60 protein-coding genes (2 of these 60 cut by a window edge) are annotated in these 54,195 nt (G+C 68.2%); 32 read left to right on the top strand and 28 right to left on the bottom strand.

What is annotated here, in order from left to right; all coding sequences use genetic code 11:
* A protein-coding gene (locus ACWFRF_RS12465; RefSeq protein ID WP_378990507.1) for a TetR/AcrR family transcriptional regulator crosses the window boundary here: on the bottom strand, positions 1-467 show its 5' portion. It extends 298 nt beyond the left edge of the window; 467 of the gene's 765 nt are visible here — the first part of the coding sequence; the start codon lies at positions 465-467; its stop codon lies beyond the left edge, outside the window.
* Between ACWFRF_RS12465 and ACWFRF_RS12460 the strand changes: the two genes are divergently transcribed.
* Positions 448-2,472, top strand: coding sequence for a neutral/alkaline non-lysosomal ceramidase N-terminal domain-containing protein (locus tag ACWFRF_RS12460; protein ID WP_452450005.1), 2,025 nt, complete (start codon positions 448-450; stop codon positions 2,470-2,472). The genes ACWFRF_RS12465 and ACWFRF_RS12460 overlap by 20 nt on opposite strands.
* Here ACWFRF_RS12460 and ACWFRF_RS12455 read toward each other — a convergent pair.
* Positions 2,469-2,729: a DUF2530 domain-containing protein gene (locus tag ACWFRF_RS12455; protein ID WP_452450003.1), complete on the bottom strand. Its 261-nt coding sequence runs from the start codon at positions 2,727-2,729 to the stop codon at positions 2,469-2,471. The genes ACWFRF_RS12460 and ACWFRF_RS12455 overlap by 4 nt on opposite strands.
* Positions 2,730-2,797: 68 nt before the next feature.
* Between ACWFRF_RS12455 and ACWFRF_RS12450 the strand changes: the two genes are divergently transcribed.
* Positions 2,798-3,229 carry a MarR family winged helix-turn-helix transcriptional regulator gene (locus ACWFRF_RS12450; RefSeq protein ID WP_378990790.1) on the top strand — a complete coding sequence of 144 codons (432 nt, stop codon included), beginning with the start codon at positions 2,798-2,800 and terminating at the stop codon, positions 3,227-3,229.
* On the opposite strand, the gene ACWFRF_RS12445 is transcribed toward ACWFRF_RS12450, so the two are convergent.
* Positions 3,230-3,631 (bottom strand): YccF domain-containing protein, encoded by a 402-nt coding sequence (locus ACWFRF_RS12445; protein WP_378631982.1) that lies wholly within the window; start codon positions 3,629-3,631, stop codon positions 3,230-3,232.
* A gap of 25 nt (positions 3,632-3,656) precedes the next feature.
* On the opposite strand from ACWFRF_RS12445, the gene ACWFRF_RS12440 reads away from it, so the two are divergent.
* Together ACWFRF_RS12440 and ACWFRF_RS12435 are read left to right on the top strand one after the other, a co-directional pair.
* Positions 3,657-4,460, top strand: coding sequence for a TrmH family RNA methyltransferase (locus ACWFRF_RS12440; protein ID WP_452450000.1), 804 nt, complete (start codon positions 3,657-3,659; stop codon positions 4,458-4,460).
* Positions 4,457-4,756: a DUF2537 domain-containing protein gene (locus ACWFRF_RS12435; protein ID WP_378990502.1), complete on the top strand. Its 300-nt coding sequence runs from the start codon at positions 4,457-4,459 to the stop codon at positions 4,754-4,756. The genes ACWFRF_RS12440 and ACWFRF_RS12435 overlap by 4 nt, the downstream gene beginning before the upstream one ends.
* Before the next feature lie 3 nt (positions 4,757-4,759).
* Here the strand turns inward: ACWFRF_RS12435 and ACWFRF_RS12430 are convergent, their stop codons facing one another.
* From ACWFRF_RS12430 to ACWFRF_RS12415, 4 genes are all read right to left on the bottom strand, one after another.
* Entirely contained in the window at positions 4,760-5,491 is a 732-nt protein-coding gene (locus ACWFRF_RS12430; protein ID WP_378990501.1) for a DUF6928 family protein, read from the bottom strand.
* Between the two features lie 183 nt (positions 5,492-5,674).
* Positions 5,675-6,688, bottom strand: coding sequence for a septation protein SepH (gene sepH / locus ACWFRF_RS12425; protein WP_378990500.1), 1,014 nt, complete (start codon positions 6,686-6,688; stop codon positions 5,675-5,677).
* Between the two features lie 312 nt (positions 6,689-7,000).
* Positions 7,001-8,122, bottom strand: a complete 1,122-nt coding sequence (serC, locus tag ACWFRF_RS12420) for a phosphoserine transaminase (protein ID WP_056818606.1) — start codon at positions 8,120-8,122, stop codon at positions 7,001-7,003.
* 97 nt (positions 8,123-8,219) lie between these two features.
* Positions 8,220-9,344, bottom strand: coding sequence for an FAD-dependent oxidoreductase (locus tag ACWFRF_RS12415; protein WP_452449997.1), 1,125 nt, complete (start codon positions 9,342-9,344; stop codon positions 8,220-8,222).
* Between the two features lie 81 nt (positions 9,345-9,425).
* Between ACWFRF_RS12415 and ACWFRF_RS12410 the strand changes: the two genes are divergently transcribed.
* Positions 9,426-10,097, top strand: a complete 672-nt coding sequence (locus tag ACWFRF_RS12410; RefSeq protein WP_452449995.1) for a TetR/AcrR family transcriptional regulator — start codon at positions 9,426-9,428, stop codon at positions 10,095-10,097.
* 67 nt (positions 10,098-10,164) lie between these two features.
* Positions 10,165-10,803 (top strand): hypothetical protein, encoded by a 639-nt coding sequence (locus ACWFRF_RS12405; protein WP_452449993.1) that lies wholly within the window; start codon positions 10,165-10,167, stop codon positions 10,801-10,803.
* A gap of 37 nt (positions 10,804-10,840) precedes the next feature.
* Here ACWFRF_RS12405 and ACWFRF_RS12400 read toward each other — a convergent pair whose 3' ends face one another.
* Entirely contained in the window at positions 10,841-11,572 is a 732-nt protein-coding gene (locus ACWFRF_RS12400; RefSeq protein ID WP_452449991.1) for a polysaccharide deacetylase family protein, read from the bottom strand.
* A gap of 296 nt (positions 11,573-11,868) precedes the next feature.
* Positions 11,869-12,993 (bottom strand): citrate synthase 2, encoded by a 1,125-nt coding sequence (locus ACWFRF_RS12395; protein ID WP_378990493.1) that lies wholly within the window; start codon positions 12,991-12,993, stop codon positions 11,869-11,871.
* Positions 12,994-13,069: 76 nt separating this feature from the next.
* Here ACWFRF_RS12395 and pdxH point away from each other — a divergent pair, with 76 nt between their 5' ends.
* The 5 genes from pdxH (at position 13,070) to ACWFRF_RS12370 (ending at position 17,969) form a co-directional block, all read left to right on the top strand.
* Positions 13,070-13,774: a pyridoxamine 5'-phosphate oxidase gene (gene pdxH, locus ACWFRF_RS12390; protein ID WP_387446404.1), complete on the top strand. Its 705-nt coding sequence runs from the start codon at positions 13,070-13,072 to the stop codon at positions 13,772-13,774.
* A gap of 68 nt (positions 13,775-13,842) precedes the next feature.
* Entirely contained in the window at positions 13,843-15,126 is a 1,284-nt protein-coding gene (locus tag ACWFRF_RS12385) for an MFS transporter (protein ID WP_452449989.1), read from the top strand.
* A 258-nt stretch (positions 15,127-15,384) separates the two neighbouring features.
* On the top strand, positions 15,385-16,698 hold the full coding sequence (locus ACWFRF_RS12380; protein WP_101464504.1) for a citrate synthase: 1,314 nt from the start codon (positions 15,385-15,387) through the stop codon (positions 16,696-16,698).
* A 63-nt stretch (positions 16,699-16,761) separates the two neighbouring features.
* Positions 16,762-17,121, top strand: a complete 360-nt coding sequence (locus ACWFRF_RS12375) for an FKBP-type peptidyl-prolyl cis-trans isomerase (RefSeq protein WP_378990490.1) — start codon at positions 16,762-16,764, stop codon at positions 17,119-17,121.
* A 221-nt stretch (positions 17,122-17,342) separates the two neighbouring features.
* Positions 17,343-17,969, top strand: coding sequence for a hypothetical protein (locus ACWFRF_RS12370; protein ID WP_452449986.1), 627 nt, complete (start codon positions 17,343-17,345; stop codon positions 17,967-17,969).
* A gap of 49 nt (positions 17,970-18,018) precedes the next feature.
* On the opposite strand, the gene ACWFRF_RS12365 is transcribed toward ACWFRF_RS12370, so the two are convergent.
* Positions 18,019-19,176, bottom strand: a complete 1,158-nt coding sequence (locus ACWFRF_RS12365; RefSeq protein ID WP_452449984.1) for a hypothetical protein — start codon at positions 19,174-19,176, stop codon at positions 18,019-18,021.
* A gap of 276 nt (positions 19,177-19,452) precedes the next feature.
* Here ACWFRF_RS12365 and ACWFRF_RS12360 point away from each other — a divergent pair, with 276 nt between their 5' ends.
* Positions 19,453-20,115 (top strand): hypothetical protein, encoded by a 663-nt coding sequence (locus ACWFRF_RS12360; RefSeq protein ID WP_379312424.1) that lies wholly within the window; start codon positions 19,453-19,455, stop codon positions 20,113-20,115.
* 97 nt (positions 20,116-20,212) lie between these two features.
* Entirely contained in the window at positions 20,213-20,359 is a 147-nt protein-coding gene (locus tag ACWFRF_RS12355; RefSeq protein WP_378990486.1) for a hypothetical protein, read from the top strand.
* Positions 20,360-20,414: 55 nt separating this feature from the next.
* Here the strand turns inward: ACWFRF_RS12355 and ACWFRF_RS12350 are convergent, their stop codons facing one another.
* The 3 genes from ACWFRF_RS12350 to ACWFRF_RS12340 form a co-directional block, all read right to left on the bottom strand.
* On the bottom strand, positions 20,415-21,671 hold the full coding sequence (locus ACWFRF_RS12350) for a sensor histidine kinase (RefSeq protein WP_452449982.1): 1,257 nt from the start codon (positions 21,669-21,671) through the stop codon (positions 20,415-20,417).
* A 110-nt stretch (positions 21,672-21,781) separates the two neighbouring features.
* On the bottom strand, positions 21,782-22,477 hold the full coding sequence (locus tag ACWFRF_RS12345; protein ID WP_101464499.1) for a response regulator transcription factor: 696 nt from the start codon (positions 22,475-22,477) through the stop codon (positions 21,782-21,784).
* 157 nt (positions 22,478-22,634) lie between these two features.
* Positions 22,635-24,680, bottom strand: a complete 2,046-nt coding sequence (locus tag ACWFRF_RS12340; RefSeq protein ID WP_378990484.1) for an AMP-binding protein — start codon at positions 24,678-24,680, stop codon at positions 22,635-22,637.
* A 319-nt stretch (positions 24,681-24,999) separates the two neighbouring features.
* Between ACWFRF_RS12340 and ACWFRF_RS12335 the strand changes: the two genes are divergently transcribed.
* From ACWFRF_RS12335 to ACWFRF_RS12320, 4 genes are read left to right on the top strand one after another with little or no spacing between them, the layout of a single operon-like run.
* Positions 25,000-28,878, top strand: coding sequence for an ATP-binding protein (locus tag ACWFRF_RS12335; RefSeq protein ID WP_452449979.1), 3,879 nt, complete (start codon positions 25,000-25,002; stop codon positions 28,876-28,878).
* Positions 28,875-29,288, top strand: a complete 414-nt coding sequence (locus ACWFRF_RS12330; protein ID WP_011207200.1) for a roadblock/LC7 domain-containing protein — start codon at positions 28,875-28,877, stop codon at positions 29,286-29,288. The genes ACWFRF_RS12335 and ACWFRF_RS12330 overlap by 4 nt, the downstream gene beginning before the upstream one ends.
* Positions 29,289-29,295: 7 nt before the next feature.
* Positions 29,296-29,670 (top strand): DUF742 domain-containing protein, encoded by a 375-nt coding sequence (locus ACWFRF_RS12325; RefSeq protein WP_056818578.1) that lies wholly within the window; start codon positions 29,296-29,298, stop codon positions 29,668-29,670.
* Complete coding sequence (locus ACWFRF_RS12320) at positions 29,651-30,253, top strand: GTP-binding protein (protein WP_174551063.1); 603 nt, start codon at positions 29,651-29,653, stop codon at positions 30,251-30,253. The genes ACWFRF_RS12325 and ACWFRF_RS12320 overlap by 20 nt, the downstream gene beginning before the upstream one ends.
* Before the next feature lie 76 nt (positions 30,254-30,329).
* On the opposite strand, the gene ACWFRF_RS12315 is transcribed toward ACWFRF_RS12320, so the two are convergent.
* Complete coding sequence (locus ACWFRF_RS12315; protein ID WP_378990481.1) at positions 30,330-30,863, bottom strand: hypothetical protein; 534 nt, start codon at positions 30,861-30,863, stop codon at positions 30,330-30,332.
* Positions 30,860-31,138, bottom strand: a complete 279-nt coding sequence (locus ACWFRF_RS12310) for a helix-turn-helix transcriptional regulator (RefSeq protein WP_364578900.1) — start codon at positions 31,136-31,138, stop codon at positions 30,860-30,862. The genes ACWFRF_RS12315 and ACWFRF_RS12310 overlap by 4 nt, the downstream gene beginning before the upstream one ends.
* A gap of 106 nt (positions 31,139-31,244) precedes the next feature.
* Between ACWFRF_RS12310 and ACWFRF_RS12305 the strand changes: the two genes are divergently transcribed.
* On the top strand, positions 31,245-32,756 hold the full coding sequence (locus ACWFRF_RS12305) for a carboxyl transferase domain-containing protein (RefSeq protein WP_378990480.1): 1,512 nt from the start codon (positions 31,245-31,247) through the stop codon (positions 32,754-32,756).
* Between the two features lie 101 nt (positions 32,757-32,857).
* Entirely contained in the window at positions 32,858-33,712 is an 855-nt protein-coding gene (locus ACWFRF_RS12300) for an aldo/keto reductase (RefSeq protein WP_378990478.1), read from the top strand.
* Here ACWFRF_RS12300 and ACWFRF_RS12295 read toward each other — a convergent pair.
* Entirely contained in the window at positions 33,693-34,874 is a 1,182-nt protein-coding gene (locus tag ACWFRF_RS12295; RefSeq protein WP_452449975.1) for an NAD(P)-binding domain-containing protein, read from the bottom strand. The genes ACWFRF_RS12300 and ACWFRF_RS12295 overlap by 20 nt on opposite strands.
* A 32-nt stretch (positions 34,875-34,906) precedes the next feature.
* Here ACWFRF_RS12295 and ACWFRF_RS12290 point away from each other — a divergent pair, with 32 nt between their 5' ends.
* From ACWFRF_RS12290 to ACWFRF_RS12270, 5 genes are all read left to right on the top strand, one after another.
* Complete coding sequence (locus tag ACWFRF_RS12290) at positions 34,907-35,635, top strand: enoyl-CoA hydratase (protein ID WP_387446412.1); 729 nt, start codon at positions 34,907-34,909, stop codon at positions 35,633-35,635.
* On the top strand, positions 35,635-36,768 hold the full coding sequence (locus tag ACWFRF_RS12285; RefSeq protein ID WP_379316791.1) for an MBL fold metallo-hydrolase: 1,134 nt from the start codon (positions 35,635-35,637) through the stop codon (positions 36,766-36,768). The genes ACWFRF_RS12290 and ACWFRF_RS12285 overlap by 1 nt, the downstream gene beginning before the upstream one ends.
* A 27-nt stretch (positions 36,769-36,795) precedes the next feature.
* Entirely contained in the window at positions 36,796-37,041 is a 246-nt protein-coding gene (locus tag ACWFRF_RS12280) for an antitoxin (RefSeq protein WP_301904870.1), read from the top strand.
* Between the two features lie 48 nt (positions 37,042-37,089).
* A complete protein-coding gene (locus tag ACWFRF_RS12275; protein ID WP_452449972.1) occupies positions 37,090-39,372 on the top strand; it encodes an ATP-dependent DNA ligase in 2,283 nt (760 codons plus the stop codon).
* Positions 39,373-39,449: 77 nt separating this feature from the next.
* Positions 39,450-39,620, top strand: coding sequence for an antitoxin (locus tag ACWFRF_RS12270; RefSeq protein ID WP_379318498.1), 171 nt, complete (start codon positions 39,450-39,452; stop codon positions 39,618-39,620).
* A gap of 205 nt (positions 39,621-39,825) precedes the next feature.
* Here the strand turns inward: ACWFRF_RS12270 and ACWFRF_RS12265 are convergent, their stop codons facing one another.
* From ACWFRF_RS12265 to ACWFRF_RS12245, 5 genes are all read right to left on the bottom strand, one after another.
* Positions 39,826-40,467, bottom strand: coding sequence for a cysteine hydrolase family protein (locus ACWFRF_RS12265; RefSeq protein WP_379220223.1), 642 nt, complete (start codon positions 40,465-40,467; stop codon positions 39,826-39,828).
* Positions 40,468-40,518: 51 nt separating this feature from the next.
* Entirely contained in the window at positions 40,519-41,175 is a 657-nt protein-coding gene (locus ACWFRF_RS12260) for an ammonium transporter (protein ID WP_452449970.1), read from the bottom strand.
* Between the two features lie 159 nt (positions 41,176-41,334).
* Positions 41,335-42,075, bottom strand: a complete 741-nt coding sequence (locus ACWFRF_RS12255; RefSeq protein ID WP_379313145.1) for an energy-coupling factor transporter transmembrane component T family protein — start codon at positions 42,073-42,075, stop codon at positions 41,335-41,337.
* Positions 42,072-44,201 (bottom strand): ABC transporter ATP-binding protein, encoded by a 2,130-nt coding sequence (locus tag ACWFRF_RS12250; RefSeq protein ID WP_379313143.1) that lies wholly within the window; start codon positions 44,199-44,201, stop codon positions 42,072-42,074. The genes ACWFRF_RS12255 and ACWFRF_RS12250 overlap by 4 nt, the downstream gene beginning before the upstream one ends.
* A gap of 81 nt (positions 44,202-44,282) precedes the next feature.
* On the bottom strand, positions 44,283-45,203 hold the full coding sequence (locus tag ACWFRF_RS12245; protein WP_452449967.1) for a DMT family transporter: 921 nt from the start codon (positions 45,201-45,203) through the stop codon (positions 44,283-44,285).
* A gap of 84 nt (positions 45,204-45,287) precedes the next feature.
* On the opposite strand from ACWFRF_RS12245, the gene ACWFRF_RS12240 reads away from it, so the two are divergent.
* Positions 45,288-46,235: a LysR family transcriptional regulator gene (locus ACWFRF_RS12240; RefSeq protein ID WP_452449965.1), complete on the top strand. Its 948-nt coding sequence runs from the start codon at positions 45,288-45,290 to the stop codon at positions 46,233-46,235.
* On the opposite strand, the gene ACWFRF_RS12235 is transcribed toward ACWFRF_RS12240, so the two are convergent.
* Complete coding sequence (locus tag ACWFRF_RS12235) at positions 46,181-46,960, bottom strand: phosphodiesterase (protein ID WP_378990463.1); 780 nt, start codon at positions 46,958-46,960, stop codon at positions 46,181-46,183. The genes ACWFRF_RS12240 and ACWFRF_RS12235 overlap by 55 nt on opposite strands.
* A 151-nt stretch (positions 46,961-47,111) precedes the next feature.
* Positions 47,112-47,555 carry a MarR family winged helix-turn-helix transcriptional regulator gene (locus ACWFRF_RS12230; protein ID WP_452449962.1) on the bottom strand — a complete coding sequence of 148 codons (444 nt, stop codon included), beginning with the start codon at positions 47,553-47,555 and terminating at the stop codon, positions 47,112-47,114.
* Between the two features lie 73 nt (positions 47,556-47,628).
* Between ACWFRF_RS12230 and ACWFRF_RS12225 the strand changes: the two genes are divergently transcribed.
* Positions 47,629-48,237, top strand: coding sequence for a TIGR03086 family metal-binding protein (locus ACWFRF_RS12225; RefSeq protein ID WP_452449960.1), 609 nt, complete (start codon positions 47,629-47,631; stop codon positions 48,235-48,237).
* A 5-nt stretch (positions 48,238-48,242) separates the two neighbouring features.
* Here ACWFRF_RS12225 and ACWFRF_RS12220 read toward each other — a convergent pair whose 3' ends face one another.
* Positions 48,243-49,010 carry an RluA family pseudouridine synthase gene (locus tag ACWFRF_RS12220; RefSeq protein WP_452449958.1) on the bottom strand — a complete coding sequence of 256 codons (768 nt, stop codon included), beginning with the start codon at positions 49,008-49,010 and terminating at the stop codon, positions 48,243-48,245.
* 97 nt (positions 49,011-49,107) lie between these two features.
* Positions 49,108-50,094 carry an adenylate/guanylate cyclase domain-containing protein gene (locus ACWFRF_RS12215; RefSeq protein ID WP_452449956.1) on the bottom strand — a complete coding sequence of 329 codons (987 nt, stop codon included), beginning with the start codon at positions 50,092-50,094 and terminating at the stop codon, positions 49,108-49,110.
* Positions 50,095-50,172: 78 nt separating this feature from the next.
* On the opposite strand from ACWFRF_RS12215, the gene ACWFRF_RS12210 reads away from it, so the two are divergent.
* Positions 50,173-50,355 carry a hypothetical protein gene (locus ACWFRF_RS12210; protein WP_452449954.1) on the top strand — a complete coding sequence of 61 codons (183 nt, stop codon included), beginning with the start codon at positions 50,173-50,175 and terminating at the stop codon, positions 50,353-50,355.
* On the opposite strand, the gene ACWFRF_RS12205 is transcribed toward ACWFRF_RS12210, so the two are convergent.
* A complete protein-coding gene (locus tag ACWFRF_RS12205) occupies positions 50,337-50,801 on the bottom strand; it encodes a hypothetical protein (RefSeq protein WP_452449952.1) in 465 nt (154 codons plus the stop codon). The genes ACWFRF_RS12210 and ACWFRF_RS12205 overlap by 19 nt on opposite strands.
* Positions 50,802-50,929: 128 nt before the next feature.
* Here ACWFRF_RS12205 and ACWFRF_RS12200 point away from each other — a divergent pair, with 128 nt between their 5' ends.
* The 4 genes from ACWFRF_RS12200 to ACWFRF_RS12185 all read left to right on the top strand — a co-directional run bounded on the left by ACWFRF_RS12200 (position 50,930) and on the right by ACWFRF_RS12185 (position 52,869).
* Positions 50,930-51,754 (top strand): helix-turn-helix transcriptional regulator, encoded by an 825-nt coding sequence (locus ACWFRF_RS12200; RefSeq protein WP_452449951.1) that lies wholly within the window; start codon positions 50,930-50,932, stop codon positions 51,752-51,754.
* Positions 51,755-51,810: 56 nt separating this feature from the next.
* A complete protein-coding gene (locus ACWFRF_RS12195; RefSeq protein ID WP_452449949.1) occupies positions 51,811-52,248 on the top strand; it encodes a DUF6194 family protein in 438 nt (145 codons plus the stop codon).
* A 117-nt stretch (positions 52,249-52,365) separates the two neighbouring features.
* Complete coding sequence (locus ACWFRF_RS12190; protein ID WP_452449948.1) at positions 52,366-52,635, top strand: hypothetical protein; 270 nt, start codon at positions 52,366-52,368, stop codon at positions 52,633-52,635.
* A 66-nt stretch (positions 52,636-52,701) separates the two neighbouring features.
* Positions 52,702-52,869 carry a DUF4236 domain-containing protein gene (locus tag ACWFRF_RS12185; RefSeq protein WP_082843603.1) on the top strand — a complete coding sequence of 56 codons (168 nt, stop codon included), beginning with the start codon at positions 52,702-52,704 and terminating at the stop codon, positions 52,867-52,869.
* 140 nt (positions 52,870-53,009) lie between these two features.
* Here ACWFRF_RS12185 and ACWFRF_RS12180 read toward each other — a convergent pair whose 3' ends face one another.
* Positions 53,010-53,450, bottom strand: coding sequence for a chloramphenicol phosphotransferase CPT family protein (locus ACWFRF_RS12180; RefSeq protein WP_452450231.1), 441 nt, complete (start codon positions 53,448-53,450; stop codon positions 53,010-53,012).
* Positions 53,451-53,515: 65 nt separating this feature from the next.
* Here ACWFRF_RS12180 and ACWFRF_RS12175 point away from each other — a divergent pair, with 65 nt between their 5' ends.
* Positions 53,516-54,091, top strand: coding sequence for a dihydrofolate reductase family protein (locus tag ACWFRF_RS12175; RefSeq protein WP_378990454.1), 576 nt, complete (start codon positions 53,516-53,518; stop codon positions 54,089-54,091).
* On the opposite strand, the gene ACWFRF_RS12170 is transcribed toward ACWFRF_RS12175, so the two are convergent.
* Positions 54,073-54,195, bottom strand: partial view of a helix-turn-helix domain-containing protein gene (locus ACWFRF_RS12170; protein WP_379313835.1) — the final stretch only. Its footprint extends 504 nt past the window's final position; the window shows 123 of its 627 coding nt (coding positions 505-627); its start codon lies beyond the right edge, outside the window — the gene reads right to left on this strand; the stop codon is at positions 54,073-54,075. The two genes, ACWFRF_RS12175 and ACWFRF_RS12170, sit on opposite strands and share 19 nt — an antisense overlap.

The following is a 54,195-nucleotide window of genomic DNA, read 5'->3' as shown; positions in this document are numbered from 1 at the left end:
CGTTCGGGAGTGGCTTCGATGTTGCGCCACATCAGTTCCAAACCGCGGCGCACCAATTTCTGAAGTGCTTCTTTTCCTGTTCCTGCGTCTTCCCATACCGTTTCATCGGCATCGACGGAATCGCGCAATTCCATCGAGAGCGCTTTGACCAGCTCGGTCATCAGCGCGTCCTTGTTTTCGAAACAGTAATGCACCACACCTAGCGAGACGCCTGCCGCTTGGGCGACATCGCGCGTGGTCACGCCCGCCACGCCCTTTTTCTCGGCGAGACCGATCGCTGCCTCGATCAGGTGGGCTCGTCGTTCTTCGACGCTCAATCGGGAGGACACTGTGCGAGTTAAGCGCTCACGCCACGAACAGTCAATTCGCCGGTCCGCCAGAAAATCCTGGACATTTGACCAGTTGATGTGGTTGTCTCCGAAATGGAAGTTGCGAAGGAGTCGCCCGATGTCCCTGTCCCGCCGCACTATGCTCACTGTCTCGGCACTGGGTGCCACGGCACTGCCCGTCATCTCGAAGAGGGGAATGCCGGTCGCCCACGCGAATCCCGAGGGATTCGAATTCGGGCTCGGTAGCGCCGATCTCACGGGCCCGGCCGCGGAATGCGGCATGATGGGCTACTCCCAACTCGAACAGACAACCGCGGGAATTCATCTGCGCCCACGCGCGCGTGCGTTCGTCATCGGCGCGCGCGGATTTCGGATCGCGTTCGTCGCGGTGGAGAACGGCGCGGTGTTCGCCTCGGTGCACGGCGCGGTGCTGCTCGCGCTCGCCCGCCGTTTCGGTGACCGGTATTCCGAGCGGAATGTCGTTCTCACCTCCACGCACACCCACGCCAGTTGTGGCGGTTCCGCGCACGACTACGCCTACACGCTGGCGACGCTGGGATTTCAGCAGCAGGTCTTCGACGCCGAGGTCGACGGAATCGTCGAGGCGATCGTGGCGGCCGACGCGGACTTCGCCCCGGGCGCCATCAGCCTGGGGCGCGCAGAACTCCACGACGCCAGTGTCAACCGCTCGCGCATGGCCTTCGACCGCAATCCGGCCGCCGATCGCGCGGTCTTCCCCGACGCGATCGACCCCGCGGTGACCACGTTGGTGTTCGCCAGACAAGGTCGTCAGGTCGGCGCGCTCACCTGGTTCGCCACCCACAACACCTCGATGACCAACGCGAACCGCCTGATCAGCTCCGACAACAAGGGCTACGCGAGCTACGCCGCCGAGCACCTCGAGCACGGCGTCCGCCACCTCGACGGTGCCGGCTTCCTCGCCGCGTTCGCGCAGACCAATGCCGGTGACATGTCGCCCAATCTCGGCCTCACGCCCGGCAACGGACCGACCACCGACGAGTTCGACAACACCAGGATCCTGGGCGAACGCCAGCATCACGCGGCGAAAGAGGCGGCGGCGCAGGCCGCCGTACAGCAGGCCGAGGTCGCCTCGATGCTCTGCTACATCGATCTCGCCGCGCTCACGATCGACGGCCGCTTCACCCCCGACGGCGCCCCGCGACGCACCTCCCCGGCCGCGGCGGGCGTCTCGCTGGCGGCGGGCAGCGTCGAGGACGGTCCCGGCCTGCCCGGCGGCCCGATCCCCGAAGGCGTGCGCAATCCGATGGTCGACTTCCTCGGCGGCATCGACCACCCGCACCCCGCCTGGCTCGCCGACGCCCAGGCGCCCAAGGCGATCTTCGCCCCGCTCGGGCTGATGCCGCCCGTACCGTGGGTCCCGAATGTGGTGCCGATCCAGCTGATTCGCATCGGTGACCTGTATCTGGCCGCCGCGGGCGCGGAATTCACGATCGTCGCCGGGCTGCGCGTGCGCCGCGCGGTGGCGGCGGCACTCGGCGTCGAGCTGGAACAGGTACTGCTACAGGGCTATTCGAACAGCTACCACGAATACGTCACCACCCCCGAGGAATACGACTCGCAGCAGTACGAAGGCGCTTCGACGCTGTTCGGCCGCTACACGCTGTGCGGGTATGTGCAGGAATTCACCAGACTGGCTGCGGCGTTCGCCGCGGGTCAGCCGGTCGGGCGCGGTCCGGCGCCGCGCGATGTCTCCGCGCTGCAACCGAACTTCGCCGCCGCGCCAGGGCCCGACGCGACCCCGCCCGGCCGTGGTTTCGGTGACGTCCTGATCCAGCCGGCAGCCTGTCGACGCGGCGAACAGGCGGCTGTCGAGTTCGTCTCGGCCCATCCCAAACACAATCCGCGTCGCGGTGACACCTTCCTGCACGTGCAGCGAAAGACCGCGACGGGCTGGGATCGGGTGGCCAACGAAGGTGAATGGGACGTCCGCTTCCACTGGCGCACAGCGGGCGCCTCGGTCTCGATCGCCCGCTTCACCTGGGATATCCCCGCGACGGCCGAACCCGGCTTGCACCGATTCGTGCACTACGCCGACGCACTGGGCGCCGACGGCACGCTTCGCCCGGTTATCGGGACCAGCGACGAATTCGCGGTGAGTTAGTCGGTGTCGAGGCCCACCTGGGCGCCCTTGTCACCGCGCCGCGCGGAACGCCGCTGCAACAGGAAGATCGACGACCCCAGCACGCCCACCACGAGCCCCATCAGGCACACCGGGCGGGCATCGGCCCAGCTCGCGTTCATCCACACGACCGCGGTCGCGATGACCCACAGGACGAAGCCACCCAGCACCACGGGGCGTGGATCGACCAGGAATCGGGGCAGTTGCGGTATCTCGGGACTGACAGGTCCGGCGTCCATACCCAAACAGTAGCCGTGTGAAACCCGTCAGCACAGCCGGATTTACCGTAGAGTTCTGCACTGTGACAATGCCATCGGACGTCCGTGCCCTGGCCGGTGACCTTTCACTGGCCGTCGTGCGGCTCACGAGACACCTGCGCGGACGCCGTTCCGATGCGCAGATCTCGCTTACTCAGCTGTCGGCTCTGGCGACGCTGGCTCGCGATGGCGCGATGACGCCCGGCGCGCTGGCAGGCAAAGAACGCGTGCAACCACCGTCGATGACCCGTGTCATCGCCTCGCTCGCCGACCTCGCCCTGGTCCAGCGCCGCCCGCATCCGACCGACGGCAGGCAGATCATCGTCTCGCTCTCGCCCGCCGGTCGCGCGCTGATCGCCGACGAGACCAATGCCCGCGAAGTGTGGATGACCGGTCAGCTCGCCGGACTGCGCCCCGAGCAGATCGCGGTGCTCGGGGAAGCCGTCGGCATCATGAACCAGATCGTCGCCGAATCGGAGTGATCAGCTCGATTGCCGCGCCGCGTCGGCCGAGACCACGTCATGGCCGAGCGGGAACAGCGACAGCGGCACCAGCTTGAGATTCGCCCAGGCGAACGGCAGACCGATGATCGTCACCGCCAGCGCGATGCTGGTGAACACATGGCCCAGCGCCAGCCACCAGCCCGCGAAGACGAACCAGATCACGTTGCCGATCAGCGAGCCCGCGCCCGCACCGGGTTTGTCGACGACGGTGCGGCCGAACGGCCACAGCACGTACCCGGCCAGGCGTAGCGAGGCGATCCCGAACGGGATGGTGACGATCAGGATGAAACAGATCAGTGCCGCGAGCAGGTACCCCAGCGCCATCCAGAACCCGCACAGCACCACCCAGAGCACGTTCAAGATCAACTGGACAATCTTCATGCTTCCAGCATGCCAGGATTAGCCGGTGGCCGAAGTGATCGATATCGACGACCCCACCGACCCGCGCGTCGACGACTTCCGTGACCTGTCCAATGCCGACCGCAGGCCGGATCTGCCGGGCCGCAAAGGCCTGGTCATCGCCGAGGGCGTAGTGGTCGTGCAGCGGATGCTCGACTCGCGTTTCGCGCCCAGCGCCCTGCTCGGCGTCGGGAAGCGCTTCGAGACCCTCGAAGGCGATCTGGCCGATCACGATCTGCCGTACTACCGCGCGAGCGCGGAGGTGATGGCCGAGGTGGTCGGCTTCCATCTCAATCGCGGCGTACTCGCCGTGGCGCCGCGTCCGGTGGAGCTCACCGTCGACGAGGTGCTCGACGGCGCCCGCACGGTGGCGGTCCTGGAGGGCGTCAACGACCACGAGAACCTGGGTTCGATGTTTCGCAACGCCGCCGGGCTCGGCGCGGACGCGGTGCTGTTCGGCGACCGGTGCGCCGATCCGCTCTATCGGCGGGCGGTACGGGTGTCGATGGGGCATGTGCTCCGGGTGCCCTTCGCGCAACTGCCGCAGTGGCCGGCGAGCCTGGACCTCGTGCGGGACAAGGGTTTCCAGATCATCGCGTTGACGCCGAACCCCGCGGCGGTGAATCTGGCGACGGCGATGACGGGGGAGAAGGTGGCGCTGCTGCTCGGCGCCGAAGGGCCCGGCCTGACCGAAGAAGCCATGCGCGCCACCGATGTTCGCGCGCGCATCCCGATGTCACCCGGAACCGATTCGCTCAACGTCGCGACCGCGGCGGCGATGGCGTTCTACGAACGAGTGCGCACGTCATGAGCAAGGAATGTGAGGGACCGTATCGGGCGCAAGCGGATTCGGTGCCATGGGCGGCCGGCTGCACCGTGGTCGTGCTGGTCGCGCTGCTCGGCGGGGTCGCGGTCTACGCCTTCGGCTGCGCGCTGGCCGCGGTCAATCCGCTGCTGGCGATCGGGGTGAACGTGGTGGCGGCGATCGGGGTGGCGCCGACCGCGTGGCGGTGGCGGTTCACGCCGGTGGTGCGGTGGGTGCTGGCCGGTGCGGCCGCGGCGGTGGTGCTCGGCTGGATCGCCGTGATCGTGTACCAGCTCAGCTGACGCTCACAGCACCCGATCGGCACCGCGCAACCACCCGAAGAGCCCGCGCTTGCGCCGCGTCGCCGCCCCGGGACGACCGACCGGCACGCGCTTCTGCTCCGGTGCCTGGCCTTTCGGATACAGCGTGAAACCGCAGACCGGCAGGTCGCCGGGGGTGAGTCGGCCGGAAGCGGCCGGGGTCAGGTAGCGGAAACCGAGCCATTCGTCATTGGCGGCGTCGGCGAAATCCGGTGGATCGAACGGCAGCGACTGGGGTTCGGGATGGTCCGAACCCCGCCACGGCACCGGATGCTCTCCCGCCCAGAAGGTGCGCTCCCACACCATCGGGAGTCCTTCGTTCTCGAGAATGTCCACCCGCGTGGAACTGAACGACCGCCGGAATTCGCCACGTTCCCAATGCGCGAACGCGCCCCAGTGCAGTGTCGTGTCGTAGGACACCAGGTAGGTGTGCTCGGAAGCGAGCGGGCGCACCAGCAGATCGGGCAGCTTCGTCGGATGGACCAGCGCGGCCTCGGCCGTACACACCACGGTCAATCCGGGATAGCACCCGATATAGACCTCGTCCCGATCCGGTGCGGCGCATCCGGCGAGCGTCCCGACCATGTGCGGCCGAACGTCGTGGTCGCCGTACAACTGCCCGGCCAACGCCGCCGCCGCGACAGGATCGGACTCGATAGTTCCGGTCAGCACCGCCACCGGATCAGGCGTATCGACATACCAGAGCGTAGAAGCCACTGTCCCGCCTCCCTGTCCCGCCTCGCTGTCCCGCCTCTCCGTGTATTCAAGCCAGACTCAGGTGGGTGGCTCGATGGCGTCGGCGGCTGACGGTTGGCGGACGTGGTACGTCAGTTCGTTCCCGGCGAGTTACCCATGTTCTTGCGAGATATGGCAATCGGGCCCGTGAGCGTCCGCATGCTTTCAGTTGCCGGAGCTGCGGACGCCCAGCAGAACGTCTTCCCAGGACGGCATGGGCGCCTTGCCGCGCTTGGTGCGCGCGGGCTTCGGTGCGGGCTTCTCGGCTACCGGTTCCTCGGCGGGCTTGTCCGCTTGCGCCGCGGGCTGGCTCGGCGTGGCGGGAACAGCGGGCTTCGGGGCGGCGGGCTTGGGCGCGGCGGGGATCGGTGCCGCGGGGATGGGTGCGGCCGGAATCGCCGCCGTGCCACCGCCTGCGGCGACCTGACGCTGCTCGTAGTACTCGTCCACGTTCGGCGCAGGCCGGCTCTGCGGACGCGCCGCGGGCGCGGCGATCTGCTCGCGCGGACGCGGCTCCACCGGGGTCGGCGGTTCGAGCACCGGCGAGGCGGCCGGAACCGGCGTGGGCAGGATCGTCGCCAGCCCACGCAGCGCGCGGCCGAAGTCGGGATCGATCAGGTCGTTGGCCGGGTCGTCGAGCGGCGACACCGAGCCGCCGTGCGCGTCGGGCTGGTAGCGCCAGTGCGCGGCGATCTCGGAGTGACCGTGGCGCCACTGCAATTGGGCGACCCAGAAACCCTTCTCGTCTTTCCAGGCATCCCACTCGGCCTGTTCGATGGTGTGGCCGCGCTCGGCGAAGGCTGCCGTGACGATCTCGTGCAGCGTTTCCACCGAGGGGCCGTCGGGACGCACCGGGTGCGCCTTCTGCGCCAATTCGGCGGCGCGCGCACGCTCGAGCAAGACGGGGTAGGCGAATCGTTCGACTTTGGATTCCGGCATGCCGGACTCTGCCGTGACCTGCTCGACGGACGCTCCAGCGCGAATACGGGCCTGGATATCGCGAGGACGCATAGTCGCCTCCGTTTCGATCTCGATCTGGCCGAATCGTGCGAGGTCGCCGCGCGCCGCCGCGCGGAGCTTGTCGTCGGCGGGCAACCGGAACTTGGTACCGGACTCGGTGTCGCTGCACACGATGTGCGTGGAGTCGGGCGTCACCCCGATCACTCGAAGTTCACGCACCGTTACCTCCCTATCGCGTCGGCTACGACACCGCCCACTTTCCTAGACAGTAGTGCACATTACTTGGCCGCCGCAGCAGACACGCACGACTTAAATCGCGCACCAGCCGTGCCCAGGGGGCTAATCTGAGCGGCTCACCACCCGAATTCAGCTTGTGTGCAGGGGTTTTGGTGATAGATCAACATCAAATATCGATACCGAGATCTGTCGAAACTCGGCGAATATTGCGAATGTGTGCAGTCCGAACAAGAAGGGCCGGTGCGCGGCGAACCGAATGGGTTCACCGGGCACCGGCCCTATCGCGGTCTTATCTCAGAGCTGACCGACGACCCAGTCGATCGAACGGGTCAGCTGCGAAACATCTTCCGGGTCGATCGCCGGGAACATGCCGACGCGCAGCTGGTTACGGCCCAGCTTGCGGTAGGGCTCGGTATCGACGATGCCGTTGGCGCGCAGGATCTTGGCCACCTGGGCCGCGTCGACCGCGTCGTCGAAGTCGATGGTGCCCACGACCTGCGAGCGGTGCGCCGGGTTCGACACGTACGGGGTGGCGAAAGAGCTCGACTCGGCCCACGAGTACAGGCGCGAGGACGAATCCAGGGTGCGCTTCACGGTCCAGTCGAGGCCGCCGTTGGCGTTCATCCACTCGATCTGGTCGGCGAACAGCAGCAGGGTGGCCAGCGCCGGGGTGTTGTAGGTCTGGTCCTTGGAGGAGTTGTCGACCGCGATCGGCAGCGAGAGGAACTCCGGGGTCCAGCGACCCGATTCCTTGATCTCGGCGACTCGGGCCAGCGCGGCCGGGCTCATGATCGCGATCCACAGGCCACCGTCGGCGGCGAAGCACTTCTGCGGGGCGAAGTAGTAGACGTCGGAGTCGGCGATGTTCACCGGCAGACCGCCCGCGCCCGAGGTGGCGTCGATGGCGATGAGGGCGTTCTCCGAACCGACCGGACGCGACACGGGGATGGACACGCCGGTGGAGGTCTCGTTGTGGGCCCAGCCGATGAGGTCGACCGACGGGTCCGACACGGGCTCGGGCGCGCTGCCCGGCTCGGCCTTGACGACGATCGGGTCGCCGATGAAGGGGTTGCCCTTGGCGACCGAGGCGAACTTCGAGGAGAACTCGCCGTTGGTCAGGTGCAGCGAGCGCTCGCGGATCAGGCCGAAGGCGGCGGCATCCCAGAACGCGGTGGTGCCGCCGTTGCCGAGCACGACCTCGTAGCCGTCGGGCAGGGAGAACAGCTCGCGCAGGCCGTTGCGCACGCGCGCGACGACGTCCTTGACCGGCTTCTGGCGGTGCGAGGTACCGAACACCGAGGCGCCGACAGTCACCAGGGACTGCAGCTGCTCCGGGCGGACCTTGGACGGGCCGCAGCCGAACCGTCCGTCGGCGGGCTTGAGGTCGGCGGGAATGGTCGGGAACGCACTGGTCATGGGGGCGAGTTTAGTGGTCGGCCGAAGCTCGTACGCGCACGGGGGCGGGGTCGGGAACCGGCTGTGAGACGGCCCACTCGTGTTCGCCGGGGGATCCTCAGGACACGCCGGTCATGAAGTCGACCAGCCCGAACGGCGCGCTGTCGCCGATGCACAGGTCGAGGATGCGGTGCGCGTCCGAGGCCGCCCTCGCGCTGCGGGGGAACAGGGCCGCTTCGTAGGCGGTGAGTGCCGCTTCCCGGTCGCCGGGGTGCGCGGCGAGCGCTGCGGCGAGTTCGGCACCGTCGAGCATGGCGAGATTGGCGCCTTCGCCCGCGGGTGGCGCCAGGTGCGCGGCATCGCCGAGCAGGGTCACGCCGGGCACACGGTCCCAGCGGTGGCCGGTGGGGAGCGTGTTGATCGTGCGCGCGACCGGCGGGGTGTCGCCGTCGGTGATCAGTGCGGTGAGCTCGGGCGCCCATCCGTCGAATTCGGCCGCAACCCGGGCGAGCGCGGCGGTGGGGTCGGTGAAGTCGATGCCGTCGAGCCAGTCGGCGGGGCGGGCGAGTTCGGCGTAGGTGTGGATGACATCGCCCGCCTCGCGGTGCGCGGAGATGCCGTTGCCCGGTGCGAGCGCGAACATGCCACCGTCGCCGACCACCGCTGCCGCCGCCGGGTGCCGGTTGTCCACGTCGTAGAGGTAGGTCTCGACGAAGACGGCGCCCGCGTATTCGGGTCGCGCCGTCGAGAGCAGCGGGCGGATCCTGGACCAGACGCCGTCGGCGCCGACGAGCAGCTCGGTGCGCACGATCGAACCGTCGGCGAACGTCAGCTCGTGGTGGCCGTCGCCGAGAGCGGCGACTTCGGTCAGTTTCCGGCCCCACTGGACCGTGTCCGCGGGCAGGCTGTCGAGCAGGACGCGTCGCAGGTCGCCGCGTAGGACTTCGGGCCGTCCGGTGCCGCCGTCGTCGGGCTCGTCGAGGAGCAGCTCCCCGTGGCGGTCGAGGATCCGGGAGGCCGCGCCGCCCTCGTGGATGATCGCGCGGAACTCGGCGGTGAGGCCCGCCGCGGCGAGTGCGAATTGGCCGTCGTGTTCGTGGATGTCGAGCTGGCCGCCCTGGGTGCGAGCGCCCGCCGACGGCTCGGCCTCGTAGACCGTCGCGGCGATGCCGTGGACGTGGAGGACTCTGGCGAGCGTGAGGCCGCCGAGGCCGGCGCCGATGATCGTGACCGGTGTCGTCATAGCGATTTCCTTTCCTATTCTGGAACGGCGTTCCATCGGCCTAGTTTGGAACGATGTTCCAGAAGTGTCAAGATGGTGTGCATGGCGACACGTCCCCCACGGGCCACCCGACGCAGCGACGCGCTGTCGAAGCAGCGGATCGTGGACGCCGCGATCGAGATCCTCGACGCCGGTGGCGAGCGCGCGCTCACGTTCCGTGCACTGGCTTCGCGTCTGGAGACCGGCAGCGGGGCGATCTACTGGCATGTCGAGAACAAGAGCGATCTGCTCGCCGCCGCGTCCGGCGGCGTCATCGCCCGTGTCCTGGCGAGCTCGGACGACAGCGCGGAGCCCTTTACCGCGATCCGTGCCGTCGCGCTCGGGATGTTCGACGCGATCGACGCCCATCCGTGGGTGGGCGCCCAGCTCGTCCAGGAGCCGTGGCAGCTGGCGATGGTGCAGATCTACGAGCGCGTCGGCGCGCAGTTGCGGATACTCGGCGTCCCCGAGCCGTCGCTGTTCACTGCCGCGTCGGCGCTGGTGAACTACATCCTCGGCGTTGCCGGGCAGAACGCGGCGAACGCTCGACTCGAGGTGCACGAGGGCGACCGCTCGGCGTTCCTCCGGTCCGTCGCCGCCCGCTGGACACAGCACGACCCGGCGGAATTCCCGTTCGCCCATCAGATCGCCGAGCAGCTGCGCGAGCACGACGATCGCGAACAATTCCTCGCCGGAATCGACTTCGTTCTCGCCGGGATCGCCGCCCTCGGCTGACCGCGTGGATGCGGTGAGTGCGAGGAATTTGCCCTTGTGCGAAGGGCGTTCGCATTACCCTTCTGCCATGAGCCTCGTTGTGGCCGACTCGGGTCGGACCCTGCTCGACCGGTGTGTGTGGGCTTTCGGCCGGCGGCCGGGGTTGCTGACCGAGGGAGCGCGGCGGGAACTACTGATCAGGGGGCTGCCCGCGATGGCGAGCGTGCTGTCGATACGGACGCGCCGGGGGGAGGGTGGCTATCGGTTCAGCGTGCGGGTGTCGGTGCCGGGGGAGCTGGCCTACGACGCGCGGGTCCGGCAGCGGGTGCGTAGCCAGGACCTGGAGTGGATGCAGACCGGCGACGTGGTCGGCTGCCGGGTGGACCCGGGGGACCGGGAGCGAGTGGTGCTGTTCGTGCCAGAGGCGCCGGAGTCGGGGCGCAAGGCCGCGGCCAAGATTCTGGCCAACGGGCGGCGAGCGGAGGCGATCGTGCTCGCGGTGGCGCCCATCGCGGCGGATTACACCGGACGCGACGATCCGGTGCTCCGGCTCGATCTCGAGATGCGGGCCTGGGACGAGCCGTTGCCGTGGCGGGTGCGGTTGATTCAGCCGGTGCCGCTCGCGGCGGTCGGCCAGATCGAACTCGGAACGCGTTTGGAGGCGGCGTTCTTCACCGTCGACCGAGGGGCCTCTGTCGCGATCGATTTCGCGGCGTTGACGCGCTGAACGCGCCGGCCGCGCGACGCTGCGCGGGCGGCGTCCGCTACAAGTGGACGAACGTGAAACCCGCTGCGCGCAGGGCCGGTAGCGCCGCGGCCATTCCGGCCGCGGTCCCCGATCGGGGACGGTGCAGATGCGCGAGCGCGATACCGCCGGGAGTGGCCGCGTTCATCGCCCGCTGCACCTGTGCCGCCGACGCGGTTGCCCCGAAGTCGGCATTGACGGTGAAACCCAGTGGGGTCTCGCCCAATTCGTTCACGATCGCGACCGCCACCTCGTCGTAGTGCGCGGTGCCCGCGCGAAAGAATCGCGGCGCGCGGCCGGTGAGCTCGATGATCCGCTGGTGGTTGTCCCAGACCTCGTACGCGGCCTCCTCGGCGGAGGCGGTGCCCGCAACCTTGTAGGCGGACCGGCCCGACACCGAGAGCGGCTTGTGCGCGCCACCGTGATTGGCCAGTTCGAACAGCGGATTCGCCGCCAGCCGCTGGACCCGAGCCGGATCGGCGTCGACCCAGCGTTTGTTGAGGAACAGGGTGGCCGGGATCTGTTCGGCGATCAGCAGGTCGATCAGGGTCTGGTCGAGGTCACTGTTGCCGGGACCGCCGCACGCGTCGAACGTGAGCGCGAACCGCTTGCCGCCCGCGGGGAAGCCGCTGGTGATGCCGGGCAGATCGACGCCCCACTGATGCGGGACGGCGCCCGCGTGCCGGGCGGCCACCTGGGCGGGAAAGGGGGCCGGCACCGCCTCCGGGGTGGCGATCGGGTGCGCGCTCACCGGTGCGACAGACAGCCCATCGGTGCGACCGGTTGACTCGGTCGCGGCCGAATCGCCTTGTGCGACAGCGCATCCTGTGGCAACCGCGGTGGTGAGAGCAGCGCAGGCGCCGAACAGCCGACGCCGCGACAAACCATTGCTGTGCACGATCCACCCCTCACGAACATGTTCGCTGGGATGTTATCGCCGAACCTGTCGCGGTGCTCGTCGAACACGTTCTAGCAGGTGAATCATTAGACACCGCAAATAGCTGAGAATGAACCGGGCGCCGAGATCGCGGCGCCCGGTTCGACGACTCAGTGCTGCGAGATGGTGGACCAGCCCGGAACCTCGTCCGGGGTGCGCGGGCCGGGCCCGGTGTAGATCGCGGCGGGGCGGACCAGCTTGCCCAGCTGCTTCTGCTCGAGGATGTGGGCACACCAACCGGCGGTCCGGCCACAGGTGAACATCGCGGGCATCATGTGCGCCGGAACCTCGGCGAAGTCGAGGATGACCGCGGCCCAGAACTCGACATTGGTCTCGATGGCGCGATCCGGGCGACGCTCGCGCAGCTCGGCCAGCGCGGCCTGCTCCAGCGCGGCAGCCACCTCGAAGCGGGGGGCGTCGAGGCGCTGGGCGGTGGCGCGCAGCACGCGGGCGCGCGGGTCCTCGGCGCGGTACACGCGGTGGCCGAAGCCCATCAGCTTCTCTTTGCGGTCCAGGATGCCCTTGACCAGCGCCCGGGCGTCACCGGACTGCTCGACGGCCTCGATCATCGGCAGCACGCGCGCCGGGGCGCCGCCGTGCAGCGGGCCGGACATGGCGCCGATCGCGCCGGACAGCGACGCCGCCACATCGGCGCCGGTGGAGGCGATGACGCGGGCGGTGAAAGTGGAAGCGTTCATGCCGTGCTCGGCCGCGGACACCCAGTAGGCGTCGATGGCCTCGGTGTGGCGCGGGTCCGGGTCACCCTTCCAGCGGGTCATGAACCGCTCGGTGACGGTGTCGCACTCGTCGATCTTGCGCTGCGGAACGGCGGGCTGGTAGATGCCGCGGGCGGACTGCGCCACATACGACAGCGCCATCACCGAGGCGCGGGCGAGGTTCTCGCGGGCGGTCTCGTCGTCGATGTCGAGCAGCGGCTCGTAGCCCCAGATCGGGGCGAGCATCGCGAGGCCGGCCTGCACGTCGACGCGCACGTCACCGGTGTGTACCGGCAGCGGGAAGGGCTCGGCGGGCGGCAGGCCGCGACCGAACTCACCGTCGACCAGCAGGGCCCACACGTCGCCGAACGTCACCTGATCGGTGACCAGATCCTGGATGTCGACGCCGCGATATCGCAGGGCGCCACCGTCCTTGTCCGGCTCGGCGATGTCGGTGGTGAAGGCCACCACGCCTTCCAATCCGCTGACGAAATCCTGTGGTACCGAGCTGGTAGTCATGGTGACTCTCCTTGCAGGGGCATGCCGATATTTCTGAACCCTAGACCCGGACATACCGCGGAGTAATCTCGCCCCTATGCGTGACCTGGACCCCGCCGCGACCACCGCGCCCGACCTCGCCGCGATGCGTGTCGACTACGGCAATCCCCTGATCGTCGCTGCCACCGAACCCGATCTCGACGAGACCTGGGTGGCCGGTGGCTGGGAACCGTTGCTGCGCAGCTGGATCGAGCAGGCGCGCGGCGCCGGAGTCGCCGAACCCAACGCGATGGTGCTGGCCACGGTCTCGCTCACCGGCCCCGCCCCGCGACCGGTGGCGCGCACGGTCCTGTGCAAAGGACTCTCGCCCGAGGGCGTCACCTTCTATACGAACTACGACTCGGCCAAGGGCACCCAGCTCGCCGCCGACCCGTACGCGGCGGCGAGTTTCGTCTGGCCCGCGCTCGCCAGGCAGGTGCACGTGCGCGGCGTCACCGAGCGGGTGTCCGCCGCGGTGACCGCGGCGTACTGGGCGGCGCGGCCGCGGGAGTCGCGGCTGGGCGCGTGGGCTTCGCAGCAGTCGCAGCCGGTGGCCACGCGGGCCGAACTCGATCGCGTGCTGGCCGAGACGACGGCCCGATTCGCCGATGTCGACGACATTCCCGTGCCCCCGTTCTGGGGCGGTTACCTGCTGCGACCCGACGAGGTGGAGTTCTGGCAGGGTCGGCGCGGCAGGCTGCACAACCGCATCGTGCTGCGGATCGACGGGCACACCACAACGGTCCAACGTTTGCAGCCGTAACGCGCGGTGGCCTATGTCACTGCTCCTAAACATGGGATGACCGGGCGGCAGTGGCTAATCTGCGCTGAGTGAAGCTGCTCGCCGACACCGAACCCCTGCGTAATCGCGACTATCGCAGACTGTGGACGACCAATATCGTCACCGTCATCGGCGCTCAGCTCTCGGTGGTCGCGGTACCGCAGCAGATCTTCCAGATCACCGGCAGTTCCGGCTACGTCGGGCTGGCCGGTTTGTTCGGACTGATTCCGCTGGTGGTGTTCGGGCTCTGGGGCGGCGCGCTCGCCGATGTGATGGACCGGCGCACCCTGCTCGTCATCACCACGGCGGGCACGGGCCTGACCGCGGTGGCGTTCTGGGTGCAGGCCGCGCTCGGGGTGAACAATGTGTGGCTCGTCCTCGGGCTGTTCGCCACCCAGCAGGCGTTCTTCGCGGTCAACCAGCCCACTCGTAGCGCCCTGATCGCCCGGTTGCTGCCGCCGGAGCTGATGGCCTCGGCCAGTTCGCTGAGCATGACGGTGCAGAACGTCGGCATGATCGCGGGACCGGTGCTGGCCGGTGTCCTGATCCCCGTGATCGGGTTGCCGATGCTGTATCTGATCGACTCGATCGCCCTGCTCGCGACGCTGTGGGCAGTGTGGCGGCTGCCCGCCTTCCCGCCGACCGGCGAGCAGCGCCGCGCCGGGCTGCGCGCCGTACTCGACGGATTCCGCTATCTCGCGGGTCAGCGCATCCTGCTCGCGTCGTTCGTCGTCGACATCATCGCGATGGTGTTCGGCATGCCGCGCGCGCTGTTCCCGCAGATCGCGCACGAGACGTTCCACGATCCGGCCGAAGGCGGGGTGGCGCTCGGCCTGTTGTTCGCGGCCATCGCGGCGGGATCGGTCATCGGCGGCGTGTTCTCCGGGTGGATACCGCGGGTACGCAGGCAGGGACTGGCGGTGATCGTGTGCATCGCGCTGTGGGGTGTGGCGATGGTCGGCTTCGGGCTCGCGGTGGGGTTGGCCGGGCACTGGTTCGGACTGGGCGTGTGGCTGTGGATCGCGGTGGCCTTCCTGGCGTTCGGCGGCGCGGTCGACATGGTCTCGGCGGCGTTCCGCACGGCCATGTTGCTCAATGTGTCCACCGACGAGATGCGGGGACGGTTGCAGGGTGTGTTCATCGTGGTCGTCGCAGGTGGGCCGCGGATCGGTGACGTTGCCCACGGTTTCGCTGCGGCGAGCATGGGTACTGCTGTAGCGGCTGCCGGTGGCGGCGTACTGGTGGTGATCGGCGTGGTGCTCGCCGCGCTCGCCTTCCCCGCCTTCGTGCGCTACCGGGTCACTCGCGCGCACTCCGCCGTGGCCGTGAATTGACTTGCGCGGCAATGGGATTCGGGAATCGGATCCGTGTGCTCGGCAATCGTCGGGCACCGCCGCGCTGATGGTGTGGAAAACGGGATCGGCGCAGGTCCCCGGCCCTGCGCCGACCTCACCGCCGCACGTGACCGGTGTGAGAACAGGGCAGGACAACCCTGATTGCTCGTCCTGACCGAACAACAGCTAGCGTTAGCGCAAGCGCACCTGTGCCGACCGCACCGGTGCCTACGGTTCTAGCCTGAGAGGGATCCTTCCGTGCCCGCTGAGAACATCACCAACGTCACCGAAGACGCCAAGGCGGTACTCCAGTACCCCGGTGGCGAGTTCCCGATCTCGGTCACCAAGGCCGCGGAGGGTAACGACGGGCTCGACTTGGGCAAGCTGCTGGCCAGCACCGGTTACGTCACCTATGACCCCGGTTTCATGAACACCGCGTCGACCAAGTCGGCCATCACCTACATCGACGGTGAAGCGGGCATCCTGCGCTACCGCGGTTACCCGATCGACCAGCTGGCGGGCCGCTCGACCTTCATCGAGGTCAGCTACCTGCTCATCTACGGCGAGCTGCCGACCCAGGCCCAGCTCGACGACTTCACCGATCGCATCCGTCGCCACACCCTGCTGCACGAGGACCTGAAGCGGTTCTTCGACGGCTTCCCGCGCAACGCGCACCCGATGCCGGTGCTGTCGTCCGCGGTGAACGCGCTGTCGGCGTACTACCAGGACTCGCTGGACCCGCGCGATCCCGAGCAGGTCGAGCTGTCGACCATCCGCCTGCTGGCGAAGCTGCCGACCATCGCGGCGTACTCGTACAAGAAGTCGGTCGGTCAGCCGTTCCTCTACCCCGACAACTCGCTGTCGCTGGTCGAGAACTTCCTGCGGATGACCTTCGGTTTCCCGGCCGAGCCCTACGAGGTCGACCCCGAGGTCGCCGCCGCGCTCGACATGCTGCTGATCCTGCACGCCGACCACGAGCAGAACTGCTCCACCTCGACCGTGCGCCTCGTCGGCTCCTCCGACGCCAACCTGTTCACCTCGGTGTCCGGTGGCATCAACGCGCTGTGGGGCCCGCTGCACGGCGGCGCGAACCAGGCCGTGCTCGAGATGCTCGACGAGATCAAGGCCAACGGCGGCGACGTCAAGGAATTCATCCGCAAGGTCAAGAACAAGGAAGACGGCGTGAAGCTCATGGGCTTCGGGCACCGCGTCTACCGCAACTACGACCCGCGCGCGACGCTGGTCAAGCAGGCCGCCGACAAGATCCTGTCGAAGATCGGCGGCGACGACCAGCTGCTCGACATCGCCAAGCAGCTCGAAGAGGCCGCCCTCACCGACGACTACTTCGTGTCGCGTCGTCTGTACCCGAACGTCGACTTCTACACCGGCGTCATCTACCGGGCCATGGGCTTCCCGACCCGCATGTTCACCGTGCTGTTCGCGATGGGCCGGCTGCCCGGCTGGATCGCGCACTGGCGTGAGATGCACTCCGAGCCGCTGAAGATCGGCCGCCCGCGCCAGATCTACACCGGCTACGGTGAACGCGACTACCGCGCGATCGACAACCGCTAGTTTCGATCCGCCGTTGTCGGCAACTTTGTTGGGTACAGCAATCTATCGAAGGGGATAGCCCGCATGACCAAGCCGGAGATCGAATTCCAGGAGGGCCCCGCGCCCACCGAGCTCGTCATTACCGACCTCATCGAGGGCGAAGGCAAAGAAGCGGTGGCCGGTGGCACCGTCGAGGTGCACTACGTCGGCGTCGAGTTCGACAACGGTGAGCAGTTCGACTCCTCCTGGGATCGCGGCGAGTCCCTCACCTTCCCGCTGCGCGGCCTGATCCAGGGCTGGCAGGACGGCATCCCCGGCATGAAGGTCGGCGGCCGTCGTCAGCTGGTGATCCCGCCGGACCTCGCCTACGGTGCCGCGGGCGCGGGCCACGCGCTCTCCGGCAAGACCCTGGTCTTCGTGATCGACCTGCTCAACGCGAACTGATCTCACCGCATTTCGGCCCGTGCCTCCTCAGGGAGGCACGGGCCGTTGCTGTTTCAGGGGTAAGGCACCCGCCTCGCGAGCCGCGGGGTAATGTGCCCCGCGTATGACGGAGCCCAACGGCTCCCGTGTGATTCGTTTCCAATGCGTTGTCCATGACAGTGACTTGTTCGATTCGCCCGGGGCCGGGTTCTTCGGGAGTTTCGGGAGGGAGATTCTCGATCATGTTCCAACACAAGGTTGTTCGCCGTGCGCTGGCCGTGGCGCTGCCCATCGCCGTGGCGGTGAGCGTGGCCGGGGTCGCGTCTGCGGAGGTCGACCAGCAGACGCAGTACGCGGCGGGATTGTCGAGTGCGGGGCAGGGCTACCGCACCACGGTCGCGCCGGACCTGCGCACCGTAGCCGCCTCGGTGGAGGAGGGCCGGTTCCTGCTCGCACCCGACCGGGCCCGGGTCATCGTCGAGTCCGCGACCGGCGATCCGATCGGGGAGGTCCCCACCTCGTTCACCACGGTCAGCGGCAATGTGATCGCCCTGGCGACCGAGATCGCGGCCGACGGGCGAAGCATGACGGTGACACCGCGGCCCACCGCGGAGGCGAGCGACGAACTGAAGACCATCGCGACCACCCCCACCGCGCAATTCCCCGACCCGATCCAGAACGCCGCCGCCATCGGCGCCGGCATCGGCGCGCTCGTCGCCGCCGTCGTGTGCATCCCGATGATCACCACGATGATCCTCTACCTGCCGTGCGTCGGCCTGGTAGGTCTCCCGAACGCGTTGATCGGCGCGTTGATCGGCGCCGTGGTCGGCGTGGCCGCACCGCACATCATCCCGCAGGTCCTGCCCTGACCCTGAAAACCCCTGCGGCCCGGTCGAAACCGACCGGGCCGTAGTGCTGTCACTCCCGGACGACTTCGACGGGGTCGGTGAGGGCGAGGGCGAGGGCGGATTGCTGGGACTGGCCTCGTGGGGGGAGGGCCTCGAGGGCCTTGCCGGTTTGGGTGTTGAGGTTGCCGACGATGTTCTGCAGGGCGCCGACGCCGCCGGTGAGTTGTTCGACGGCCGAGAGGAGTTGGGCGCCGCCCTGTTCGGCGAGGGTGGGTAGGCCCTTGGCGAGTTCGGCGCCCTGGGTGAGCTGGTCGCGGGCGCTGTTGAGGCGGGCCACGACGGTGCGCAGGAGGGTGCCCAGGTCGGTGTTGGGATCGACTGCGGCGCCGGTCAATTCGCTGAGGCCGTCGAGTTGGGTGCCTGCCTGGGTCGATACGCCGCGTAGCGCTTCGAGTTTGGTGATGATGTCGGCGAGCTGCGGGTCGCCCGCGAAGGGGAGGGCTTTCAGAAGGGGCAGGATCTGGTCGAGGCCGGAGCCCATGGCGGCCGCGCTGGATTGGACGCCGGCGATGGTGACGCCGGTGGCGCCGAGGGCATCGGCCAGCTGGGTCGCCTGCTTCGCCGCGCCGTCGACGGTCTGGTTCAGCAGCTCGATCGCCGAAGTGAGTTGGCCCGCACCCTCTTTCGCAAAGTCGAGGAACCCGAGCATCTGCTCCGCACCGCCACTGAACTGGCTCGCACCGTCGGCGGCGGCGTTCACGCCCGCGCTGAGCAGCTGGGCGGTGAACTGGACCGAGGTCATCTGGTTGCGTGCCTGCGAGACCGCGGCCAGCGCCGCGTCGACGCCGGACGCGCCGATCCGGTGCGTCACCACGTCGACCGCGCCGTTCACCGTGTTCGTGTCGGCGCCGTCGTGGGTGGCGACGGTCACCTTGGCGCGCTTGGGTTCCGGGGTGGCGAGGGTGGCCATCGACGCGGTGAGGTCGGCGGGCAGGGTGATCACGGCGGCGTAGTCGCCCGCGTCGATCTCACCGGGCTTCGCGACGGTCCACTCATAGCCACCCGCATCCTGCACCGCCTTGGCCACACGCTCGCCGGTCGGCCCGGAATCAGCGTTGACGAGCGCGATCCCGGTCGGTGCGGCATCCTTGCCGGAACAGGCGACAGCACCGCCCGCCAGCGCGAGAGCAGTGGTGAAGCAGAGCAGGCGAGCGCGTTTGTCGATCACATCGGCGACGGTATCCCGGAGTTCGGTGCCGGACGTGGGAGATGTCTGAGAGTTCGTTGAGGAAGGGCTGTTCAAGGTAGCTGCCGGTATGCCGGTCGAGTACTGCGCGCGATCGCCGATCGATAGCTACCTGTTCAAACTATGCCTTGTGTCACAACATATTCCGCAACACCGTAGTGGTTCGGTACAACTCTCGAGTCAATCGACATCGAGATTTTTTCGATTCGTCCGGGGGGTTCGGGGATTCTTCGGAAGCATCGGGAGGGAGAACCGAACATGTTCAGCCACAACATCACTCGCGCGGGTCGCCGTGCGGTCTTCGCCGCACTGCCGCTGGTCGTCGCGGCGTCGCTCGTCACCACGGGCACCGCGGCCGCTGATGTCACCGTCGCGCGTCAGGCCGAGATCGCCGCCGGGCTGGCAGGCGAAGGCGCCGCCGACGGCGTCGGCTACAAGACCACCGTCTCGCCGGACCTGCGCACCGTCTCCGCGACCGTCGACAACGGCCGCTTCGTGCTCTCGCCCGACTCCACCAATGTCGCGGTCATCTCCGCCACCGGAGACAAGGTCAGCGAGCTGCCGCTGACGATGACCACCGTCGGTGGCAACAACATCGCGCTGGCTTCGGTCGTCTCCGAGGACGGCCGCACGCTGCAGATCGCCCCGCAGCTGTCCGCCGCCACCACCGACGAGCTGAAGAGCATCGCCACCAACCCCGAGGCCGGTAACCACGACCCCGTCCAGAACGGTGCGGCCGCCGGTGCCACCATCGGCTTCCTGACCGCGGCGATCCTGTGCATCCCGGGCCTGGCCGCGTTCATCATCGGCTACTTCCTGTGCGCGTTCACCTCGGGCGTCTCCTTCGCGATCACCGGCGCGGTGCTCGGCGCGGTGATCGGCCTGGTCATCCCGGAGTCGATCCCGCAGGTTCTCCCCTGATTCCAGCTTCAGTCGCTGGTTGTTAACTGTGCGGTATTCTCGCGAGTGTCTTCACCCCGCGCCGATCAGGCGCGGAACTCACGAGAGTGGAGGTTCGATGTCCGACACCGACGATGTCAAAGCCAAGGCCAAGGCCGAGGGCGAGAAGATCGAGGCGGAAGCGAAGAAGGCAGCGGCCAACGTGAAGGAAGCTGCCGAGCGCGCGGCGGGCAGAGTGAAGGACGCTTTCAAGAGCGACAAGTAAGTAGCGAGCTCGGCCCCGCATCCACGGTCATCGTGGGTGCGGGGCTTTCGTGTTTCTACCGGGCCGGTCGCGCGGGCAGGTCGATGACGAGACGGGCGCCGCCGAGTGGACTGTCCTCGAAGTACGTCAGCCCGCCGTGCAACTGGGCCTGCTGGGCCACCAGCGCGAGGCCGAGGCCCGAACCGCCCTTGGCGGCGTTGGCGCCGCGGGCGAACCGCGCGAAGACCGCCTCGCGTTCGCCGGGCGCGACGCCGGTGCCGTTGTCGTCGACGGCGATGACGATCCGGTCGTGCGCGGTGCGATGCGCCGACACGACAGCGGCGGTGGCGCCGCCGTGCTTCACCGAATTGGTGAGCGCGTTGTCGACGGCCAGCCGCAGGCCTGCGGGCAGGCCCCGGGTCACCAGCTCGGCGTCGGTGTCGATGCGCACCGCCAGACCGGGGTTGTGGCGCATGGCGTCGTGGGCGGCCTGGTCGCACAGGTCGGCGACATCGGTGGGGACGTGATCGGTCTCGGCGGTGAGATCGCCGCGGGCGAGCCGTTCCAGCGCGGACAGGGTGGTTTCCACCCTGGTCTCGTTGCGGGCGAGGTCGTCGAGGATCTCGCGACGCTGGTCGTCGGTGAGGTCGAGGGTGCGCAGGACCTCGAGGTCGGTGCGGATCGCGGTGAGCGGGGTGCGCAGTTCGTGGGCGGAGACGGCGGCGAAGTCGCGGGCGGTTTCCAGCGCGGCGGCGGTCTCGGCCTGGGCCTGGTCGACGCGGGCCAGCATGGTGTTCACCGCGTCGGCCAGCTTCACCGCTTCGTCGACACCGGAACCGTCGACCGGGCGGTCGTGCTCGTCCGGCCCACCGCCCGTGCTGCGGGCCGACACCTGCTTGGTCAGCTTCACGATCGGGCCGACCGCACGCCCGGCGAGCAGCCAGCCCAGCGCCGCCGCAGCCGCCACCGCGATCGCCGCGCCCGCGAGGACCCAGCGTTGCTGGTCGTCGGTGGCCTTGGTGGCCTCGGTGGTCGGAATGGCCAGCGAGACAGTGCGACCCGCGGGCTGGTTCTCGGTGGTGGTGAGCACCCGATAGGGCTGGTCGTTCAGCTCGACGGTCTGTGAGCCGGGGGGCAGATCCGGCAGCTGGGTCGAGCTCGACGCGGTCACCTGGCCGTCGTCGCGCACCGTGAGCGCCATGGTGTTCTGCAATCCGGTCAGGTTGACGAACCCGGTTGCCAGCACCGGCTCGATCAGCACGATGCGCGAAGCGATTTCCAGTTGCTGATCGGTTTGGGTGACATTATTGCGCTCGATTGCTTGAAAACCCACGAAAGCGGCGATCGTGACGATGATGACGGCGCCCGCCGCAGCCGCCCCCGCGACTCTTGTCCGGAGCGAAAACGATTGTCTGCGACGACGTTTCAGCGGTTGTTCGGAGATCATTTCGATTCCCGGAGTACGAAACCCACCCCGCGAATCGTGTGCAAAATCCGTGGCGTGTCATCTATTTCGAGTTTCCTGCGCAGGTATCCGACGAACACGTCCACCACATTCGTATCGGCTATGAAATCGTAACCCCACACCAATTCCAGCAGTCGTTCTCGCGTCAACACCACACCGGCATTCCGGGCGAGCGTCGACAGCAATTCGAATTCCCTTTTGGTGAGCTCGATTTCGCGCCCGTGCAGTAGTGCGCGATACCCCGCGACATCGACCAGCAACGGCCCGACCGTCAGCGCGCCGGGCGCCACGGGCTCGGGTGTGTCGGTGCGGCGGCGCAGCAGGGCCTTGATCCTGGCCACCAATTCGGCCAGCTCGAACGGTTTCACCAGGTAGTCGTCGGCGCCCGACTCGAGACCCGCGATCCGGTCGTCCACCGAAGCACGGGCGCTGAGCACGCAGATGGGCACGTCATTGCCCATAGCTCGCAGGGCCGTGACCACCCCGGCACCGTCGAGGACCGGCATGTTCATGTCGAGGACCACCGCGTCGGGCGCCTGCTCGGCGACGGCGCGCAGCGCGGCACCACCGTCGCGCGCGACCAGCACCCGGAAACCGGACAGTCGCAGGCCGCGTTCGACCGAGGCGAGAACGTCCTCGTCGTCATCGACGACGAGAACGGTAGAGGAAGTCACGTGGTGAGCTTATATTTCTGGCGGCGCGGGCGCCGCGGGGTCTCGGCCTGGTGGCCTCGATCTTCCCTCCCGGCGGGCACTCCTTCGTCGCACCCTCTGGTCAGTCCGGATCGAGGCGGCCGAGACGCCCCTGCGGGGCTGCGAAGACCTCGGATGTCTACGGGGTCGGCGAGACTGGATCGTTGTCCTGTTCGGGGGTGGCGGTCGGCGTGATGCTGCCCAGTGGTGGGTTGGCGAGGATGCGGTCCGCCAGGGCGGTGAGGACGTGGGGGTCCTCGATGGTGGCGGGGGTTTCGACGTGTTCACCGGCGGTGAGCTGGCGGATCGTCTTGCGCAGGATCTTGCCGGAACGGGTCTTGGGCAATCCGGTGACGATGATCGAGTCGTGCAGGGTGGCGATCGCCCCGATCTGGGCACGCACCCGGTCGTCGAGTTCGGCGCGCAACTGCTGCTGGTCGATCTCGACGCCCTGCTTGAGCACCACATAGGCCAGCGGGAGGCTGCCCTTGAGCTCGTCGGGCATGCCGATCACCGCGCATTCGGCGACGGCCTCGTGCCCGGCGATGGCGGCCTCGATGCTGCCCGCCGACAGGCGATGCCCGGCGATGTTGATCACGTCGTCGCTGCGCCCGAGGACGTAGAGATAGCCGTCCTCGTCGAAGTAGCCGGAGTCGCCGGTGAGGTAATGGCCGGGGAAGGCCGACAGGTACGAGCGGATGAAGCGATCCCGGTCGCGCCACAACCCGGTCAGGCAGCCGGGGGGCAGCGGCAGCCCGATGACGATGTTGCCCTCGGTCCCGGCCGGAACCGCGTTGCCGTTCGCGTCGAGCACGCGCAGCCGGTAGCCGGGCACCGGCACACTCGCCGAACCGGGCTTGACCGGCAGTTCCTGCACGCCGAGCGGGTCGGCGCAGATCGGCCAGCCGGTCTCGGTCTGCCACCAGTGATCGACCACCGGGGTGTCGGGATGATCGGCCAGCAGGGTGTTCGTCGCCCAGTCGAAGGTGGCCGGATCCAGGCGCTCGCCCGCGCAGAACAGCGCGCGCAGCCGGGACAGGTCGTGACGGTGGGCCGCGGTGGCGTCGGGGTCGGCGCGGCGGATCGCGCGCAACGCGGTCGGCGCGGTGAACAGCACCCGCACGTCGTGCTCGTCGACGATCCGCCAGAACGCGCCCGCGTCGGGGGTGCCAACCGGTTTGCCCTCGTAGAGCACCGTCGTCGCGCCGACCAGCAGGGGTGCGTAGACGATGTAGGAGTGGCCGACGACCCAGCCCACATCGGAGGCGGCCCAGAACACCTGACCAGGGCCGACGTCGTAGATATTGCGCATCGACCAGGCCAGCGCCACCGCGTGTCCGCCGTTGTCGCGCACCACGCCCTTCGGCTTACCGGTGGTGCCGGAGGTGTAGAGGATGTAGAGCGGATCGGTGGCGGCCACCGAGACCGGATCGGCGGGCGCCGCGCCGTCGACGCAGTCGTCCCAATCGACCCAGCGCGCGGCGACGGTCTGCTCCGAAGACGGCAGCACGTCGGTGGCGGGCAGGGCGGCCGGGAACTCGATCGTCGTGAACTGGGGCCGCTGCTTCACGATCACCGTGCGTACCGACGCGGTCTCGGCGAGGTCGAGCGCGGCCATCACGATCGGCGGGTAGTCGATGCGGCGGTTGGGTTCCAGCCCGCCCGAGGCGGTGATGATCAGGACCGGCTCGGCGTCGTCGATGCGGGCGGCCAACTCGGGTGCGGCGAACCCGCCGAACACCACCGAGTGCACCGCGCCGATGCGGGCACAGGCCAGCATCGCGATCACCGCTTCGGGAATCATCGGCAGATAGATCACCACCCGATCACCGGCCACCACACCGAGATCGCGCATGGCTCCCGCGAACTCGGCCACCGCGTCGAGCAATTCGGCGTAGGTGTAAATCGTGGTGGTGTCCGTCATAGCGGAGGCATATATGAGGGCGGGTTGATCGGCGTGTCCACCCTGGTCGACAGTGCCCGCTCTGACGTGGCGGTCGAGGGCGTTCACGCAGGTATTCAGGCGGGCATCGGGGAACCACCGGGCCGAACGCTTATCGGCGGCATCGACGATCTGCTGCGGTTCGACATCCCACTCGATGCCCTGAGCTGCGGCGGACCAGAAGTCGGCTGGGTCGACCAGGCTGGTCTGATAGACCGGCCGGTACTCGTGTTCGGTGTCCAACCCCGTGACTCCCTAGCCTCGCTTCGATGCCCGCTCGATAGATCCAGATGATTGTGGCAGACTTCACGCGACACCCGAGGGGGTGCCGCGACCTTTGGTTTTGCCTACAACGGGCTGGTCATCGAGCGGACCTCTACCGGGAGTCAGCCAAGAAGTTATTGATCCGTTAGAATCCGATGTCACTTATTCGGGCAGTCGTAGACGCAATTTCTCGGCCAGCCGTAGTTCTCGGCCAGCAGCCACTGGCGAGCCACCATCGCGCCTGTGGAGGTTCGCCTCAGGCGTACGGTACGAGGCCAGTTTGGAAAGTGAGTGGGAGATGCGTGACGCCGCTAGGTCCGGCAGCAAACGCTGGGCGCTCGGCAACTGGGACCTGCGTTGGAAGGTTACGGCCGTGCTTGCCGTGCCACTCGCGGTCGCGGTCGGGCTCGGCGTGTCGAGAATTACCTCCGAGTTCTCGGAGGCCAACCGGCTCTCCAGTATCAACGAGCAGGTAGACACGATTCCGACGGTCACCGCGCTGAGTGCAGGCACGGCGAAGGTGGCCGGCAGTCAGTTGGTGCCGGCCGGTCCGGGGGTCACCCTGGTCACCGACAAGGACCTCGCCGATCTCGACGCCGCCGTCGCCGCGGCCGAGACCTCGCTCGGTCGGCTGACCGATCTGCCTGCCGCGCACGGCGCGCTGGAGCGGATGGTCAAGCAGGCCAAGAACGTGCGCGCGCAGGGTAAGGCGCTGTCGACGTCCGCCGAGCCGGTACTTTCCGGGGTCGAGCAGATGACCCAGGACAGCGTCAGCATCGTGGAGTCCACCATCGCTCAGGTGAGCGATCCGGTGATGGACACGGCCAAGCTGCGTCTGGTCGACTCGCTCAACACGCGTTCGGTGCTCGTCGACGAGCTCGCCGGTCTGGCCGGGATGCTGCGTGGGCAGGACACCGGGGCGCAGACCTTCCTCACCGGTGTCGCGACCGAGAGCCATCTGCTCGATGTGCTGTCCAACCGCTTCCCCGACGGCGATCGGGTGATCGCCGACCTCAAGGCTCAGGCCGATATCCGGGCGAACCTGATCAGCAGTCCCGAGGTGTCCGCGGGCAAGCTGCCCGTCGGCGACTTGCGTACCTCGCTCTACTCGAGTTTGCAGGCCTACGAAGGCGTCGTGAACGAGGCCACCAAGGCTATCGAGGTCTCGATGGACGAGCTCACCGATGCGGCCGCCACCGGTGCCTGGACCTATACCGCTGTCGTCATCGCGACGATCCTGGCCGCGCTGCTGCTCGCCGTGTTCGTCGCCCGCTCGATGATCGTGCCGCTGCACCGCCTCCGGCTGGCCGCGCTGCGCGTCGCCGAGTCCGATCTGCCGCACGAGGTCGCCCAGCTGCGCAACGGTGCCGCGCCCGAGGACGTGCCGCTCGAGCCGATGCCGGTGCGCTCCGACGAGGAGATCGGCCAGCTCGCCCGCGCCGTCGACGACATCCACGGTCAGGCGCTGCGTCTGGCCAGCGACCAGGCGCAGATGCGTTCGCAGGTCAACGACATGTTCGAGACGCTGGCCCGCCGGTCCAAGTCGCTCGTCGACCATCAGCTCACCCTCATCGAGGCGATGGAGTACGACGAGAAGGACCCGCGCCTGCTCGAGAACCTCTTCCGGCTCGACCACCTCGCCGCGCGCATGCGCCGTAACGGTGACAACCTGCTGATTCTCGCGGGTACCAAGCAGCGTCGCACCAAGTCGGCCCCGGTCGAGATCGCCGACGTGCTGCGTGCCGCGATCTCCGAGGTCGAGGACTACGAGCGGGTCAAGCTCGGCGCCACACCGCGTGGCTCGCTGGTCGAACCGGCCGCCTCCGATATGGCGCACCTGTTCGCCGAGCTGCTCGACAACGCGCTGCGGGCCTCCCCGCCGGAGACCGACGTCAAGTTCACCTTCGCCCAGGCGCACGACCAGGGTCTGCTGATCGAGGTCGCCGACCGCGGCATCGGTATGCCGCCTGCCGAGATGTCGGAGATCAACCACCGGCTCGAGCAGACCGCGGAGCCCGGTCCCGACACCGCCCGCCACATGGGTCTGTTCGTGGTCGGCCGGCTGGCCGAGCGCCACGGTCTCACCGTGCGCCTGCGTCCGACCTTCGATACCGCGCGCGATCCGGGCGTCACCGTCACCGTGCACGTGCCGGTCGGCCTCATCGTCGCCGGTGCCGGTGGCCCGGTGGTGCCGCCGCAGCAGGTGCAGCAGCAGAACTCGCCCGCACCGCAGCAGCAGCGACCGAACCCGCAGCAGCAGCAGCAGCCGAGCAGCACCATGCAGACCCGCGCGATCACCCGCACCCCGGGTGGCAACGTGATGGTCACCGTGGATCCCGGAACCAGCGCGCCGCCGGCGGGTGCCGGTGGTGGGCTGCCGCAACGTCAGCCGGGCAACTCGATGGCTTCGGGCGTGGCCCAGGACGCGAACGAGCAGTCGTCGCCGTCGCTGCGTCCGCCCGCGCCGGGCCAGGGGAACGTGCCGCAGCGCGGCAAGCTCGCCGCGGCGAACCTACCCAAGCGCAACCTGGCGCCGGGTGGGCCGCAGCGTCCGCCCGCCGGGCCGGGCCAGCAGGGCCCGGGTGAGCAGAAGCCCGGTGGGCCGCCGCAGGCCGGTGGTGGGCTGCCGCAGCGTCAGCCGGGTGCGAACGGCGCGCCGTCGCGGGATTCCGCGCAGTCGCCGCGTGACGCGGCACCGCCCCAGCGCGATATGGCACCGCCGCAGCGCGATTCGGCACAGACGCAGCGGGGGAGCACCCCCGGTGGGTTGCCGCAGCGTTCGCCGGGCGCCAATGGCGCCCCGCAGCGTGATCCTTCGGTCGGTCTGCCGCAGCGCGATCCGTCGCCGCGGCTACCGCAGCGGGAGCAGACCGGCGGACTGCCGCAGCGTGACCCGGCAACGGGTCTGCCGCAGCGCGATTCGTCGACCGGCCTCCCGCAGCGGGAACAGACCGGTGGCCTGCCGCAGCGTGACCCGGCAACGGGTCTACCGCAGCGCGATGCCGCGAACGCCCAGCGTGATCCGGCGCAGTCGACCGGGTTGCCGCAGCGTGGTCAGGGCAGCGCTGCGCCGCAGCGTGATTCCGAGCCCGTGCAGCGTGACCCGTCGACCGGACTCCCGCAGCGGGGCAATGCCTCCGGCGGCCTGCCGCAGCGCGATCCCGCGCCGCGCCTGCCGCATCGGGATCAGTCCGGTGGTTTGCCCAGGCTCGATCAGACCGGTGGTCTCCCACAACGTGAGCAGACCGGTGGCCTGCCGCAGCGTGATCCGTCGACCGGCCTACCGCAGCGGGACCAGACGGGCGGTCTGCCGCAGCGCGACCCGTCCAACGGCCTCCCGCAGCGTGAGCAGACCGGTGGCCTCCCGCAGCGTGATCCGTCCAATGGTCTGCCGCAGCGTGAGCAGACCGGCGGTCTGCCGCAGCGTGATCCGGCCAGCGGACTTCCACAGCGTGCCCAGCCCGCCCGTCCGGCCAATGGTCTGCCCCAGCGCGCAACCCCTGCGCCGCAGCAGGATTCGGCCGACAACGGTCTGCCCCAGCGCGCTCCGGCCGCGGGTCAACCGCAGCGGGACGCGCCCAACGGCCTGCCCCAACGCGCGGCTGCGCCGAATGGGCTGCCGCAGCGCGATCCCGGGGCTAGTGTTGTACCGCAGGCGAACGCCGGGCCAGGAGTGGCTCTGCCGCAACGGGATCGGGACCCTGCGGGGCCGGATAACGCTGCGTCGGCAGGGCGTGATCCGGGTCGGCACAGCTTCCGGTCCAATCCGGTCAAGGCTGCGTCGTTCTTCCAGACCAGGTTGCAGCCGGCACCGGAAGGTGATTCCGTGATGGGCGGAACACCGATCTTCGCGGAGATGATGTCGTCGTGGCTCACGGACGAGAATTCCGACCGGAACCAGATGGCCGCGTCCTTCGAATCACCCGGTGATGACGGCTGGGAGGCTGCTCGCGCGGCGAGCGAAGCCCAGTCCGAGGTGCGTACCGCCGCCGGCTTGCCTCAGCGCAGTCCGGGCGGGAGGCTTGTGCCGGGTGGTGTGAGCGGCACCGCCGATCGCACTCCGCAGCAACGCGATCCCGCCACGATCCGCAACAGCCTGAGTCGTCACCAGCAGGGCGTCCGGGATGGCCGCGCAATGAAGGCAATGAACCTAACCGGAGATAAAGGAGACCGATGAACCCCGATCTAGGTGGTACGAACCGTCAGCTGGATTGGCTGGTTTCGAACTTCGCCAACGAGGTTCCTGGCGTAGCCCATGCCGTCCTGGTCTCGGCTGACGGACTGTTGATGGCCGCGAGCGCTCAGCTCCCGGTCGACCGCGCAGAACAGCTCTCCGCGGTGACCGCCGGACTGGCGAGCCTTTCCGTCGGCGTGTCGAATCTGTTCGAAGGCGGTACGGTACTCCAGTCCGTCGTGGAGATGGAGCACGGATACCTGCTGCTCATGGCAGTCGGCGACGGCTCCTACCTAGCGGTCCTGACCAACACCTCGTGTGACATCGGTCAGGTCGGCTACGAAATGGCACTTCTGGTCGAGCGCGTTGGCCAGACGGTCCAGGCCACCCCGCGCGTCACGATGGGTTCCTGATGGTGGGATGGACATAGACGATCACCGCATGGGGAGCGCCGAGCCCAGCCTCGTCCGCCCGTACTCCTTGACTGCCGGCCGCACCAGGCCGGCGGTCGAGTTGGCGCTGGAGGCACTCGTCGCATCGCATCCGGTCGCCATGGAGCGGCAGTACGAACTGAACAACCTCGAAACGTCCATCGTGGAGTTGTGCAGGCAATCGCCGTCCGTTGCCGAGATAGCTGCCCAGCTGTACATCCCGATCGGGGTGGCCCGGGTACTCGTAGCCGATCTGATCGAGGCCGGCCACGTCCGGGTTTCGGCAACTTTGAAAGACGATTCCAGCGACGATGAACGTCGCGAGCTGATCGAAAGGGTTCTCAGTGGACTCCGGCGTATTTGATTCGACGGCGCAGGTCGATACCCGCACGGCCAAGCCGACTTCGGCGAAGATTGTGGTCGCCGGCGGCTTCGGTGTGGGTAAGACCACGATGGTCGGCGCGGTGTCGGAGATCGTTCCGCTGCGCACCGAGGCGTTGGTCACCAACGCCAGTACCGGAATCGACAACCTGACCGGTATTCCGCAGAAGTCCACCACCACGGTGGCGATGGACTTCGGCCGTATCAGCCTCGCCGACGACCTGGTCCTGTACCTGTTCGGTACGCCGGGCCAGTACCGGTTCTGGTTCATGTGGGACGACCTGATCCGCGGCGCCATCGGCGCCGTGGTGCTGGTCGACACCCGCAGGCTCGAAGACAGCTTCGCCGCTGTCGACTACTTCGAGGCCCGCGGACTGCCGTTCCTGGTGGCGCTCAACGAGTTCGACGACGCGCCGAAGTACCCGCTCGAGGACATCCGCCAGGCCCTGGCGGTTCCCGCCGACGTGCCGATCATGTCGATCGACGCCCGTCGCCGGGAACCGGCCAAGCAGGCCCTGGTCGCCTTGACCGAGTACGCGCTGCGCAAGGTCATGCAGGGTTACTGAGCTCGCGTCTCTGCACCGATGGACGGGGCTGCTGCGATGAAGGCCGCAGCCCCGCTCTTCGTTCAGGACCAGGGTTTCAGGACTCCGGTTCGGGATCGGGCCGGGTCCAGCCGAGGATCATCGCCGGTGCACAGCCGCCGGCCATGATCGTGGCCAGCATCATCAATCCGCCCGCGTAGGCGATGCGATAGGCGTCGGCCTCCGGTGAGAACGCGCTGCCGAAGATCAGGTATGCCAACGGTGCCATGGTCAGCGACTGGGTGAGCGCGAGTCCCGCCGAGCGGGCCTTGTTGCGCTCGGAGATCTCCAGTTCGTCGAGCATCTGGTCGGGTGCGTGATCCTGGCCGCCCGAAGCGATCCGCAACATCGTCCAGCTCGGCAGGAACACCAGTGCCGACACGAGCGCGACCCCTGGCGCCCCGAACAGGTCGAGCGCGCGCATCACTCCGGCGACCGCGATCCCGAGCAGCGCGATCGTCACGATCACCACGAGAATCCGCCGTCGACGCAGCGACCGCCAGCTCTTCAGCATCCCCGCTGTCCGTTGTTCCTGCACGAGCCAGCGCCGGACCCGATAGTTCTGGTAGCGGTCGATGAGCGTGGTGGTCATGGCGTCTCGCCTTTCGTGCGTGGGTAGAGCTCGGCCGACAACGGCCCGAATTCCTTGCGGGAGAACACGACTTCGATCGGTAGCGCGAACACATCGCAGATGCGCATCGCCAGATCGAGACTCGGATAGTGATCGCCACGCTCGAGCGCGCCGATCGTCTGGACATTCACGTTGACGGCCTCGGCAAGCGCCGCCCGGCTCATCCGATGCTCCGCGCGCAACACCGCGATGCGATTGAAGATCGGCAGGGTTTCCCCTCGTCTGACTGGGCTCACCTAATGAAGTGTTGTAAAAACACAACATATTGTCAAGATGTCCCAATGCTCTGCTGTGATCTCGTGACTGTGGCCGAACCTGTCCGGCTACGCTCGGAGCGTGCGGATGTCGGCGGATGACTTACTCGGCCAGTTGCTCGACGCGGGCTCTTTCGTGAGCTGGGACCGGGCGCCGATCGAGCCCGCCGTGTCACCGCGGTATCGCCAGGACCTCATCGCGGCGGCCGATCGGGCGGGGACCGATGAGGCGGTGCTGACGGGGGAGGGGTTGTTGCGCGGGCGGCGAGTGGCCGTGATCGCCTGCGAGTTCGCGTTTCTGGCCGGATCGATCGGGGTGGCAGCGGCCGAGCGGATCGTGTGTGCCGTCGAGCGCGCCACCGAACTCGGGCTGCCGCTGATCGCCTCGCCGACCTCCGGCGGCACGCGGATGCAGGAGGGGACAGTCGCTTTCGTGCAGATGGTGAAGATCGCGGGTGCGGTGGCCGTACACAAGTCGGCGGGGCATCCGTATCTGGTGTATCTGCGTGATCCGACGATGGGTGGGGTGTTCGCATCGTGGGGGTCGCTGGGGCACATCACCTTCGCCGCGCCCGGCGCGCTCATCGGGTTTCTGGGTCCTCGCGTGTACGAAGCCTTGTACGGCAGGCCGTTTCCGCCCGGCGTGCAGACGGCGGAGAACCTCTATCGCAACGGTGTGATCGACGGTGTGGTGACGGTGGAGGTGTTCCGGCGGATCGCGCACCGGGCGATGAGCGTCGCCGCAGGCGCTGTCGTTCCGATGACGACCGAGCCGGGTTGGGCTGCGCCGGTGCGTAGTCCGTCGACCCCGTCGAATCCGGCTGCCGGTGCCTGGGATTCGGTGCTCAGTTCGCGGCGGCCCGGCCGGCCGGGCATTCGGGACCTGCTTCGCCATACGACACAACGGGTTCCGCTCAGCGGAACCGGCCGTGGTGAATCCGATCGCACTGTCCTGCTCGCCCTCACCCGGTTCGCCGGTCAACCGTGTGTCGTGTTCGGGCACGACCGATCCGGTCAGGAGGGCGAGCACACCATGGGCCCGGCCGCCCTGCGCGAGGCGCGGCGCGCGATGGTCCTGGCGCGGGAACTGCGGTTGCCGCTGGTGCTGGTCATCGACACCGTCGGCGCCGCCCTGTCCAAGGAGGCCGAGGAACGCGGGCTCGCCCCCGAAATCGCCCGCTGTTTGGCCGATCTCGTCACCCTCGACACCCCGACCGTCTCCGTGCTGCTCGGCCAGGGCACCGGCGGTGGCGCGCTCGCGCTGTTGCCCGCCGACCGGGTGCTCGCCGCCAGGCACGGTTGGCTGGCTCCGCTGCCGCCGGAAGGGGCGAGCGCCATCGTCTTCCGCGATATCGCGCACGCACCGGAAATGGCTGCCGCGCAAGGCATCAGATCGGCTGATCTGCTCGAAGACGGTGTGGTGGACCGGATCGTCGAGGAGTACCCCGATGCCGCCGACGAACCGGTGGCCTTCGCCCGTCGCACGGTCCTGGCGATCGCCGCCGAACTGGCGGCGCTGCGCACCTACGAGCCCGCCGAACTGCGAACGCTGAGGCAGCGCCGATACCGGCGAATCGGACTGGCCGGAGCTGTGTACTGAATCGCGGGCAATCCCCTGACCAGCGCCCCGCTTCTCGGTACGGGGAAACACGCGACGCGCCGTCGTTGACGCCGCACCCAACCACTTCTACCTTCGAGAGGGTGACCTTCCGCAGCGAGAGCAGCCCTGTCCCCACCATCGTGCTCAATGACGGGAACGTGATCCCACAGCTCGGCTTCGGTGTGTTCCAGGTGCCCGCGGAAGACGTCACCGGGGTGGTGGCCGAGGCGTTGAAGGTCGGCTACCGCAGTATCGACACGGCCGCGGTCTACGGCAACGAGGAAGGCGTAGGCCGCGCCATCCGTGAATCGGGGATCCCCCGCGACGAACTCTTCATCACCACCAAGCTGTGGAACGCCGACCAGGGCTACGACAGCACCCTGCGCGCCTTCGATACCAGCATGGGGCGCCTCGGCCTGGATTATCTGGACCTGTATCTGATCCACTGGCCGGTTCCGTCGGCAGGCCGCTACGTCGACACGTTCCGCGCGTTCCAGGCGCTGAAGTCGCAGGGCCGGATCGGCTCGATCGGTGTCTCCAACTTCCGGGTGATCGATCTGGAGACCCTGATCGCCGACGCGGGCGAGATCCCGACGGTGAACCAGATCGAACTGCATCCCACGCTGTCCCAGCGTGACCTGCGGCAATACGACGCCAATCACGCGATCGCCACCGAAGCGTGGAGCCCGCTGGGGCAGGGCACGCTGCTCGGCAACCCCACCATCGTCGACATCGCCGAGCAGCTCGACCGCACCCCGGCGCAGGTGATCATCCGGTGGCACCTGCAGCTGGGCAATATCGTCATCCCGAAGTCGGTCACGCCGTCGCGGATCTCCGAGAATTTCGATGTGTTCACCTTCGAACTCGATGCCGAGGCGATGGAGTCGATCAGCCGCCTCGACTCGGGCAAGCGGGTCGGCGCCGATCCGTCGACGTTCAGTGCCGGTCTGGACTGAGCCCGAGGAAACCGGTCAGCTCGCGGGCGGCCGCCCGGCCCGCCCGATTGGCGCCGATCGTGCTGGCAGAGGGCCCGTAGCCGATGAGATGGATGCGCGGGTCGACGGCCACCTGCGTCGCCAACCGCCCGGTCATGGTGATCCCGCCGCCGGGTCCGCGCAGCCGCAAGGGCGCCAGATGATCCAGTGAGCTGCGGAAACCGGTTGCCCACAGAATCACATCGGCGGCCTGGAAACTGCCGTCGGCCCAGCGCACGCCGGTGGGCTCGATCCGCTCGAACATCGGCAGCCGTCGCAGCGCACCCCGCTCGCGGGCGGCGCGCAAACGGTCGTCGAGCGGTAGGCCCGTCACCGAGACGACCGACCCCGGCGGCAGACCCGCCCGGACGCGGTCCTCCACCAGTGCCACCGCGTCGCGCCCGTCCTGCTCGGCGAACGGCGTTTCGCGCCAGCGCGGCTCCGACCTGGTGACCCATGTGGTGGAGGTCACGAGCGAGATTTCGTCGAGTAACTGCACCGCCGAGATGCCCCCGCCGACGACGACGACATGTTTGCCCGTGAACTCGTCGGCCGTGCGGTAGTCGCGGGTGTGCAACTGGCGGCCCGCGAAGGTGTCGGCGCCCGGATATCGGGGGATGAACGGGTGCTCCCAGGTGCCGGTGCCGTTGATCAGACCTCGTGTGCGAAGAGTGCCCGCGCCCTCGGTTTCGACCTGCAATACCTCGCCTCGGCCCGCGCAGCTCTGCCCGTCGGCGGTCCGATCGCAGACGACTTTGACCGTCACCTGCCGTTGAACCTGCAGGTCGAAGCGCTTTTCGTAGAGTTCGTAGTAGTGCGGCACCGCGCTGGCGGCTCGCGCCGACTCCGATCCCGCCGGCAGTGTCTCGGCGAAGGACATTCCCGGCAGGTCGTGCACCCGGTTCACGGTGGTCAGAGTCAGCGACGGCCACCGGAACTGCCAGGCGCCACCGGGGCCGGGTGCGTGGTCGACGATGCGGAAATCGCGTTCGGGCACCAGCCCGAGCTTGCGCAGGTGATAACCGGCAGAAAGCCCTGCCTGACCCGCGCCGATCACCAGGATGCCGAAATCCGTCCTCGCCACAGCCGTCGATGCTATCGCCTTGCCGGGCGTTGTCGGCGGGCTGTGGCAGAGTGTGAACATCCACGAAATCTGGGAGATTCTGGGGAGGATGCATGCTCGGCGTGACCCGCGATGGTGACGTGATCACCATCGAATTGCAGCGCGAGGAACGGCGCAACGCGCTCAACGAGGACCTGGTCGGGCAACTGCGCGCCGCGATGCTCGACGCGGTGGCGCAGGGTGCGCGTGCCATCGTGCTCACCGGCCGCGGGCCGATCTTCAGCGCGGGCGCCGATCTGTCGGGGGTGTACTCCGAGTCGTTCCTGAGCGGTCTGCTCGACATGCTGCACACGATCGAATCCGTGCCGGTTCCGGTGATCTCGGCGATCAACGGTGGTGCGCTCGGTGCGGGCGTGCAGCTGGCGCTGGCCTCGGATCTGCGGGTGATCGAGCCCGACGCCTATATCGCGGTGCCCGCGGCCAAGCTCGGCATCTCGGTCGATCGCTGGACGGTGTCGCGGCTGGCGGCCCTGATCGGTGGCGGCCCGGCCCGAACGATCCTGCTCGGCGCCGAATCCGTCTCCGCCGCAGACGCTTACGCCTACGGCTTCGCCAACAAGCTCGGCACGCTCGCCGATGCCAAGGACTGGGCCAAGTCCATCGCCGCGCTGGCGCCGCTGTCGCTGCAGGCCATGAAACTGATGCTCAACGACGACGGCACCGGCGATCCGGCGAGCGCGCAGCAGGAAGCCGCGCTGGCAGCCGCGTGGAGCAGCGACGACGCGAAAGAGGGCCGCCTGGCCCGGCAGGAGAAGCGCCCGGCGAAGTTCGTGGGGCGCTGATGCGGATCACACGTCTGGCAGGTTCGCTGGCGAGTACCTTCGGTCTCGCCTGGATGGCCCGCGCGGTGTGGGGCCTGCCCACCTCGATCGGTGCGGGCCCGTCGGCGATCGCGCCGACCGCGATCGGCAAGTCCTCCTATCGCGACGGCCGTTTCCACAACACCGAGCCGAGCTCGATGCTCGCCGCCGGTGCCGCGCCGTCGCTGATCTGGTCGGGACTCACCAAGGGACGTATCGGCCGCCCTGCCAATCCCGTCCCGCTGGTCACCCCCGCGGTTCCCGAGCAGGCCGCCGAGCTCGCGGTGACCTGGTACGGGCACGCCAGCGCCCTGGTGGAACTCGACGGTTACCGAGTGCTGGCCGACCCGGTGTGGAGTGAACGGGTTTCCCCGTCCCCGGTGGTCGGCCCCGCCCGCCTGCATCCTGTCCCCGGCGAGCTGGCGCAGGTGCCACAGGTCGACGCCGTGATCATCTCCCACGATCACTACGACCACCTCGACAAGGCCACCGTCGACGAACTCGTCCGCACCCAGCTCGCGCCGTTCGTCGTGCCCACCGGCATCGGCGCGCACCTGCGGCAGTGGGGCGTGCCCGAATACCGGATCATCGAGCTCGACTGGGGTGGTTCGGTCTCGCTCGGTCGCGATGCCGACGACCGCGGCCTCACCATCACCTGCGCCGAGGCCAGGCACTTCTCCGGCCGCGGGCTCGTCCGCAACACCACGCTGTGGGCGTCGTGGGCGCTGTCCGGCCCGACCAAGCGGGTCTACTTCGGCGGCGACACCGGCTACACCAAGGCGTTTTCCCAGGCCGGCGCGGTGCTCGGTCCCTTCGATCTCACGCTGCTGCCCATCGGCGCGTACGACGAGCGCTGGACCGATGTGCACATGAATCCCGAAGAGGCGGTGCGTGCCCACGCCGACCTGTGCCTCGGCGACGCAGGTTACGGCCTCCTGGTCCCGATCCACTGGGCAACGTTCAATCTGGCCTTCCACGGCTGGTCCGAACCCGTCCGGCGCCTGGTGTCGGCGGCCGCGGATGCGGGTACTCCGGTGGTAGTGCCCAAGCCGGGCCAGAGGGTGGTTCCGAATGACCTCCCACCACGGGATTCGTGGTGGGAAGATGTGGAATGACCCTCCTCGCGAAAGGAACATCGGCAGATGAGTCTCGTGGATACCTTGAAGGGCTTGCTCGGTAAGGGCAAGGTTGCGGTCGAACAGAACGCGGACAAGATCAATGAGGCGGTCGACAAGGCCGGCACCTTCATCGATGACAAGACCAAGGGCAAGTACAGCGACAAGATCGAGAAGGGCAAGGACGCGGCCAAGAAGGTCGTGCCCCCGCAGGCAGGCCCCGGCACTGCCCCCGGCGGCCCCGCTCCGACAGATCCGGGACCCAAGGCCTGATTCGGTGCGCGGGGACCGGTAGAAGGTCCCCGCCGTCCGATCGCGTCGATGGTCCGCCGGGAATTTCGGGGCGCGCCGGGTGAACCGGACATCGAGGTTGAGCTCAGCAACCTCGACAAGGTGCTGTACCCGGAGACCGGCACGACGAAAGGCGAAGTGATCGCCTACTATTCGGCGATCACCGAGGCGGCACTACCCCATCTCGCCGGCCGTCCGGTCACCAGGAAACGGTGGCCGAACGGGGTCGACCATGCCGATTTCTTCGAGAAGAACCTGCCCGAGCACGCGCCCGCGTGGATCCACCGGTCCGCGATCGAGCATTCCAGCCGCCGGGTGGTGTACCCGCTGATCGATTCCGAGGCCGGGATGGCCTGGCTCGCGCAGCAGGCGGCACTGGAAATCCATGTGCCGCAATGGCGTTTCGACGCGGACGAGCGCGGTCCGGCCACCAGGATCGTGTTCGATCTCGACCCCGGCTCCGGCGCGGGTCTGGCGGACTGCGCGCTAGTGGCGCTCGCGGTGCGCGACATGGTCGCCGACATCGGCATGCGGGCATTCCCGGTCACCAGTGGTAGCAAGGGGATTCACGTCTATGTGCCGCTGGATCGACCGCTGAGTTCGGGTGGCGCGTCCACTGTCGCCAAGCAGGTGGCCACCAATCTCGAAGCGCTGCACCCGGATTTGGTGACGGCGACCATGGCGAAGGCGGCCCGCAAGGGCAAGGTGTTCCTGGACTGGAGTCAGAACAACGCCGCCAAGACCACCATCGCCCCCTATTCGCTGCGCGGTCGCGCCGAACCGAATGCCGCCGCCCCACGCACCTGGGCCGAGATCGAGGACTCGGACACGCTGCGTCAGTTACGTTTCGACGAGGTGCTTGCCCGCTGGAAGGCCGACGGGGACCTGCTGGCCGAACTCGATCCGCCGCTTCCCGCCGACCCCGAGGCCGGCCGGCCTACTGCCCGCCGCGATTCCCTCACCAAATACCGCAGCATGCGCGACGCGCAGCGGACTCCCGAGCCCGTCCCAGAGGCGACCCCCGAGCCCGGACCCGGCAATCGCTTCGTCATCCAGGAACATCACGCCCGCCGCCTGCACTGGGACGTGCGGCTCGAGCACGACGGCGCCCTCGCCTCCTGGGCGGTGCCCAAAGGTCCGCCGACCGAGCCGAAACACAATCGGCTGGCGGTGCGCACCGAGGATCATCCCCTCGAATACCTGCACTTCCACGGCACCATTCCCCAGGGCGAATATGGTGCGGGGGAGATGACGATCTGGGATTCGGGCACCTACGTCACCGAGAAATGGCGCTCCGACGAGGTGATCGTCGAACTCGACGGAGAGCGGGTGTCCGGCCGCTACGCCCTCATCCAGACCAAGGGCGACCAGTGGCTGATGCACTACATGCGCGACCAGACCCGTCGAGAGCCCGTGGTGGACACCGGTTTCCCGCGCGGACTGTCGCCCATGCTGGCCACCGCGGGCGAAATCGAATCGCTGACCCCCGTGGACTGGGGCTTCGAAACCAAGTGGGACGGTTTCCGGGTGATCGTCGAGATCCACGACGGCACCGTCACCGTCCGCAGCCGCGCCGGCAACACGGTGACCGCCCGCTATCCGCGCCTGGCTGCCCTCGGCGAGGAGCTGGCCGGGCATCAGGTGGTCCTGGACGGCGAAGCGGTGGTTCTCGACGACGCCGGGCTCTCGGATATCTCGGCGCTGCAAGCAGATTCGGCCCGGGCGGTGTTCATCGCCTTCGACGTGCTCTACCTCGACGGCACCTCGCTGCTGCGGAAGAAGTACACCGACCGCCGGGCGGTGCTCGAGGCGCTGGGCAGATTGTCGCCGTCGATGAATGTCACCGCGCTGCTGGAGGGTTCGGGCGCCGAGGCGATGAAGGCCAGCCGCGCGCAGGGGCAGGAAGGGGTGGTGGCCAAGCGGCTGGAATCGGTGTATCAGCCGGGCAAACGCAGCCAGACCTGGCTCAAGCAGCGCAACTGGCGCTCGCGCGAAGTGGTGGTCGGCGGGTGGCGGCGCAGCGACAAACGGCCGTTCAAGTCGCTGCTGCTCGGCATGCCGCACGAAGACGGCCTCATCTACGTCGGGCGGGTGGGTACCGGATTCGGAGACGAACAGTCGCGTCGGATCGCGGCCGAGCTCGACGGACTGCGGCGCGAGACGTCCCCGTTCACCAACGAGATGACCGCCGACGAACGCCACGACGCGCAATGGGTTACCCCGAAGCTCACCGGGACCGTCCGCTTCCAGGCGTGGACCGATACCGGACGGCTCTGGCATCCCGTATGGGACGGTGTGACGAGCTCGCCATGATGATGCCCACCGTGAAAGCTGCGATGTTGCTACGGTAATCGCGTTGGACCCGGTATCGAATCAACGAGGAGTGCGCGGTGGATTTCAAGAACCTGGCGGGCAAGGCGATGGACCTGGCCGCCCAGCATGCGGACAAGGTCGACGGCGTCATCGACAAGGCGGGTGACGTGGTCGACGAGAAGACCGGCGGCAAGTTCAGCGGCCAGGTCGACTCCGCACAAGACGCAGCCAAGAACGCCATCCGCTGAATCTTCAGCGGCTGGCGCCGCGGGGTTTTCGGCCCTGCGGGCCTCGAATCCGAGGGGCGATACTGAGTCTCTCAGCGGCTGGCGCCGCGGGGTTTTCGGCCCTGCGGGCCTCGAATCCGAGGGGCGATACTGCGCCTTCGGCGTTCCGTCTCGCTCCTCGGATCCGAGGCGGCCGAAAACCCGGTGCTGGGAGTTCGCCGGGCTGTCAGTTTCCGGTCATCAGGGCGGAGATCGTGTCGACATCGGTGACCAGGGCATTGCCCTGGAACGCGAAGTCGTCGTAGGCGCGCGCCATCGCTTCCTTGTCGCGACCGCCGCAGGCGTCACCGATCACCACCGGTACGAAACCCAGATCGGTGGAGTGGGTGACGGTGGGCGCGATGCCGATCTCGAGTGCGACGCCGGCGATGGCGTAGGAGCCGATCCGCAGATCGCGCAGGAGAGTAGCGAGGGGTGTGCCCTCGAAGGCCGACATCGACATCTTGTCGAAGACCAACTCGTCTTCGCGCGGCACCAGCTCGGGCACCAGCTCGAACGAGGGCGTGTCGCGTTGCAGAATGAAGGCCACGTCGTCGACGGATTCGGCGTTCTGCCAGCTCATCAGCAGCCGCATCCCGTATACCCCGGTCAGTCGCCGTGGCGGGAAGAAGTGCCGGAGGAAGATCACCGGATAGCCGCCGCGCCGGGCGGCTTCGACCACCCGCACGACGCGTTCGGTGATCTCCTGGCCGTCGGGCAGCTGGCCGAGAACCCCGACCTGCATGTCGTAGACGATCAGCGCCATTCGGTCGGGCGCGCACAGATCGCCGAGGCTATCGGGAATGTCGAGTCCGTTTCCTTGTCGCACCGACGCCAGTGTAGGCGCCGGTGCGAGGGAGGAATCGAACTGTGGCGCAGACTATTTGGTCTGCTGGGCCCACTGCGTGGTACCTGCCGGCGCCTGGAGGGTGTTGATCAGATCCATGCCCGCGATGACCAGCGCGGGTCCACCGACGATGATCGTGCCGATGATGCCGCCGACGCTGGCGCCCGTGACGAAGCCCGGAATCGCGCCGACACCGGGGATGAGGACACCGCCGACGATCAGGCCGATCACCGCGCCGAGCCCCATGCCGACGAAGCTGCCGACGGCGGTGGCCAGGCCGAAGGTGGATGCGAAGTTCGCCTGTGCCGCATAGTTTTCGGCGGGTGAGGCGACCGGCGTGAGGTTGGGCTTGGCCGCGGCGACGTCCTTCACCGCGGTCAGCTCGAGTACGTGGCCGTCGTCGCGAACCGCGTGCGGCAGCGGGTACTCGAACTTGCCGTCGCGGACCGAGAGTGGCATCGACACGAGGGTGGCGCCTGCTTCGTCGCGGATCTCGACCGTACCGCCGGTGACGGCGAAGGTGCCGTGGGTGAGGGTGGTGATGAGGGTGTTGCCGACGACCTCGGTGCGGTAATCGACATTCGGCGTCACCGGGTCGGCTCCGGCGACTCCGGCTCCCACCAGTGCGGCGGCGAGCACCGGAACAGCGGCCGCGGCGATTTTGCGGATGATCATGTGAACATTTCCCATCTGGATCTCATCAGGTGTGAGTTGCTCGAACAGGCGCCGTGATGATGACTTCCCCCCGAGAAAGTTTCGTGACCGGCGCGTGAAGCTGCCTAGCTCGATTTCTGTGAGGAACCATAGCTTGCACCAGGGTTTCGGGACAGTGAATTCGGGGTATTGCGCTCAGCCGATGATGGTGCTCAGCGCTACGGCGCCCGCGCAGACCACGACGACCACGCCGAGTGCGATGGCGTCGCGGCGGTGCGGCGCGCTCGGATGCGCCGTCAGCATGCCGGTGCCGCCACGGGCGGTGATCGCCTCGCCGAGTTCGCCCGCGCGCCGCGACGACACCGCCATGCACGCGGTGAGGATGTCGATGAGCGGGTTGTCGGCGGCGCGGTGCATCAGGTTGTCCTTGGGGCGCAGTCGGCGTGCGGCGCGCAGCACCCGGATCTCGTCGAACAGCAGCGGCAATCCGCGCAGGGTGAGCGCCACGACCACGGCCCATTCGTCGACCGGTAGTCGCAACTTGCGCAGCGGCGCGCCGAGTTTCGCGAGGGCGGGGGCGATCTCGCCCATCGGCGTGGTGAAGGCGATCAGGAACGAGGCGGCCACCAGGACCATTCCGAAGACGAAGATCTGCGTGTAGCCGAGCACCGCTTTCATTCCGATCGGCGCGTTGATCAGGCCGCCGAGCACGACGAGTCCCCAGAACCACCACGGCAGCCGGGGGATCGCGCCGAGTGGCAGCCGCGCGAGTACCCAGATCAGTACCAGGAAGGCCGTGATCACGCCGAGCACCGGCCAGGTCGGCAGGAACATCAGCAGCAGGCTGATCAGGAACGCGGCGATCATCTTCGTGCCTGCCCACAGGCGGTGCACGACACTGTCGACCGGGACTTCACGCAGCAGCACTGTGCTCATGGGGTCGTGCCTTTCGGTGCGCTGGTGTGTGCCGTCGCGCCCTCGTCGCCGCGGCGGCCGAGGGGCAGGCCGGCCACGAAGGCCGGCTTCTCCAGTGCGCGTTCGGTTCTCGGGATCGCGTGACCGTCGGCCGAGACCACCACACCGTCGTCCAGGTGCACCGTGCGGTCGCAGACCATCGCCATCTCGGCGACATCGTGCGAGATGATGATCAACGTCAGCCCCGAATCCCGCAGCCGGGCAAGCAGTTCCACGATTTCGGCGCGCCCCTGTGGATCCAGGCCCGCCAGCGGTTCGTCGAGGACGACAACCTGCGGCCGGCTCGCCACCATCGCGGCGAGCACCACCCGCTTGGCCTGTCCGCCGCTGAGTTCCTCCACCGAACGGGCGGCGAGGCGGCGGTCGAGCCCCACCGCGTCCAGCGCTTGCCCGACCGCACCGGACCCGGTGGCCCGACCGCCCCAGTCGGCGATCTCCGCGCCGACTGTCTGCTTCTGTAGTTGCAAGCGGGAATGCTGGAAGGCCAGCGCCACCCCGCCGACCTGTTTGTCGACCGCGGTGCCGCGCAGTTCGCAGCGTCCCGAGCTCGGCGCGATCAGTCCCGCGATGATCCAGGCGAGCGTCGATTTGCCCGATCCGTTGCCGCCGACGATCAGCAGCGCCTCGCCTTTGCGGACCGACAGGTCGACACCGTGCAGGGCCGGTGCTTCCCACGGCGTGCCGCGGTTGTAGGTGTGGCGCACGTCGGCGAGTTCGAGGACGGAGGCGCCCATCGGCCTGCGGCGCTGGTCGCGGGCCGGGTGGGGCCAGCTCGCGAGGTGGTCGACCATCCGGCCGTCGGCGAGGTGGATCACCCGGTCGGCGGCGGTCGCGTCGGCTTCGTGGTGGGTCACCAGGACCACGGCGGTGCCGTGCCGGCGCGGGAGCTCGGCCAGGAGGGCGACGAGCTCGCGACGGCCGTCGGGGTCGATCATCGAGGTGGCTTCGTCGGCGATGAGCAGCGCCGGGCGGCGCGCGAGCGCGGCGGCCACGGCGAGACGCTGTTGCTGGCCGCCGGAGAGGGTGGCGGTTTCGCGGGCGCCCATGTCGGCGAGGCCGACCTCGGCGAGGAGCGCGTCGACGTCGACCGCGGCGGCCGAGTCTGCCGACAGCCCCCACACCACATCGTCGGCGACCGAGACGCCGAGAGTCTGGCTCTCGGGTCGCTGCAGGACCAGTGCTGTCCCGCCGAGTGCGCCCAAGCCTGCCGAACCCGGACGGTCCACCGCACCCGTGGTCGGCGGCCTGCCTGCCAGGACCCGGGTCAGGGTCGACTTGCCGGAGCCGTTGTGGCCGACGACGGCGACGAACTCGCCCGGGCGAATGGTGAGGTCGATGTCGGCCAGTGCGTCGACATTCGTGCCCTCGTACCGGTAGCCGACGCCGTGCAGGGATACCGGCAGCGGCCCGACCGGCCGATCGTCGAGCGGCGCGTCGAGTCGATCGCTGCCCGGCAACCACGCCAGGCGATCGAGTACCGCCCCGAGCACGAACCAGGAGATCACCGTGCTCACCAGCACGCCGAGCGCCACCGTGCCGCCGACGTAGATCCACCACCAGCGCAGCACCACGTCGACGGCTTCGGCGGCCATCCGGCCGAGCGGCTCCAGCGCGGGCAACCGGCCCGCCAGATTCTCGATGCCCTTCGCGGTATTGCGGATCGCGTCGAAGAACAGGTCTCTGGTTCGTGAGAAGAGCAGCAGACTGCCGACGGAGAACAGCCCCCAGCCCACACCGGCGACGATTCCGAGCGCGAACACCGTGGGGAATCCGCCGCCCCGGCGCTTCACGGTCCCGATGATTCCCGCCAGGGTGGCCGCGCCCATGACGCCGAGCGCGGGCATCACGCCGGCCGCCACGAAGGTGACCAGCGTGGCCGCGATTGTGGCCGTGACCAGTGCTCGTAACCGATACCGCTGGGCGAGCAGGCCCAACGGCACTGCTGCGACGAGCTGCAACGCGGCCGCCATGGGGACGAGTGAGCCGACGGTGATGAGGCCGACGGTGAGCCCGGCCATCACCGCGCCGCTCGCCAGTTCGATCGGGCGCAGGGGACCGCTGGGCAGACCCGCGGGCTTGTCTCTCACGTGTCCAGTCTGCCAGGGGGTCGGGTGTGCGGGTGTGGGGCTGATGTGGAGGTTGTGTGGGGTTGTCGGCAGGCGTGTCGGCTATCGAAGCACGGGGGCGGCGTCGTCCTGGCGCATGGCGGCGACCTGTGGGCGTCGCCGGAACATGCTCGGCCGCAAGCGCGCGATCGCGACGCCGGTCAGGCACAGGGCGCCGCCGAGGAGCGCGGTGGCGGTGGGGACTTCGGCGAGGAAGATCCAGGACATGACGATGGCGAGGGCGGGAACGGCGTAACTCGACGACGCGGTGACCCCCGCGGGGGTGTGGGCCAGGGCGTAGGCCCACAGCAGGAAGGCGAGGGCGGTCGAGACGACGCCCAGGTATACGACGCCGATGGTGGCGGAGAGCGGGGCTTCTGCCAGTTCCTGTGTCATTGTCGGTGCCCACGGCAGCAGGACGACGGCTCCGGCGACCGCGCCGAGGGCGGTCGCGGTCAGCGGGTCGGTGGACCGCAGCACCAGCTTCTGCGCCACCACGCTGATGCCGTAGAGCAGGGCGGCCGCCACCGCGAGCAGCACGCCGATGCGGTCGCGCTGTCCTGGTCCGGTGAACGCGATGATCGCGGCGCCGGTGAAGCTGACCGCGATGCCGACTACCAGCAGCGGCGGGAACCCCTCGTTCAGAAACAACCCGGCCAATACGGCGACCACGATCGGCGCGATGTTCACCAGCAGGGCGGTGGTGCCCGCGTCGAGATGCTGTTCGGCGGCGTTCACCAGCACGGTGTAAAGCCCGAACCACAGCGCGCCGTAGGCCATCGTGAGCCACAGCGCCGTGCCGCGCGGCATCCGGCCGCCGCGAAACGCCAGCACCAGCACCAGCACGACGGCGCCGACGAGCAGCCGTCCGGATGCCATCGCCGCGGGCGATACGTAGGGCGCGATGCCGCGGATGATCACGAACGACGATGCCCAGGCGAGCATCACGGCGACCAGGGCGAGAGCGGGCAGGCGTGACTTCATTCCTCTACGGTGGACCCGTGAAGAGGTAAGCACAAGCGGGTATTCGCCATCTAATATTCAGTAGAACTGAATCGAGGAATTCGCATGATCGACACGCACCGCTTGATGATCTTCCGATCCGTGGTCGCGACCGGCTCGGTGGCCGCGGCGGCCTCGACGCTCGGTTACTCGCCGTCGGCGATCTCCCAGCACCTGACCGCACTCCAGCGCGAGACCGGCTTGCAGCTGCTGGAACGAGTCGGTCGCGGCGTGGTGCCGACCCCGGCGGGCCGGGTGATCGCGGGGGAGGCCGCCAAGGTGCTCGACGAGTTGACCGCGCTCGGGTCGACGGTGTCGGACCTGCGCGCGGGCAAGGCCACCCGGATCACGATCAACTCGTTCAGCTCGGCGGGCACCAACTGGATGCCCGACGTGGTCGCCACCCTCACCCACGAATTCCCCGACACCAGGGTTCGCCTGCGCATCGTCGACGAACTGGCCCCGGTGTCGGGCAACCGTCCCGACATCGCCCTCACGGTGCGCCTGGGCAAACCGGCGCAGATCACCGGCTACACCCACCGCGACCTGATGACCGAGCCCTACGTCGCCGTGGTCCCCGCCGACCACGAACTGGCGACACGTACCACCGTCGACGTCGCCGAACTCGAGCGATACCGCTGGATCGACAACGACACCAGCCACGGACCGTGCAGGCAGGCGATGCTGAACGCCTGCGCCGCAGCGGGTTTCACGCCTCGGTTCGTGGTGGAGACCACCGACTACCCGTCCGCCCTGCGATTCGTGGCGCGCGGTGTCGGCATCACCGTCGTCCCCCGCCTCGGCGCCACGGACCTGCCGCCCGGTTCGCGCGCGCTGGAGCTGACCAATCCGACGCCGCGCCGCACGATCTGCGCGCACATCAAGGACTCCGAGTCGTGCAACCCGGTCGTCACCCGGACGATGGAGTTGCTGCGGATGGCCGCGGGCTTGCCGGGCGGTCAGTCGGGTGGGGGCTCGGACAGCCAGCCGCCCATCGCGACTGTCCGGAAATGAGTTGTCAGGCCGAAGTTCTCGTCGATGACATGCAGCGCGATAGCCGGGTCGGGTGCGTAGTCCATGACGCGATGGGGTGGCGTCACTTCCCATTCGCCGCCGAGGACGGAAGCCGTACTGGGACAGGTGATCATGGGTTTGCCCGCGAAGATCGTCGCGATGGGGGCGTGGGCGTGGCCGGTGAGAATGCCGACGATGCGTGGATCGCCCGCCACCACCGCGGCCAGCCGGCCGGGATCGGCGAGCGCGATGACATCGACCACGGGACTGAACACGTGCTTGGGCGGATGGTGCAGGGCCACCAGGATCGGTCCGTCCGGCGCCTCGGCGAGTGTCGCGCGCAGCCAGTCGAAGGTGTCCTCGCCCAGCAGGCCCGCGGATTCACCGGGGATGCTCGAGTCGAGCATGACGACGGTGAGCGGCCCGACGCGGTGGACGCTGTTGACGGGAGTGGTCGAGGCGGGCTCGCCCAGCAGTGCGGTGCGGAAGTTCGCGCGGTCGTCGTGGTTGCCGGGCAGCAGGTACACGGGGATGTCTGCTTGCAGGGCAAGGCGTGCTTGCGCGTACTGCTCCGGCGTGCCGGAGTCGGTGATGTCGCCGGTCACCAGGATGACGTCGGGCCTGCGTGGCAGGTCCGCCAGGTAACCCATCACCGCCTCCACCCGTTCGGTGTTGCGCGCGCTGAGGTCGAAGTGGGTATCGCTGAGCTGAGCCGCCAGGATCATCGGCAGTCGCTTTCTTCTCTGGGATCGCTCCGTTGCGTCAGAGTGCGCCGGTATGACTCATCGGCACCTCTCCAGGCTAGATGACCTGCGTTTATTCGTCTTCATGAGCCGTGCCACGGACCGAAACCCACGAGGTGGTCTGTGTCACCGCTCACCCGGGTGATTTCGCGGTTCGGGTGCGGTCGGCGAGCAGTTGTAGTACGCGCAGGAAAGTGTGGCGATCGGCGGCGGGTAGGTCGGCCAGTAGTCGCTCCTCCTGTTCCTGGATGTCGTGCTGGGCGCGGTCGCGCAGCTTCGCGCCGTCGGCGGTGAGCCGGATCAGGTTGACGCGCCGGTCGGCCGGATCGGGGTCGCGCAGGATCAGGCCGCGCTGCTGGAGGTCGTCGAGGACCGGGATGATCCGGGTCTTGTCCGCCCGGATCGTCTTGGCGAGCGCGGCCTGGGTGTGGACGGGCCCTTCGTCGAGTCCGAGCAGTACCACGTAGGCCCACATGGTGAGCCCGTGCCGGTCGAGGACGGGCCGCTCCGCCTCCGTCAGCGCACGGCCGAGCGGGACGAGCATGGCCGCGAGATCCGGCCGGGTCGCTTTCGGCATGGTCGAAATCTACCGCCGGACGGGTCGGTCGATGACCCTTGGCAGATCATAAGCATGAGCGTACGGTCAGCATATGCGTACTATCTCTGAGGAAGATCGACTTCTCCTGGTCCGGCACGAGCGTGCGGTGCGGCTGAGTATCGACGCGGTCGAGGCGGCGTCCGATTCCGCACTATCGACCGAAACACCCTGTGCCGGTTGGGATCTACGTGCCCTGCTGGACCACATGGGCACCCAGAATCGTGGTTTCGCCGCCGCCGCTCGCGGTGCGAACGACCCGGCGGTCTGGGCGGTACGCCCCGCGATCGATCCGATCGGCGACTACATCCGGTCCGCCCACGACGTCGTCGCGGCCTTCGCCGCCTGCCAGGCCCGCACCCTGCATCTCCCCGAAATCCCACCGGGCGAGTTCCCGGTCGCGACCGCCCTCGGCTTCCATCTCATCGACAGCGTCGTCCATGCCTGGGATGTCGCCCGGTCGGTAGGCCGAGCGATCGACCTGGATCCCGACCTGGCCCCGACCGCTCTGCGGATCGCCGAAGCGGTCCCCACCGGCACGGCTCGCCATCGCCCCGGCGCCGCGTTCGGCCCCGCGCTCGAGGTCGCGGACACGACGGCAACTCTGGACCGCATCTTGCGCGTTCTCGGCCGTGCGCCCGAGTGGCTGCCGAGCCGGGCGTGAGGGTGTCAGCCGGAAATCAGTTGTGCGGCGGTGTGGAGAAGCCGCGCGCTCTCGTCCGGGTCGGACGTGAACGGCTCCCAGAAATCGGGGCCGGGGGTGGCCTCCAGATCGAGCAGCGGTGGGGTGAGCCAGTCGGCGTCGAGGCCGAGTCGCCAGGAGTGCAGGTGGGTGCGGGGCAGCGCGGCGGTGCGGTCGAACAGCGGGTCGCCCAGGATCGGGTGGCCGATCCAGGCCAGCTGCACGCGAATCTGATGGCGGCGCCCGGTCACCGGCCGCAGGGCGAGCAGTGCGTGCTCGCCGTGCCGGGCGACCGTGCTGAACAAGGTGCACGACGGATAGTTTTTCGCGGGCAGCAGATCCGCCTCGTCGACGAACCACCGGTCACCCTCGCGCTGGATCGCCTCCCGTGGCGCCGCGATCCGCACCCGGTTCTTGCGCCCCACGCTCAACGGTAGATCGATCTCACCGCCATCGGGCAGGTCGGCGCCCGACACGATCGCCAGATACGCCTTACGTGCGGTCTGATTGTTGAACTGCCTGGTCAGCGGTCCGTGCGCGGCCAGATCGGTAGCCAGTAGGACGAGTCCTGAAGTCACCTTGTCGATCCGGTGCACCGGATACAACTGCGTTCCCGCCGCCTGTGCCAACTCCACCAGATCGGTGTCGTGTCGCTCCCCGGTCACCGAGATCCCCGACGGTTTGTTCAACGCGAGCACCGCGTCATCGGCGAACACGGTGTACTCCTCGCGCACGCTGCGCCAATCCAAGTCCACTACAACACCCTAGGCAACGGTGTGCCGGCGCCGCTCGACGGCTGGTCAGCGGGCCGCCCCGCCGGAGCTGTGCACCTCGAAGCTGTGCACGTCGCGATCATGCCTGCCGCAGGCGGTGGGGGCGTAGGCGGTTGAAACCGCGAACGCGGACGCTGCGCAGGTGGCGGATGGCGAATTCGGGGTTGTCGTCGAGGGCCGAGGCCGCGGCGTCGTCGATGAGGATGTTGCCCGGCCGGGCGACGCCGGTCAGGCGGGCGGCGATATTGACCACCGAGCCGTAGAGGTCGCCGAAGCGTTGCAGCACCTCGCCGTAGGCGAACGCCACGCGCAGTTCCGGCGTGCCACCGACGAGCATGGTCGACTCCTGGATGGCCAGCGCGATGCGGGCGGCGGCGGCCGCGGTCTCGGCGGCGAACATCACCTCGTCGCCGACGTTCTTGATCACCCAGCCGCCGTTGTCGGTGATCGCCGAGGTGGTGGTCGATTCGAAAGCTTCGAGGAGCGTGGACAATTCGTCGGGGTGCAGGTGCCTGGTGAGCCGGGTGAAGCCGACCATGTCGGCGAATCCCACCGCCAGCGTCCGCATCGAACCTTCGCCCTGCGCCTCGCTCGACCTGGCGACCGCGGCAGCCAGGTGCCTGCGCCACACGTACGACTGCAACTGGTCGATGCTCGCCATGGTGGATTCCGTTGCGGCACTGATCCGTTCCGTCAGCGGAATCGCGGGATCGGCCGCGGCGACGCGCGCCTTGATCTCGGCCAGCACCAGGTCGGCCTGCCACTCCGCCAGCCGTGCCATGCCCTGGCCGATCGTCCGCGCGGCCGCGGCCTGTTGCCGAATATCGGACGAGGCAACAACTTTCATACTCCGAAAGTTGGTGACCGCGGTGATATCGGTCTGCGTGAAGTCGACCTCGTCGTCCTCATTGGCCGGAAAACCCAGCGCCGTCCACAGCCGCCGCGACTCCGACTCCGGCACTCCCGACTGCTCGGCCACCTGCGTGCGCGTATATCGACGCGGCCCACCGAGCAGCGCTTCCTCGATACTGCGCTGCACCAATTCGGTCATCTCGGGCTCCGACATACTCAGACTCTACGACTGCGCCGCGCGAGTGACAGGCATCCTCGTCTCCACATTGGCAACGTTCATAAATCCGGGCCGGTGACACCTGGCACAACGCCGTCATGCCTGGTAACCCGTGACCTGGTCGCTTACCTGCCGGTGCGACTTCGCCCACTGCTCGGCTTCCTCGAAGGCGCGGCGGTATCGGCCTCGCGCGGGCTGCCCGCGTCGACGATGGCGGTGATCGAGCTGTTGAAGACGCGTCAGCGCAGCACGCTGTAGGTGGCCGACAGGGTGAAGCCGTGCTCGCCGACCTCGCAGCTCACCGTCCCCTGATAGCCGACGCCGCAGGTGGTGTTCTCCCGCGTGATCCGGTGACCTTCGGAGAGCACCCTCGCCGCCGGGTGGGTGAAGATCGGGCTGTCGGCGTCGACGAAGTGCGCCGCTTCGAGGATCCCGACCCGGAGCTGGTCGGTACCGGTAGGGGCGTCGATCGGGACCGCGTCACACCCGGCCGGGCCGTTGTTCCAGTAGATGGCGCAGTGCCGTCCGTCGGGCGTGGTGAAGAAGACGGTGCCCGCGTATTCGGGTTCGGGAACCTGGTAGTCGACGGGGTCTACCGGCGTGTAATCACCGAGCCCCGACTGCGCGGCGGCCGGTCCCGCGGCCAGGAAACCGGCGGCCAGCGCGGCCCCGGACAGAACGGTGAGTGTGGATCGGATCAACATGGACGTCCTCCCTCGACTTGTTGTACCCGGTATTTCGCCGCCCCGACGCACCTCGTTAACCAACCGAACAATTCCCTTCGCATGATGCGATGCACGCGTACCCGCCGCTACCTTCTACGCTGGCTGCCATGTCGTCACCCGCTCTCGGCGAGTTCCTTCGCACCCGGCGCGCCCGCATCCAACCCGCCGCCGTCGGACTGAGCGAATACGGTCGCCGCAGGATGGTCGGATTGCGTCGCGAGGAAGTGGCGCAGCTGGCCGGCATGAGTGTGGATTACTACACCCGGTTGGAGCGGGGGCGCGATGAGGATTACCCCGATTCGGTGCTCGACTCCGTTGCCCGCGCCCTGCGTCTCGACGCCGCCGAGCGCGACCACTTCTACACGCTGGTCCGTCCCGCCGACCCCGACTACAACTACGCCCCGACCGTTCGCCCCGGCACCCGGCAGTTGCTCCACTCGATCACGACGCCCGCGTTCGTGCTCGGGCGCCACATGGAAGTGCTGGCCTGGAACGACATGGGCGACAAGATCTTCGGCTTCGACGCGGTCACCGACCCCGAACGCAACCTGGCTCGCTTCACGGTGCTGAACCCCGCGGCGGGTGTGTTCTATCCCGACTGGGAACCGGTTGCCGCGGAGACCGCCGCCTATCTCCGTCGCCAGGTGGACCGCTGCCCGCGCGATCGCAGGCTGACCTCACTCATCGACGAACTCACCGCCGCCAACCCGGTGTTCCACCGCATCTGGTCGATCCACACCCCGGCAGGCAATACGCACGGCGACAGGCTGATCCAGCATCCGTTGGTCGGCCGGATCGAATTCGGTTACGAGACATTGGCTTTGCCGGGTGATCTGGATCAGCTGCTGGTGGTGTACACCGTGCACCCGGATTCGGCGGCAAGCCAGGCGGTCGCCGCGTTGGGTACGCGGGAACTGGTCGGCGCCAGCTGACCGGGCAGTTCACACCGGGGTTGGAACCGCTTGCTCGCGAATGAGACGCTCGAAGCATGACGATCGAGCAAGTAACCGACTACGTGACCGGCCTCGGCGGAGTGCTGGTGCTGCGGCCGACCGAGGGGAGTGAGGCTCCCGAGATCAGCTGGGGCGACACCTTCTTCTACTACGCCCCCGACGGCGTCGTTCCCGCCGGTCAGCCCTTCGCCACCATCGTGACCAAGGACTACCCCGGCGACGAGACATCCGACCTGAACCGCCCCGGCAGCTTCCGCGTCAATATCGCCGTGAGCAAGACGACCTTCGCCGCAGCGGCCGCCCCGACCGACGCGAGCATCGAGGACACCGTCGTCGCCCACCCCCTCTACGCGGCCGCGAACTGGCTCGCGGTGGTGAATCCGTCGACTGCCACCGAAGCGAGGGTTCGCGAGTTGTTGCGCGAGGCCCACGACCGGGCACGCACCCGATCCGAGCGACGCGCGGCCGAATAGCCCGACTCGTCAGTCGCTCTTGGTTTGCTGGTGGCATGGTCGCGACGGCCCGGTCGCATGGTTGCGGTTTATTCCCTCCGGCGCGGTACCTTTCAGATACCAACGAAAGGGGAGGTCATGTCAGTACATCTCCGGCCTGTGCGTTCGCTGTCCAGCGTCAGGCTCGGACCCGTCGAATTGATCACCGGCGGATTGCTGTCGACAGCGGCGGCGCTGACGATGGTCGGTCCCCTGATCGCCGCGCTGCTGATCCGCCGCAGCGGCGCGGGCCGAACCCACCCCAGCGCCCCCCTGATCCTGCTGACCCTCGCCATCGCCCTCGCGATCATCGTCGCCCTCACCATGTTCGCCATTGCTCGTCGTCGCCGACGTTCCGGTTCGTCCTAGCGACCTGCGGAAACCGGTGGGGCGTAACCGGATCGGTTATCCTGGTGGCGATCAGGGAGGCTGCTCATGCCCATCAAGTTCCGTCAGCGCAAATCCTTCGGACCGCTGAAGTTCAACTTCACCCAAGCGGGCCTGTCGTCCTGGGGGATCAAAATCGGCCCCTGGTCCTGGAACTCCCGCACCCGCAAGAACAGCGTCGACCTCCCCGGCCCCCTGAGCTGGCGCCAACGCTGATCGGGCACCGCCCGCGTTGCTGGTGCCCACCGGCCGAAAGCCGCCGCTCGGCCCGTAGTGCCGCCCACCGCAACGCCTGTCCACGCAAGGCGCGCGGAGGTCGAGGGCTGGGTGCAGTCGGCGTCGGGTCGCAACGCATCTCACCTCGTCAGTTCGGCGCGAAGGCGATCGAATGCTCGGTGTGTGGGGGCAGGGTCGAGGAACGCGGCGATCTGGGCCGAGCAGTTCTCGACAGTGCCGGTGCTGGTGTCGAGTTCCAGGTCGTAGGCCCGGTGGGCGTGAACCGAATGGATCTGGCCGGCCGCGGTGCCGACGCGGCGATCGCCCCGTTGCTGTTCTCGGCGTTGTAGTTCGTCGAGTGAACAGTGCACGCCGACGAAGACGACGTCGATGCCGTGCATGACCGTCAGACAGTCGCGCAGCCGCCACGGCTCGCTCAGGACGTGGTCCATGACGATGTCGTTGCCCGCCGAGGCCATCGCGGCGACAGCGCGGTGGAACCCCGCTCGGGTCCGTCGCAGGACATCGGAGAGTTCGGCGGTGTCGAGTTCACAGGTCCGTGTCGGTTTCGTCCAAGACAGTGTGGGGGAGCGTTCCCTAGGCTGGCCGCAGGCAGTTTCCGACGCTCGTATTCAGGAGGATTGTGATGGCACGCGAACTGGTTTACACGGGATTCATGTCGCTCGACGGCGTGGTGGACTCGCCCGGTGGGAAGGTCGAGGGGCATCGCAGTGGCGGGTGGGTGATGGAGACCGAGTTCGTGCCGGAGGCGTATTCGCTCAAGGGTGAGGAACTCGCCGACACCACCGCGCTGATGTTCGGCCGCCGCAGCTACGAGGCGTTCGCCCCGATCTGGCGCGATTCCGAGGATCACGCCGCCTACAAGGAGCTGCCCAAATATGTTGTCTCCTCCTCGCTCACCGACGACGCGCTGATCGAGGGCTGGGGCGAGATCACCATTCTGCGCTCGACCGAGGACATCGAAAAGCTGAAGCAGACCGACGGCGGCCCGATCTACATCCACGGCAGTGCCGAACTGGCACAGCGGCTTTCGGACGCCGACCTGATCGATCGATACAATCTGCTCGTGTTCCCGGTGCTGCTCGGCGCGGGCAAGAGCCTGTTCGGCCGGGCCGACCGGCCCAAACAGCAGCTGCGCCTGCGCGACTCGGCAACATACTCCAACGGCGTCGCCAAGATGGTCTACGACGTGGTGCGCTGAGTGAGGTCCAGCGCGATCGCACCACTGGCACCCTCGCGCAGCTGCCCCGCCGTCCGGCCGACGAAGCGGCGCAGCGCGCGGGCGAGGTGGGGCTCGTCGTAATA

Source organism: Nocardia sp. NPDC055165, from assembly GCF_053606985.1.
Note: the sequence above shows the minus strand (reverse complement) of the source record. Positions and strands in the feature narration are given on the sequence as shown.

What these genes read in the sequence shown, in the direction of transcription:
- ACWFRF_RS12460 (WP_452450005.1), top strand. Translation starts at nt 448, where the DNA reads ATGTCCCTGTCCCGCCGCACTATGCTCACTGTCTCGGCACTGGGTGCC.
- ACWFRF_RS12455 (WP_452450003.1), bottom strand. Translation starts at nt 2,729, where the DNA reads ATGGACGCCGGACCTGTCAGTCCCGAGATACCGCAACTGCCCCGATTC.
- ACWFRF_RS12450 (WP_378990790.1), top strand. Translation starts at nt 2,798, where the DNA reads ATGCCATCGGACGTCCGTGCCCTGGCCGGTGACCTTTCACTGGCCGTC.
- ACWFRF_RS12445 (WP_378631982.1), bottom strand. Translation starts at nt 3,631, where the DNA reads ATGAAGATTGTCCAGTTGATCTTGAACGTGCTCTGGGTGGTGCTGTGC.
- ACWFRF_RS12435 (WP_378990502.1), top strand. Translation starts at nt 4,457, where the DNA reads ATGAGCAAGGAATGTGAGGGACCGTATCGGGCGCAAGCGGATTCGGTG.
- serC (WP_056818606.1), bottom strand. Translation starts at nt 8,122, where the DNA reads ATGACCAGTGCGTTCCCGACCATTCCCGCCGACCTCAAGCCCGCCGAC.
- ACWFRF_RS12415 (WP_452449997.1), bottom strand. Translation starts at nt 9,344, where the DNA reads ATGACGACACCGGTCACGATCATCGGCGCCGGCCTCGGCGGCCTCACG.
- ACWFRF_RS12410 (WP_452449995.1), top strand. Translation starts at nt 9,426, where the DNA reads ATGGCGACACGTCCCCCACGGGCCACCCGACGCAGCGACGCGCTGTCG.
- ACWFRF_RS12405 (WP_452449993.1), top strand. Translation starts at nt 10,165, where the DNA reads ATGAGCCTCGTTGTGGCCGACTCGGGTCGGACCCTGCTCGACCGGTGT.
- ACWFRF_RS12395 (WP_378990493.1), bottom strand. Translation starts at nt 12,993, where the DNA reads ATGACTACCAGCTCGGTACCACAGGATTTCGTCAGCGGATTGGAAGGC.
- pdxH (WP_387446404.1), top strand. Translation starts at nt 13,070, where the DNA reads ATGCGTGACCTGGACCCCGCCGCGACCACCGCGCCCGACCTCGCCGCG.
- ACWFRF_RS12375 (WP_378990490.1), top strand. Translation starts at nt 16,762, where the DNA reads ATGACCAAGCCGGAGATCGAATTCCAGGAGGGCCCCGCGCCCACCGAG.
- ACWFRF_RS12370 (WP_452449986.1), top strand. Translation starts at nt 17,343, where the DNA reads ATGTTCCAACACAAGGTTGTTCGCCGTGCGCTGGCCGTGGCGCTGCCC.
- ACWFRF_RS12360 (WP_379312424.1), top strand. Translation starts at nt 19,453, where the DNA reads ATGTTCAGCCACAACATCACTCGCGCGGGTCGCCGTGCGGTCTTCGCC.
- ACWFRF_RS12355 (WP_378990486.1), top strand. Translation starts at nt 20,213, where the DNA reads ATGTCCGACACCGACGATGTCAAAGCCAAGGCCAAGGCCGAGGGCGAG.
- ACWFRF_RS12335 (WP_452449979.1), top strand. Translation starts at nt 25,000, where the DNA reads ATGCGTGACGCCGCTAGGTCCGGCAGCAAACGCTGGGCGCTCGGCAAC.
- ACWFRF_RS12330 (WP_011207200.1), top strand. Translation starts at nt 28,875, where the DNA reads ATGAACCCCGATCTAGGTGGTACGAACCGTCAGCTGGATTGGCTGGTT.
- ACWFRF_RS12325 (WP_056818578.1), top strand. Translation starts at nt 29,296, where the DNA reads ATGGACATAGACGATCACCGCATGGGGAGCGCCGAGCCCAGCCTCGTC.
- ACWFRF_RS12315 (WP_378990481.1), bottom strand. Translation starts at nt 30,863, where the DNA reads ATGACCACCACGCTCATCGACCGCTACCAGAACTATCGGGTCCGGCGC.
- ACWFRF_RS12305 (WP_378990480.1), top strand. Translation starts at nt 31,245, where the DNA reads ATGTCGGCGGATGACTTACTCGGCCAGTTGCTCGACGCGGGCTCTTTC.
- ACWFRF_RS12295 (WP_452449975.1), bottom strand. Translation starts at nt 34,874, where the DNA reads ATGTTCACACTCTGCCACAGCCCGCCGACAACGCCCGGCAAGGCGATA.
- ACWFRF_RS12290 (WP_387446412.1), top strand. Translation starts at nt 34,907, where the DNA reads ATGCTCGGCGTGACCCGCGATGGTGACGTGATCACCATCGAATTGCAG.
- ACWFRF_RS12285 (WP_379316791.1), top strand. Translation starts at nt 35,635, where the DNA reads ATGCGGATCACACGTCTGGCAGGTTCGCTGGCGAGTACCTTCGGTCTC.
- ACWFRF_RS12280 (WP_301904870.1), top strand. Translation starts at nt 36,796, where the DNA reads ATGAGTCTCGTGGATACCTTGAAGGGCTTGCTCGGTAAGGGCAAGGTT.
- ACWFRF_RS12275 (WP_452449972.1), top strand. Translation starts at nt 37,090, where the DNA reads ATGGTCCGCCGGGAATTTCGGGGCGCGCCGGGTGAACCGGACATCGAG.
- ACWFRF_RS12260 (WP_452449970.1), bottom strand. Translation starts at nt 41,175, where the DNA reads ATGGGAAATGTTCACATGATCATCCGCAAAATCGCCGCGGCCGCTGTT.
- ACWFRF_RS12255 (WP_379313145.1), bottom strand. Translation starts at nt 42,075, where the DNA reads ATGAGCACAGTGCTGCTGCGTGAAGTCCCGGTCGACAGTGTCGTGCAC.
- ACWFRF_RS12245 (WP_452449967.1), bottom strand. Translation starts at nt 45,203, where the DNA reads ATGAAGTCACGCCTGCCCGCTCTCGCCCTGGTCGCCGTGATGCTCGCC.
- ACWFRF_RS12240 (WP_452449965.1), top strand. Translation starts at nt 45,288, where the DNA reads ATGATCGACACGCACCGCTTGATGATCTTCCGATCCGTGGTCGCGACC.
- ACWFRF_RS12235 (WP_378990463.1), bottom strand. Translation starts at nt 46,960, where the DNA reads ATGATCCTGGCGGCTCAGCTCAGCGATACCCACTTCGACCTCAGCGCG.
- ACWFRF_RS12230 (WP_452449962.1), bottom strand. Translation starts at nt 47,555, where the DNA reads ATGCCGAAAGCGACCCGGCCGGATCTCGCGGCCATGCTCGTCCCGCTC.
- ACWFRF_RS12225 (WP_452449960.1), top strand. Translation starts at nt 47,629, where the DNA reads ATGCGTACTATCTCTGAGGAAGATCGACTTCTCCTGGTCCGGCACGAG.
- ACWFRF_RS12215 (WP_452449956.1), bottom strand. Translation starts at nt 50,094, where the DNA reads ATGTCGGAGCCCGAGATGACCGAATTGGTGCAGCGCAGTATCGAGGAA.
- ACWFRF_RS12205 (WP_452449952.1), bottom strand. Translation starts at nt 50,801, where the DNA reads ATGTTGATCCGATCCACACTCACCGTTCTGTCCGGGGCCGCGCTGGCC.
- ACWFRF_RS12200 (WP_452449951.1), top strand. Translation starts at nt 50,930, where the DNA reads ATGTCGTCACCCGCTCTCGGCGAGTTCCTTCGCACCCGGCGCGCCCGC.
- ACWFRF_RS12195 (WP_452449949.1), top strand. Translation starts at nt 51,811, where the DNA reads ATGACGATCGAGCAAGTAACCGACTACGTGACCGGCCTCGGCGGAGTG.
- ACWFRF_RS12190 (WP_452449948.1), top strand. Translation starts at nt 52,366, where the DNA reads ATGTCAGTACATCTCCGGCCTGTGCGTTCGCTGTCCAGCGTCAGGCTC.
- ACWFRF_RS12185 (WP_082843603.1), top strand. Translation starts at nt 52,702, where the DNA reads ATGCCCATCAAGTTCCGTCAGCGCAAATCCTTCGGACCGCTGAAGTTC.
- ACWFRF_RS12175 (WP_378990454.1), top strand. Translation starts at nt 53,516, where the DNA reads ATGGCACGCGAACTGGTTTACACGGGATTCATGTCGCTCGACGGCGTG.